The organism is Williamsia sp. Y853, assembly GCF_056786495.1.
The window spans coordinates 344,510-402,180 of sequence record NZ_JBXCJC010000003.1 but is presented as its reverse complement, the minus strand read 5'-3'; the positions used below and the strand labels follow the sequence as shown (position 1 = coordinate 402,180).

50 protein-coding genes and 1 riboswitch (2 of these 51 running past the window's edge) are annotated in these 57,671 nt (G+C 66.0%); of the genes, 4 read left to right on the top strand and 46 right to left on the bottom strand.

Features of this window, described 5'->3' with window-relative positions; translation table 11 throughout:
• From gap to mihF, 19 genes are all read right to left on the bottom strand, one after another.
• Positions 1-306 carry the beginning of a type I glyceraldehyde-3-phosphate dehydrogenase gene (gene gap, locus AC1TPF_RS18045; RefSeq protein ID WP_482139351.1) on the bottom strand. The gene continues 714 nt to the left of window position 1, outside the view, so the window shows 306 of its 1,020 coding nt (coding positions 1-306); the start codon lies at positions 304-306; its stop codon lies beyond the left edge, outside the window.
• Between the two features lie 166 nt (positions 307-472).
• Complete coding sequence (whiA, locus tag AC1TPF_RS18040; RefSeq protein ID WP_482139905.1) at positions 473-1,450, bottom strand: DNA-binding protein WhiA; 978 nt, start codon at positions 1,448-1,450, stop codon at positions 473-475.
• Complete coding sequence (locus AC1TPF_RS18035) at positions 1,447-2,487, bottom strand: gluconeogenesis factor YvcK family protein (protein ID WP_482139350.1); 1,041 nt, start codon at positions 2,485-2,487, stop codon at positions 1,447-1,449. Before AC1TPF_RS18035 ends, whiA begins: the two co-directional genes overlap by 4 nt.
• Positions 2,484-3,398 (bottom strand): RNase adapter RapZ, encoded by a 915-nt coding sequence (rapZ, locus tag AC1TPF_RS18030; protein ID WP_482139349.1) that lies wholly within the window; start codon positions 3,396-3,398, stop codon positions 2,484-2,486. Before rapZ ends, AC1TPF_RS18035 begins: the two co-directional genes overlap by 4 nt.
• The gene (gene uvrC / locus AC1TPF_RS18025; RefSeq protein WP_482144898.1) at positions 3,395-5,416 is read right to left on the bottom strand and encodes an excinuclease ABC subunit UvrC; all 2,022 of its coding nucleotides are present in this window, start codon (positions 5,414-5,416) and stop codon (positions 3,395-3,397) included. Before uvrC ends, rapZ begins: the two co-directional genes overlap by 4 nt.
• Positions 5,417-5,485: 69 nt before the next feature.
• Positions 5,486-5,938 (bottom strand): PH domain-containing protein, encoded by a 453-nt coding sequence (locus tag AC1TPF_RS18020; RefSeq protein ID WP_482139347.1) that lies wholly within the window; start codon positions 5,936-5,938, stop codon positions 5,486-5,488.
• Positions 5,939-5,973: 35 nt separating this feature from the next.
• The gene (gene ribH / locus AC1TPF_RS18015) at positions 5,974-6,468 is read right to left on the bottom strand and encodes a 6,7-dimethyl-8-ribityllumazine synthase (RefSeq protein ID WP_482139346.1); all 495 of its coding nucleotides are present in this window, start codon (positions 6,466-6,468) and stop codon (positions 5,974-5,976) included.
• Complete coding sequence (locus tag AC1TPF_RS18010) at positions 6,465-7,796, bottom strand: bifunctional 3,4-dihydroxy-2-butanone-4-phosphate synthase/GTP cyclohydrolase II (protein WP_482139345.1); 1,332 nt, start codon at positions 7,794-7,796, stop codon at positions 6,465-6,467. The genes ribH and AC1TPF_RS18010 overlap by 4 nt, the downstream gene beginning before the upstream one ends.
• Positions 7,796-8,395: a riboflavin synthase gene (locus AC1TPF_RS18005; protein WP_482144897.1), complete on the bottom strand. Its 600-nt coding sequence runs from the start codon at positions 8,393-8,395 to the stop codon at positions 7,796-7,798. Before AC1TPF_RS18005 ends, AC1TPF_RS18010 begins: the two co-directional genes overlap by 1 nt.
• Positions 8,396-8,464: 69 nt before the next feature.
• A riboswitch (FMN riboswitch) is annotated at positions 8,465-8,625 on the bottom strand.
• Positions 8,626-8,700: 75 nt separating this feature from the next.
• Entirely contained in the window at positions 8,701-9,708 is a 1,008-nt protein-coding gene (gene ribD, locus AC1TPF_RS18000; protein ID WP_482144896.1) for a bifunctional diaminohydroxyphosphoribosylaminopyrimidine deaminase/5-amino-6-(5-phosphoribosylamino)uracil reductase RibD, read from the bottom strand.
• Complete coding sequence (gene rpe / locus AC1TPF_RS17995; RefSeq protein WP_482139903.1) at positions 9,705-10,364, bottom strand: ribulose-phosphate 3-epimerase; 660 nt, start codon at positions 10,362-10,364, stop codon at positions 9,705-9,707. Before rpe ends, ribD begins: the two co-directional genes overlap by 4 nt.
• Positions 10,365-10,480: 116 nt before the next feature.
• Positions 10,481-11,878 (bottom strand): RsmB/NOP family class I SAM-dependent RNA methyltransferase, encoded by a 1,398-nt coding sequence (locus AC1TPF_RS17990; RefSeq protein ID WP_482144895.1) that lies wholly within the window; start codon positions 11,876-11,878, stop codon positions 10,481-10,483.
• A complete protein-coding gene (fmt, locus tag AC1TPF_RS17985) occupies positions 11,875-12,807 on the bottom strand; it encodes a methionyl-tRNA formyltransferase (protein WP_482144894.1) in 933 nt (310 codons plus the stop codon). The genes AC1TPF_RS17990 and fmt overlap by 4 nt, the downstream gene beginning before the upstream one ends.
• 75 nt (positions 12,808-12,882) lie before the next feature.
• A complete protein-coding gene (locus AC1TPF_RS17980) occupies positions 12,883-14,856 on the bottom strand; it encodes a primosomal protein N' (protein WP_482145138.1) in 1,974 nt (657 codons plus the stop codon).
• Between the two features lie 81 nt (positions 14,857-14,937).
• On the bottom strand, positions 14,938-16,146 hold the full coding sequence (gene metK, locus AC1TPF_RS17975) for a methionine adenosyltransferase (RefSeq protein ID WP_482139340.1): 1,209 nt from the start codon (positions 16,144-16,146) through the stop codon (positions 14,938-14,940).
• A gap of 69 nt (positions 16,147-16,215) precedes the next feature.
• Positions 16,216-17,508: a bifunctional phosphopantothenoylcysteine decarboxylase/phosphopantothenate--cysteine ligase CoaBC gene (coaBC, locus tag AC1TPF_RS17970; protein ID WP_482139339.1), complete on the bottom strand. Its 1,293-nt coding sequence runs from the start codon at positions 17,506-17,508 to the stop codon at positions 16,216-16,218.
• Between the two features lie 106 nt (positions 17,509-17,614).
• The gene (gene rpoZ, locus AC1TPF_RS17965; RefSeq protein ID WP_482139338.1) at positions 17,615-17,917 is read right to left on the bottom strand and encodes a DNA-directed RNA polymerase subunit omega; all 303 of its coding nucleotides are present in this window, start codon (positions 17,915-17,917) and stop codon (positions 17,615-17,617) included.
• 7 nt (positions 17,918-17,924) lie between these two features.
• Positions 17,925-18,515, bottom strand: coding sequence for a guanylate kinase (gene gmk, locus AC1TPF_RS17960; RefSeq protein WP_482139337.1), 591 nt, complete (start codon positions 18,513-18,515; stop codon positions 17,925-17,927).
• A gap of 12 nt (positions 18,516-18,527) precedes the next feature.
• Entirely contained in the window at positions 18,528-18,845 is a 318-nt protein-coding gene (mihF, locus tag AC1TPF_RS17955; RefSeq protein ID WP_028463499.1) for an integration host factor, actinobacterial type, read from the bottom strand.
• A gap of 406 nt (positions 18,846-19,251) precedes the next feature.
• Here mihF and AC1TPF_RS17950 point away from each other — a divergent pair, with 406 nt between their 5' ends.
• On the top strand, positions 19,252-20,451 hold the full coding sequence (locus AC1TPF_RS17950) for an alpha/beta hydrolase (RefSeq protein ID WP_482144893.1): 1,200 nt from the start codon (positions 19,252-19,254) through the stop codon (positions 20,449-20,451).
• On the opposite strand, the gene pyrF is transcribed toward AC1TPF_RS17950, so the two are convergent.
• The 10 genes from pyrF to AC1TPF_RS17900 form a co-directional block, all read right to left on the bottom strand.
• Positions 20,376-21,197: an orotidine-5'-phosphate decarboxylase gene (gene pyrF / locus AC1TPF_RS17945; protein ID WP_482144892.1), complete on the bottom strand. Its 822-nt coding sequence runs from the start codon at positions 21,195-21,197 to the stop codon at positions 20,376-20,378. The two genes, AC1TPF_RS17950 and pyrF, sit on opposite strands and share 76 nt — an antisense overlap.
• Complete coding sequence (carB, locus tag AC1TPF_RS17940) at positions 21,198-24,533, bottom strand: carbamoyl-phosphate synthase large subunit (RefSeq protein ID WP_482139334.1); 3,336 nt, start codon at positions 24,531-24,533, stop codon at positions 21,198-21,200. It lies immediately after the preceding gene.
• Positions 24,533-25,702 carry a glutamine-hydrolyzing carbamoyl-phosphate synthase small subunit gene (gene carA, locus AC1TPF_RS17935; RefSeq protein ID WP_482139333.1) on the bottom strand — a complete coding sequence of 390 codons (1,170 nt, stop codon included), beginning with the start codon at positions 25,700-25,702 and terminating at the stop codon, positions 24,533-24,535. The genes carB and carA overlap by 1 nt, the downstream gene beginning before the upstream one ends.
• Entirely contained in the window at positions 25,699-26,199 is a 501-nt protein-coding gene (locus AC1TPF_RS17930) for a PH-like domain-containing protein (protein ID WP_482139332.1), read from the bottom strand. The genes carA and AC1TPF_RS17930 overlap by 4 nt, the downstream gene beginning before the upstream one ends.
• The gene (locus AC1TPF_RS17925) at positions 26,196-27,497 is read right to left on the bottom strand and encodes a dihydroorotase (protein WP_482139331.1); all 1,302 of its coding nucleotides are present in this window, start codon (positions 27,495-27,497) and stop codon (positions 26,196-26,198) included. The genes AC1TPF_RS17930 and AC1TPF_RS17925 overlap by 4 nt, the downstream gene beginning before the upstream one ends.
• Positions 27,494-28,438, bottom strand: coding sequence for an aspartate carbamoyltransferase catalytic subunit (locus AC1TPF_RS17920; protein WP_482139330.1), 945 nt, complete (start codon positions 28,436-28,438; stop codon positions 27,494-27,496). The genes AC1TPF_RS17925 and AC1TPF_RS17920 overlap by 4 nt, the downstream gene beginning before the upstream one ends.
• Complete coding sequence (pyrR, locus tag AC1TPF_RS17915; RefSeq protein WP_482139329.1) at positions 28,435-29,016, bottom strand: bifunctional pyr operon transcriptional regulator/uracil phosphoribosyltransferase PyrR; 582 nt, start codon at positions 29,014-29,016, stop codon at positions 28,435-28,437. Before pyrR ends, AC1TPF_RS17920 begins: the two co-directional genes overlap by 4 nt.
• Before the next feature lie 128 nt (positions 29,017-29,144).
• Positions 29,145-29,615: a transcription antitermination factor NusB gene (gene nusB / locus AC1TPF_RS17910; protein ID WP_482139328.1), complete on the bottom strand. Its 471-nt coding sequence runs from the start codon at positions 29,613-29,615 to the stop codon at positions 29,145-29,147.
• Between the two features lie 5 nt (positions 29,616-29,620).
• Positions 29,621-30,184: an elongation factor P gene (gene efp, locus AC1TPF_RS17905; protein WP_482139327.1), complete on the bottom strand. Its 564-nt coding sequence runs from the start codon at positions 30,182-30,184 to the stop codon at positions 29,621-29,623.
• 72 nt (positions 30,185-30,256) lie between these two features.
• A complete protein-coding gene (locus AC1TPF_RS17900; protein WP_482139326.1) occupies positions 30,257-31,372 on the bottom strand; it encodes a M24 family metallopeptidase in 1,116 nt (371 codons plus the stop codon).
• Between the two features lie 116 nt (positions 31,373-31,488).
• Here AC1TPF_RS17900 and AC1TPF_RS17895 point away from each other — a divergent pair, with 116 nt between their 5' ends.
• A complete protein-coding gene (locus AC1TPF_RS17895) occupies positions 31,489-31,956 on the top strand; it encodes a B-4DMT family transporter (RefSeq protein WP_482139325.1) in 468 nt (155 codons plus the stop codon).
• A gap of 81 nt (positions 31,957-32,037) precedes the next feature.
• Here the strand turns inward: AC1TPF_RS17895 and aroB are convergent, their stop codons facing one another.
• The 14 genes from aroB to aspS all read right to left on the bottom strand — a co-directional run bounded on the left by aroB (position 32,038) and on the right by aspS (position 53,206).
• Positions 32,038-33,153, bottom strand: coding sequence for a 3-dehydroquinate synthase (gene aroB / locus AC1TPF_RS17890; RefSeq protein WP_482144891.1), 1,116 nt, complete (start codon positions 33,151-33,153; stop codon positions 32,038-32,040).
• Positions 33,150-33,674 (bottom strand): shikimate kinase, encoded by a 525-nt coding sequence (locus tag AC1TPF_RS17885; protein ID WP_482144890.1) that lies wholly within the window; start codon positions 33,672-33,674, stop codon positions 33,150-33,152. The genes aroB and AC1TPF_RS17885 overlap by 4 nt, the downstream gene beginning before the upstream one ends.
• On the bottom strand, positions 33,671-34,879 hold the full coding sequence (gene aroC / locus AC1TPF_RS17880; RefSeq protein ID WP_482144889.1) for a chorismate synthase: 1,209 nt from the start codon (positions 34,877-34,879) through the stop codon (positions 33,671-33,673). The genes AC1TPF_RS17885 and aroC overlap by 4 nt, the downstream gene beginning before the upstream one ends.
• Before the next feature lie 36 nt (positions 34,880-34,915).
• Positions 34,916-35,317 (bottom strand): prepilin peptidase, encoded by a 402-nt coding sequence (locus tag AC1TPF_RS17875; RefSeq protein WP_482144888.1) that lies wholly within the window; start codon positions 35,315-35,317, stop codon positions 34,916-34,918.
• Between the two features lie 100 nt (positions 35,318-35,417).
• On the bottom strand, positions 35,418-36,239 hold the full coding sequence (locus AC1TPF_RS17870) for a shikimate dehydrogenase (protein WP_482144887.1): 822 nt from the start codon (positions 36,237-36,239) through the stop codon (positions 35,418-35,420).
• Complete coding sequence (mltG, locus tag AC1TPF_RS17865; RefSeq protein ID WP_482144886.1) at positions 36,239-37,951, bottom strand: endolytic transglycosylase MltG; 1,713 nt, start codon at positions 37,949-37,951, stop codon at positions 36,239-36,241. The genes AC1TPF_RS17870 and mltG overlap by 1 nt, the downstream gene beginning before the upstream one ends.
• Positions 37,948-38,400 (bottom strand): Holliday junction resolvase RuvX, encoded by a 453-nt coding sequence (gene ruvX / locus AC1TPF_RS17860; RefSeq protein ID WP_482139318.1) that lies wholly within the window; start codon positions 38,398-38,400, stop codon positions 37,948-37,950. The genes mltG and ruvX overlap by 4 nt, the downstream gene beginning before the upstream one ends.
• Positions 38,397-41,060: an alanine--tRNA ligase gene (alaS, locus tag AC1TPF_RS17855; protein ID WP_482144885.1), complete on the bottom strand. Its 2,664-nt coding sequence runs from the start codon at positions 41,058-41,060 to the stop codon at positions 38,397-38,399. The genes ruvX and alaS overlap by 4 nt, the downstream gene beginning before the upstream one ends.
• Before the next feature lie 168 nt (positions 41,061-41,228).
• Positions 41,229-42,608 (bottom strand): replication-associated recombination protein A, encoded by a 1,380-nt coding sequence (locus tag AC1TPF_RS17850; RefSeq protein WP_482139316.1) that lies wholly within the window; start codon positions 42,606-42,608, stop codon positions 41,229-41,231.
• 13 nt (positions 42,609-42,621) lie between these two features.
• Positions 42,622-43,770, bottom strand: coding sequence for a phosphotransferase family protein (locus AC1TPF_RS17845; protein WP_482144884.1), 1,149 nt, complete (start codon positions 43,768-43,770; stop codon positions 42,622-42,624).
• A 55-nt stretch (positions 43,771-43,825) separates the two neighbouring features.
• On the bottom strand, positions 43,826-44,749 hold the full coding sequence (locus AC1TPF_RS17840) for a transglutaminase family protein (RefSeq protein ID WP_482145137.1): 924 nt from the start codon (positions 44,747-44,749) through the stop codon (positions 43,826-43,828).
• A 2-nt stretch (positions 44,750-44,751) separates the two neighbouring features.
• The gene (locus tag AC1TPF_RS17835; protein WP_482144883.1) at positions 44,752-47,469 is read right to left on the bottom strand and encodes a circularly permuted type 2 ATP-grasp protein; all 2,718 of its coding nucleotides are present in this window, start codon (positions 47,467-47,469) and stop codon (positions 44,752-44,754) included.
• Positions 47,466-51,110, bottom strand: coding sequence for a transglutaminase family protein (locus AC1TPF_RS17830; RefSeq protein ID WP_482144882.1), 3,645 nt, complete (start codon positions 51,108-51,110; stop codon positions 47,466-47,468). The genes AC1TPF_RS17835 and AC1TPF_RS17830 overlap by 4 nt, the downstream gene beginning before the upstream one ends.
• Before the next feature lie 272 nt (positions 51,111-51,382).
• Positions 51,383-53,206, bottom strand: a complete 1,824-nt coding sequence (gene aspS, locus AC1TPF_RS17825) for an aspartate--tRNA ligase (protein ID WP_482144881.1) — start codon at positions 53,204-53,206, stop codon at positions 51,383-51,385.
• 95 nt (positions 53,207-53,301) lie between these two features.
• Here aspS and ypfJ point away from each other — a divergent pair, with 95 nt between their 5' ends.
• Together ypfJ and AC1TPF_RS17815 are read left to right on the top strand one after the other, a co-directional pair.
• Positions 53,302-54,165 (top strand): KPN_02809 family neutral zinc metallopeptidase, encoded by an 864-nt coding sequence (gene ypfJ / locus AC1TPF_RS17820; protein WP_482144880.1) that lies wholly within the window; start codon positions 53,302-53,304, stop codon positions 54,163-54,165.
• Positions 54,162-55,793, top strand: a complete 1,632-nt coding sequence (locus AC1TPF_RS17815; protein WP_482139310.1) for a DUF885 domain-containing protein — start codon at positions 54,162-54,164, stop codon at positions 55,791-55,793. The genes ypfJ and AC1TPF_RS17815 overlap by 4 nt, the downstream gene beginning before the upstream one ends.
• A 25-nt stretch (positions 55,794-55,818) precedes the next feature.
• On the opposite strand, the gene AC1TPF_RS17810 is transcribed toward AC1TPF_RS17815, so the two are convergent.
• The 3 genes in view from AC1TPF_RS17810 to AC1TPF_RS17800 are tightly spaced (at most 5 nt apart) and all read right to left on the bottom strand, a layout consistent with a single transcriptional unit that may run on beyond the window.
• Positions 55,819-55,995, bottom strand: a complete 177-nt coding sequence (locus AC1TPF_RS17810; RefSeq protein ID WP_482139309.1) for a hypothetical protein — start codon at positions 55,993-55,995, stop codon at positions 55,819-55,821.
• A gap of 5 nt (positions 55,996-56,000) precedes the next feature.
• Positions 56,001-57,272, bottom strand: a complete 1,272-nt coding sequence (gene hisS / locus AC1TPF_RS17805; RefSeq protein ID WP_482144879.1) for a histidine--tRNA ligase — start codon at positions 57,270-57,272, stop codon at positions 56,001-56,003.
• Positions 57,269-57,671: the 3' portion of an MBL fold metallo-hydrolase gene (locus AC1TPF_RS17800; RefSeq protein ID WP_482144878.1), read on the bottom strand. 314 nt of this gene lie beyond the right edge of the window; the window shows 403 of its 717 coding nt (coding positions 315-717); its start codon lies beyond the right edge, outside the window; the stop codon is at positions 57,269-57,271. Before AC1TPF_RS17800 ends, hisS begins: the two co-directional genes overlap by 4 nt.

The following is a 57,671-nucleotide window of genomic DNA, read 5'->3' as shown; positions in this document are numbered from 1 at the left end:
TTCGACGACAACGTCGACACCGAGGTCGCCCCACGGCAATTCGCTGAGCGGTCCGCGGTGTGCGAGTGCCTTGATCTTCTTGTCACCGACGACGATCGTGTCGTCGCCTTCGAGCGAAACATCCTGCGGCAGACGGCCGAGGATGGAGTCGTACTTGAGGAGGTGTGCCAGGCTCGCATTGTCGGTGAGATCGTTGACTGCAACGATCTCGACATCCGTGGTGCCCAGCGCCTTCTGCGCCTCTATCGCGCGGAAAAAGTTGCGGCCGATCCGGCCGAATCCGTTGACGCCTACCCGAACGGTCACTATGAGCTCCTTAGCTTTGCGGTGTGCTGGGCCATCGTGTGGCCCCGCCTCTGCGGCAATGCTCAGCCTAGTCGTCGCCCGCGCGCCAAGCACCCCCGGTCCGCCTGCGTCGATGCGCGCAACATGCACGTGACGTGCATTTCGCAGGAGAACCGGGCGTGGCCAGCTATTCGTCGTCGAGGAGGTCGGCGGTGACGGCCGACTCGGTGTCCGGAATTCCGTCTGTCCTGGCCTTCTTGTCAGCCATCGACAGCAGTCGCCGAATACGTCCTGCCACAGCATCTTTCGTCATCGGCGGATCGGCCAACTGGCCGAGTTCCTCGAGAGAGGCCTGCCGGTGGGTGATGCGCAGCTGACCGGCCGAGATCAGGTGGTCGGGAACCTGATCACCGAGGATCTCCAGCGCGCGCTCGACCCTGGCGGCCGCGGCCACCGCGGCACGGGCCGATCGGCGCAAGTTGGCATCGTCGAAATTCGCCAGGCGGTTGGCCGTCGCCCGGACCTCGCGCCGCATCCGGCGCTCTTCCCAGGTCAGCCTGGTGTCCTGCGCGCCCATGCGGGTCAGGAGTGCGCCGATGGCCTCACCGTCGCGGATGACCACCCGGTCGGCGCCGCGGACCTCACGGGCCTTCGCGGTGACACCGAGGCGTCGGGCGGCGCCGACGAGCGCAAGTGCCGCTTCCGGGCCGGGGCAGCTGACCTCCAGAGCCGACGAACGGCCCGGTTCCGTCAGTGAGCCATGAGCCAGGAAAGCTCCCCGCCAGGCGGCTTCGGCGTCGCCGACGCTGCCGCCGACAACCTGTGCGGGCAGACCACGCACCGGGCGTCCGCGCATGTCGAGCAGGCCGGTCTGACGGGCCAGGGCCTCGCCGTCCTTGGTGACCCGGACGATGTAACGGGCGCTCTTGCGGATGCCCCCGGCGCTGAGGACATGCGCTTCGGAGGTGTACCCGTAGAGCTCGAAGATCTCGCGCTTGAGGCGGCGCGCGACGTTGCCGAGGTCGACCTCGGCTTCGACCACGACCCGGCCTGCCACAATGTGGAGTCCGCCCGCGAATCGCAAAAGCGCTGAAACTTCTGCCTTTCGGCAACTCACCTGCGTCACAGCCAGCCGACTCAGTTCGTCTTTGACCGCGGATGTCATCGCCACCGGACGCGTTCTCCCTCTGTGGATGTCGTTTCAACTTTCGATCGGTAGCCTGCCGATTTACTATCGCACAAGCCACCTATGAGAGCGGCAACCCTGCCTGGGTCATGGGTGTGGGTTCCCGCAACTGCGAGTTCACCATCGTGCAGCGTAGCCCCAAATTTCGCCGCCGCTCGTTCAACGTGTTCACGTTCTGATCCCACCGGAACAGAACCCGAGTCCACGAGCACATGATCGACCCGGAAATCGTCGGCGTGAGCAAGGAGCACGTGCAGATGTCGCTCCACCGAAAAGCCGGTCGTCTCACCGGGTTCGGGAGCCAGGTTGACGATCAGTACCTTCTTCGCGGACGTCCGTTTGAGGGCGGCGAGCTGATCGGGTACCAGTACATGCGGGATCACACTGGAGAACCAGGAACCCGGACCCAGCACCACCAGATCGGCGCCCTCGATCGCCTCGATCGCCTCCGGGCAGGCAGGCGGCGGGTTCGGCGAGAGGCGTACGCGGCGCACGATGCCCGGGGTGGTGGCAACTGCGACCTGACCGCGGATGGCCCGGCTGATCCGAGGATCGTCCTCGAGACCGGAGACATCGGCCTCGATCTCGAGTCCGGTGGTCGACATCGGCAGGACCCGGCCGCGAACCCCGAACAGCTCGGTCATCATCTCGAGTGCTTCGACCGCATCGCCGGTGGCCTCGGTCAGTCCGGCCAACAGCAGGTTGCCGACCGGGTGTCCGGCCAGCGCGCCGCGTCCACCGAAACGGTGCTGTAGCAACGAAGCCCACTCCTGCGGGGGTCGTACACCCGGACCGACATCGGGGCCTTCGCTCGACGGCTCGGTGGCCGCGAGCAGGGCGGCGATGGCCATCCGGAGGTCGCCGGGCGGCAGGACACCGAGTTCGGACCGGAGCCGGCCCGAGGAACCACCATCGTCGGCCACCGTCACGACCGCGGTCACATCGTCGCTCAGCAGTCGCATCGCCGTCAGCGTTGCGTACAGTCCATGCCCTCCCCCGAGAGCCACGATCTTCACTCGCGCCCCAGATCTCGGTGGGCCACACGGACCGAGAAGGAACCGTCGATGTCCGTCGCCTTGGACAGCGCCGCGGCCAGCGCTTCCGTGATCGCCACACTGCGATGTTTGCCACCGGTGCAGCCGATCGCAACGGTCATGTAGCGCTTGCCCTCACGTCGGTATCCGTCGCCGACCAATCTCAGGATCTGCTCGTATTTCTCGAGGAACTCCGGCGCGCCCTCCTGGCCGAGGACGTAGTCGCGGACCGGTTGTTCCAATCCGTTGTGGTCTTTGAGTTCGGGTACCCAGTAAGGATTGGGAAGGAATCGGACGTCGGCGACCATATCGGCGTCGATCGGCAGACCGTATTTGAAACCGAACGATTCGACCACCACACTCACATCGGCGACCGAGGCCTCGGCGTATGCGCCCTCGATGATCACGCGGAGCCGCTGTACCGACAGACCCGACGTGTCGACCACGAGATCGGCCCGTTCCTTGACCCCCGCCAGCATCCCGCGTTCGGTCACGATCGCAGAGATCAGGGTGCCGTTGCCCTGCAGCGGATGTCGTCGTCGGACCTGCTCGAACCGTTGGACCAGCACCTGGTCGGAGGCCTCGATGAAGATGACGCGCGGTTCGATACCGACACGATCGAGGTCCGCGCGCAGGGTCTCCAGCGCCGAGGCGTACGAGTCGTCCTGGATCCGCATCACGATCGCCAGCCGGGAGATCGCCGAATCGGCACCCCTGGCCAGTTCGACCATCGAACCGATCAACGTGTGGGGCACGTTGTCGGCGACGTACCAGCCGGCATCCTCGAGGAGGTTGCCAACGGTGCTGCTGCCGGCGCCGGACAAACCGGTGACCAGTAGTACGTCGGGGGTCTGTGCGGGCGGCGGCGTGACCGCGTTCTCGACTTCACTCACGGTGTGGGTCCTGTCTTCTCACTCTGATTATGTTCGACAAGCGCCGCTTGCACCGCGCGTGCGGTCATCTGCCCGATACCCGGCACCTCCGCGATCTCTTCGGCCGTGGCCTGCCGCAGGTTCGCGACCGATCCGAAATGGGAGACCAGAGCCGCGCGCCGGGTGCTGCCGAGCCCGGGCACGCCGTCGAGCGCCGAGGCCGTCATGCGCTTGCTGCGCTTGCTTCGGTGGAAGCTGATGGCAAAGCGATGCGCCTCGTCGCGAACGCGCTGCAGCAGGAACAGCGCCTCACTGGTGCGCGGGAAGATCACCGGATCGTCATCGCCGGGCACCCACACCTCCTCGAGGCGCTTGGCCAGACCCACCACGGCCACATCGGTGATGTTCAACTCATCGAGTACGGCCGCGGCCGCATGGACCTGCGGCGCACCGCCATCGACGACGAACAGGTTCGGCGGGTAGGCAAATCGTCGGGGACGCCCGGTCTTCGGATCGATCGCCGCCTCCGGGGCAGCATCTCCCCCATCTGCGCCCTCTGCGACATCGATCGGGGCCGGCTGACCGTTTGCAACATCGACCCGATGCCGCAGGAACCGGCGTCGGGTCACCTCGGCAATTGACGCCACGTCGTCGGAATGCCCGTCTCCGGCAGCCTCTTTGATCGAATAGTGGCGATAGTCGGACTTACGCGGCAGGCCGTCCTCGAACACCACCAGCGATGCCACGACGTCGGTGCCCTGCACATGTGAGATGTCGATGCATTCGATGCGCAACGGCGCAGAGTCGAGTCCGAGGGTCTCCTGGATCTCGGTGAGGGCCGCCGACCGGGTGGTCAGATCGCCTGCCCGCTTGAGTTTGTGATGTGCCAGCGCGTCCGCGGCATTGCGGTGCACGGTTTCCATCAGCGCCTTCTTGTCGCCGCGCTGCGGGATCCGCAGGTCGACGTTGCTGCCACGCAGTCTCGTCAGCCAGTCACGGACCTCATCGACATCGGGCGGAAGGGCCGGGACGAGAACCTCCCTTGGCACCGGATCGGCCTTCGTACGGCCGTCGTCCACCGACACCGACTCCGCCTGGTCGGCCTGTTCGCCGTAGAACTGGGTGAGGAACTGGCCCACCTGATCCGCCAGGTCGTCATCACCGGACTTCTCGACGATCCAGCCTCGCTGGCCTCGGACCCGTCCACCACGAACGTGGAAGACCTGGACGGAGACCTCGAGCTGATCACCTTCCATCGCAACGAGATCGGCGTCGGTCCCGTCTCCGAGGACCACCGACTGGCGTTCGAGTGCACGGCGCAGCGCGGCGATGTCGTCGCGCAGACGCGCGGCACGCTCGAAATTCAGGTCGGCCGAAGCCTTTTCCATCTGAGTTTTCAGGGTGTTGATCATCCGGTCGGTGCGGCCGGCCAGGAAGTCGCAGAAGTCCTCCACGATGGCGCGGTGCTCGGCGGCACTGACCCGGCCGACACACGGCGCAGCGCATTTGTCGATGTAACCGAGAAGGCATGGCCGGTCGATCTGATGGTGCCGCTTGAACACCCCGGAGGAACAGGTGCGGGCCGGAAAGACCCGGGTCAGCAGATCGAGCGTTTCCCGGATGGCCCAGGCATGCGAATACGGGCCGAAATAGCGCACGCCCTTGCGCCGCGGTCCGCGGTAGACGAACAGCCGGGGGTATTCCTCGTTCATCGTCACGGCCAACATCGGATAACTCTTGTCATCGCGATAGCGGACGTTGAACCGTGGATCGAACTCTTTGATCCAGTTGTATTCGAGTTGGAGCGCCTCGACCTCGGTGGCGACCACCGTCCATTCCACGGAGGCGGCGGTTGTCACCATCTGGCGGGTGCGCGGATGCAGCGTCGTCAGGTCGGCGAAGTAAGACGTCAGGCGGGAGCGAAGATTCTTCGCCTTGCCCACGTAGATCACTCGCTGATGCGCGTCCCGGAACTTGTAGACACCGGGGTCGGTGGGGATACTCCCCGGGACCGGTCGGTACGTCGTCGGGTCAGCCACAAATCCAGGCTAGTACCCCGCAGTGACAGATCGTGAATCCCCCGCGCCGGGCCCGCCGAGAATCGACTGTCAGACCTGCCTGCCGAACCGTTCGTGCAAAGCCCGGACCTCGGCCATGGCGTTGACGGCCCGTTCGCCGTCGTTGGCCTGAATGGCCAAGATCGGCACGTGCTCGTCCTCTGGCAGTTCCAGCCGCGCCCAGCTCCCACTGCGCGGGTACCGGATGCCCTCGATGATCGACCAGTCAAAGATCCGCTCGTTGAACAGATTTCGGACCGCGATACCTTCGGCGCCGACCCGGATCCGCGCCCGGGCGATGAGCATGAACGTTCCACCGATGATCATGCCGAGCCCGACCATCGCGATCTGGTCGGCGAGCTTGAACACGACACCGGAGTCACCGACCTGGAGCAACAGCGCCACGATCACATGCACGATGACCACCGCCACAGCGGCGATCATCGAGTATCGCGGCGACTTCCGGGCGCGGTAGACCATCAGCCACCGGGGTTCGTCGGTCATCGCAGAGACTGTATCGGTCTTGGCTTGTGTACTCATCAGACTTCGGGGTGGTATTCGCCTCGGGACAGCGCGCGCAGGGTCAACGCCGAGGCGATCGCCGCCGTCGCGGCCTGTGCGCCCTTGTCTTCCTTCGAATCAGGCAGACCTGCGCGGTCCAGGGCCTGCTGCTCGTTGTTGGTGGTGAGCACACCGTTGCCGACCGGGGTCGACTCGTCGAGCGAGACCCGGGTCAGGCCGCTGGTGACCGCATCACAGACGTAGTCGAAGTGGGGCGTATCGCCGCGGATCACGACACCGAGGGCGACCACCGCGTCGTGATTGCGGGCCAGCGCCTGCACGATGACCGGGAGCTCGATGGCACCGGCCACCCGCACGATCGTCGGATCAGTGATCCCGACCTCGGCCGCCGCGGTGGTGGCGCCGGCGAGCAACGACTCACAGATCGTCGAATGCCATTGCGAGGCAACAATTGCCAACTGCAGACGGCTCGCATCACCCAGGTTCAGTGTTGGTTCTCCGGCACCGCTCATGCTGGATTGCCTCCGCTCAGTTCGGTGTCTTGGTGATCCAGCTCATTGCCCTGATGAAGATCGTCCAGGCCGACGAGGTCGTGTCCCATCCGATCCCGTTTGGTACGCAGGTACCGCAAATTCTCCGCATTGGGCCGAACCGGCATCGCAACCCGCTCGGTGATGTGCAGGCCATAACCGTCCAGGCCGACACGTTTGGCCGGATTGTTGGTCAGCAGGCGCATCGACGAGACACCGAGATCGACGAGGATCTGGGCGCCGAGACCGTAATCGCGGGAATCGGCGGGCAGGCCGAGCTCCAGGTTCGCGTCGACGGTGTCGGAACCGGCGTCCTGCAGCTGGTATGCCTGCAGCTTGTGCAGCAACCCGATGCCGCGACCTTCATGTCCACGCATGTAGAGCACGATGCCGCGGCCTTCGGCGGCGACCATCTCCATCGCCGCGTCGAGCTGCGGACCGCAGTCGCAGCGCAGCGAACCGAAGACGTCTCCGGTCAGGCACTCCGAGTGCACGCGGACCAGGACGTCGTTGCCCTCACCGTCGGGTCCGGCCACGTCACCCAGGACCAGGGCCACGTGCTCGACCTCGTCGTAGATGCTGGTGTAACCGACGGCCCGGAAAGCGCCGTGGCGCGTGGGGATCCGGGCATCGGCAACCCGGACGACATGCTTCTCGTGACGACGGCGCCAGGCGATGAGATCGGCGATCGAGATCAGCGCCAGGCCGTGCTCGTCGGCGAATACCCGGAGTTCCGGGGTCTGCGCCATCGCGCCCTCGTCCTTCTGGCTGACGATCTCGCAGATCACGCCTGCGGGCGCCAGATCGGCCATCCGGGCCAGATCCACGGCGGCCTCGGTATGACCGGGACGGCGCAGGACGCCACCCTCTTTGGCGCGCAGCGGCACCACATGTCCGGGGCGGGTGAAGTCGCCCGCCGTACTGGTCGGATCGGCGAGCAACCGCATGGTCGCGGCACGGTCCGAGGCACTGATACCGGTGCCGATCCCCTCGCGGGCATCAACGGTGACGGTGTAGGCGGTGCCGTGCTTGTCCTGGTTCACCGAGTACATCGGCGGCAGACCGAGGCGGTCGCAATCGTCGCCGTCGAGAGGGACACACAGGTAGCCGGAGGTGTACCGGACCATGAACGCCACCAGTTCGGGCGTGGCCTTCTCGGCCGCGAAGATCAGGTCGCCTTCGTTCTCGCGGTCCTCGTCATCGACGACAACAACCGCCTTGCCTGCCGCGATGTCGGCGAGCGCACGTTCGATCGTGTCGAACTTGGTGCCCTGATGTAGGCCTGTAGTGGTGCCCACCTGGTTGCTCATTACTCCACTCCGATCGCGGATAGCCGTTCGACGTATTTGGCTATCACGTCGACCTCTAGGTTAACGACCACTCCCGCGACTGCTTCCCCCAAGGTGGTCAACGCGAGAGTGGTTGGGATGAGCGATATCTCAAACCAGTCCGGGCCGATCGACGAAACGGTCAACGAAACACCATCGACGGTGATAGAACCCTTTTCGACGATGTAGCGGGCGATGGAACCGGTGGTCCCGATCCGCACCACGGTCCAGTTCTCGCCGGGTGTGACTGATTCGACTGTGCCGATGCCATCGACGTGACCCTGGACGATGTGGCCACCGAAGCGGCCGCCTGCGAGCATCGCGCGTTCCAGATTGACCGGGCTACCGGGTCCGAGGTCGGCCAGCGAACTGCGTCGCAGCGTTTCACCCATCACATCTACGGTGAAGGCGCCGTCGTCCGTGAGGTCGACCACGGTCAGACAGACGCCGTTGACGGCAATCGAATCCCCGTGTCCGGCATCACTGGTGACCAGCGGACCCCGGACGGTGAATCGTGCCGCGTCGGTCAAGTCTTCACGCGCAACAATGCTGCCGCGTTCCTCGACGATTCCCGTGAACATCGCCTACTCCTTCAATCGCTTTGCGATCTCAGGGCGGCACATGGCCGGGTCGGATGAAGACCCACCAGGTGGAGTTCTCTCACATCCGGACTATGACCGTCGGCTCCGGGATCTCACCGGAATCTGCTCGACCCCTCACCGGGTGAGGGCGCTCGCGGGCTCAGTGTCTCAACTGTTGTCGATTCACTTTTACCGCCGGTGGGGAATTGCACCCCGCCCCGAGAACTTCCACCATAGAAACTACCACATCGGGCATATATCGTGACCAGGACTAACGACATGAATGGCCCGGTCAGGGCGCTGAATCAGTTTGCATTCAGTGTGAGCAAAACATCGTCGCCCAGCGTTTCGACGCGCTCGGTGGTGAACCGGCGCGCCTGCGACAACGTCAGGACCGAATTGTCGACCACTGCGGCCGCTCCCCCGCCGATCACCAACGGCGCCAGGTACGCCTGGACGCGATCGACCAGTCCGGCCGCGAAGAACGCACCCAACAACCGCGCCCCGCCCTCGATCTGGACGTTGGTCAGCTCGCCCAACTCCTCGATCACCCTCGCCGGGTCGTGCTCGGCGATCTGCACCGTCCTCGCGCTCGAATCGAAGATGTTCGCCCCGGCCGGGATCTCCCGTCGACCGACGATCACCCGCAGCGGCTGATGTTCGCGCAATGAGCCGTCGGGATATCGGGCTGTCAGCGACGGATTGTCGGCGAGCACGGTTCCGGTGCCGACCACGATGGCGTCGATCTGTGCACGTTCGTGGTGCACCCGCTCGCGTGCCGGACTGCCGGTGATCCATTGACTGGTTCCGTCCGGAGCGGCGATCCGGCCGTCGATGGACGCCGCGAACTTGGCGGTGACCATCGGCCGTCCGCGCTCTTGCCGGAACAGCCATTCACGCAGCGGACCGTCACGCGCCTCATCGATGCCGACGCCTGCCTGAACCGAGATTCCGGCTTGTTCCAGACGGGCGTGACCTCCGCTCGCCAACGGGTTCGGGTCCGACACCGCGTAGACCACGGCGTGCACACCCGCCGCGATCAAGGCCTCGGTGCAGGGACCGGTGCGACCGGTGTGGTTACAGGGTTCGAGTGTGACCACCGCGGTACCGCCTGCGGCCCGTAGCCCGGCCTGCTCGAGGGCGACGACCTCGGCATGTGCGCCACCGGGTGGCTGGGTGTGTCCGACCCCGACCACGGAACCGTCGATGCCGAGAATCACCGCACCCACCGGCGGGTTGGGGGTGCTCTGGCCGCGGGCGCCGTACGACTCGGTGATCGCCCGGCGCATCGCCTCGCCGATCAGCCCCGTCATGACAGCCTGCGGCCCGCAGCTGCTTGCGCGCGTAGCGATTTCACGGCCTCGGCAGGATCGCTTGCGCCATAGACCGCGGAACCGGCGACAAAGCAGTCCACCCCGGCCTCGGCGGCCTGTTCGATGGTGTCGGCGTTGATCCCGCCGTCGATCTCCACCAGGATCCGCAGTTCCCCGGCGTCGACCAGCGAGCGCACCCGTCGCACCTTGTCGAGTACCCCGGCGATGAACGATTGGCCGCCGAAGCCCGGCTCGACACTCATCACCAGCAGGGTGTCGAAGCTCTTGAGGATCTCGAGGTACGGATCGAGTTCGGTGCCGGGCTTGATGCTCAGGCCCGCCTTGGCGCCTGCCGCGCGGATGTCCTTGGCGACCGCGATCGGGTCGTCGGTTGCCTCGGCATGGAAGGTGACGTTGTGCGATCCGGCCTCTGCGTATCCGGGGGCCCAGCGGGCCGGATCCTCGATCATCAGGTGGCAGTCGATCGGGATGTCGGTGGCCTTGAGCAAACTCTCGACGACCGGCAGTCCCAACGTCAGGTTGGGCACGAAGTGCCCGTCCATGACGTCGACATGTAACCAGTCGGCACCCTTGACCGCATCGGCCTCGGCGCCGAGCTTTGCGAAATCGGCGGACAAGATGGACGGCGCGATCATGGGTGACGTCTGCATGGCAACAATCCTATGTGCCCCTCCACCTCACAAACGCTCCGGTTATACGAAGACGCTCCGCATGTACGCGGAGCGTCTTCGTATAACCGGAGCGTTTGTGGTCAGTCCTTGCGGAGAGCCGCGAAGAACATCGCGTCGGTGCCGTAGAGATGTGGCCACAGCTGGACGTACGGGCCGGGACCGACACCCTCGATCGGCACCAGTTCGCGGGAGTCGATGGCGGTGATGGGGAGTTCTGCGACCGCGCGGTCGACAACCTGCGTCGTCTCCGCCGGGTGCGGCGAACAGGTGGCGTAGACGACCACGCCGCCCGGGCGCAGTAGGTTCACTGCGGATTCGAGTAATTCTTGTTGCAGCACAACGAGTTCTGCGACATCAGCCGGGGTCCGCCGCCAACGGGCCTCGGGACGGCGCCGTAGCGCACCCAGACCCGAACACGGCGCGTCGACGAGGATCCGGTCGTATCCGGGTTCCAGACCCGGGTCGCGGCCATCGGCGACCTTCACATCGACCGGCAGATCGCGCGTGGCCTTGCGGATCAATTCGGCTCGGTGTGGGGCCTTTTCGATGGCGTCCACGCGGGCACCCTCGATCTCGGCGAGTGCACCGAGCAGTGCGGCCTTGCCTCCCGGCCCGGCGCAGAGGTCGAGCCAACGGCCGTTGTCGTCGCCGACAAGGGGCGCCTGCGCCAGTGACCGGGCGACGAGCTGGCTGCCTTCGTCCTGAACGCCTGCCATGCCCTCACGGATCGGGTCGAGGTCACCGGGATCGCCACCATCGAGATAGACGCAGTACGGCGAGTAGCGCCCGACCTCGCCGCCGGTGATCAACGCGAGTTCTTCCGCGGTCAGCAACCCGGGGCGGGCCACCAGATGTGTCAGTGGCCGTTCGTCGTCGGCGGCCAAGGCCGCCTGCAGCGCTCCGGCCGAACCGCCCAGTGCGTCATTGAAGACCTCGGCGATCCACTTGGGGTGGGCGTACTGGAATGCCAAGTGCCCGATCAGATCCTCGGTGATGGGCGGCGCGAGTTCCTGCACCCAGAGGTCTTCGTCACGCTGAGAAACCTTGCGCAGGATCGCGTTGACGAAGCCGACCGGTCCGTGTCCGACCCGCGATCGCACCAGATCCACCGACGTCGACACCGCTGCGTGCGCACCGATCCGGGTCCGCAGGAGCTGGTAGGTACCCAGGCGCAGGACGTCGAGTACGGGACCGTCGATGTCAGCGACCGGGCGCTTGGCGACGTACGCGATGATCGCGTCCAGCATGCCCGCCGCGCGGCACGTGCCGTAGGTGAGCTCGGTTGCCAGCGCCGCATCGCGGCCGGTGATCTTCCGCTCGCGCAACATCTTCGGCAAGATCAGGTTGGCGTACGCGTCCCGTTCGCGGACGGCTTTCAGCACGTCGGCGGCGGCGATGCGGGCCGGATCGATCGGTGTGGATTCGCGTTGGGTGCCGGCCTGGTTGTCGGTGCCGGGCTTCCCAGTGGGCTGGTTCATGACAATGCCTGTCCGTCGGTCAGCCTGGCTCCGCGTGCCCAATCAGCACCGGCCATGGCCTTTTTGCCTTGTGGTTGAACCACATCGAGGCGGATGGGATCGGTTTGGGTGCCGACCATGAGTGCTTTTTTGGTGACATGCAATTCACCGGGTGCCGGTCGCTCGTCGACGTCCGACACGATCGACGCCTTCGCTATCTTGACGCGCAGGTCTCCGAGGTTCGTCCACGGACCCGGCGCCGGTGTCATCGCGCGGATGTGACGGTCGACGAGATGGGCCGGGAGATCCCAACGGATCCGGGCGTCGTCGATGGTGATCTTGGGCGCGGTGCTGATGCCGTCGGTCGGCTGCGGCACGGCGATCAGGGCGCCGTCCTCGAGCCCGTCGATGGTTGAAACCAGCAATCCGGCGCCGGTCTCCGACAATCGCCCGAGCAGATCACCGGCGGTGTCGGTGGGCCGGATCCGCTCGGTGACCACACCGAATACCGGGCCGGTGTCCAGGCCCGCCTCGATCCGGAACGTCGTGGCACCGGTCACCTCGTCCCCAGCGGCGATCGCGGCCTGGACCGGTGCGGCGCCACGCCACGACGGAAGGAGCGAGAAGTGCAGGTTGACCCAGCCATGCTCGGGCAGGTCGAGCAGTTCGGCCGGAACCAGTCCCCCATAGGCGACCACCGGGATGCATTCCGGTGCCCAGGCGCGCAATTGCTCAACCGCCTCGGGGTCGGCGAGCCGTCGGGGTGTGATGACCGGAACGTTGTTCTCGTCGGCGAGTTGCGCGACGGGTGAACGCGAGACCTTACGTCCGCGCCCGGCCGCGGCGTCGGGACGACTGATGACACCGACCACCTCATGGCGATCGGAATCGAGCAGTGCCTGCAACGATCCGACGGCGGGCTCAGGTGTGCCCGCAAACACCACCCGCATGTACAACCTCCATTGTCGAGACGGCCGCCGAAGATCGAGACGGCCATCCGAACAAGCTTAGAGGGCGGCTTGTACTCAGCCGATGGTCGGTGGATCCATCTGGACCCGGATCGGGGATGTTTCGTGCTGGGCGATCCGTCCGATCAACGCCACCCGCAATGCTGCGGCCAGGGCACGTCCGTCCGAACGTTTGCAGCGCAACAGTATTCGTTGCGGGTCGGGTACCTCTGCGCGATCCAGACCGGACGGCAGCCGAACCCCGGCAGGCAGTTCGACGGGTCCGAGCACTTCCCCACCCTCGGGCAGTGTCACCTTTTCGGCAAAGGCGATGACGGCAGGCCCGGCTCCGTCGATCGACGCCATCGTCACCGCAGGCGGGAAGGCGAGTTCGGTGCGCTGGTCGAGTTCGGTTTGCGCATATCCGACGGGATCCCACCGGATCACCGCCTGTACCGGGGCGAGCCCGGCATCGGCGACCACCACAACCGTGCCGCCCTGACCATGTGGCCGCACCAGCATGGCCGCCGACAGCCACCGCCGGACCGCTTCTTCGCCTGCCCGTAGTTCGGTGCGGTCGAGTTGGGCCCAGGTGTCGAGCAGGATGACCGCGCCGTAGCCGCCTGCCGCTACCGGTTCGGCACCCGGCGTCGAGACCACCACGTGGGCACCGTGCTCGACGTGTTCGACGAGTTTGTCACCGCCGGAAGTGAGGATCGGCACTCCGGGGAACGCCCGTCCCAGCTCCTCAGCGGTCCGACTCGCCCCCGTGGTCAGCGCCCGGACCTTGGTGAAACCACATTCGGCGCAACGGAAGTCGGCCTCGGGATGCCCACACCACCGACAACTGAGCATGCCAAGGCGCGAACTGTTCGCATCGGTGGGACCGTCGGCCTGCATCGGTCCGTGACAGCGTCGGCAACGCACGTGTGAACGGCAGCGTTCGCACGCCAGCGACGGCAGGTAGCCGCGGCGGGGCACGCTGAACAGCACCGCGGTGTCGGCCGCGACAGCGGCTCGGGCGGCGTCGAAGGCAAGCGCCGGAATGCGGGCCGAGCGGGCCAGCGGGTCGCGGGCCACACGGTTGTCCTCGTCGGAGAGCGCTTTGATCCGCGGCGTCCGTTCGCGGATGACCGCCCGCGGAGCGGTGAGGTCGTGGGCCCAGCCGGCCGCAACCAGCGCCTGGGTTTCCGTTGTTCGGGCCGAGCCCGCCAAGATCAGCGCACAGGTCTCCGAATGCGAGCGCAGGACCGCGACCTCACGGGTGTGCGGATAGGGCGCACGGGGTTCGCACAGGCTGTCGTCGCCGTCGTCCCAGACCACGATCAAACCCAGATTCGGAATCGGCGCAAACGCCGCGCTCCGGGTACCGATCACCACCGATGCCTGGCCGCGCAGCGCGCGCAACCAGCGTCGATACCGCGCTGATGGACCCAGACCCGCCGACAGGGAGACCACACGATCACCGATCAGGTCGGCGCAGGCCGTCTCGAGTCGATTCAGGTCACGCTGGTCGGGCACCACGATGATGGTGCTGCGCCCGCTGATCATGGTGTGGCAGGCGACCTCGGCCAGCCGGGCCGGCCAGTCCTCGCCGGGCAGCGCCTGCCAGGCCGCCCGCGCGGCCTTGCCGTCGGCGACCGCGCCCAGGAACGAGTCCGCGTGCCGATACGGGTCCCAGCCCGCCAGATCCACCGTCGGCGGCACCGGCGTACCGGCCGGGGCCGCGGTTGCCTGTTCGGTGCGGGCATGCCGGGGTGGGATGGCCAGGCGCAAGACGTCGGTCATCGTCCCGGCGTAGCGGTCGGCGACCGCCCGCGCCAGCGCTGCCAGCTCAGGTGTGAGGACCTGCTCGGGCGAGGTCACTCGTTCGAGCCAGCCGAGCCGGCCTGGATGGTCACTCGACTCGATGCGTTCGAGCAGATACCCGTCGACCAGGCGCCCGGAAAAGCGGACCCGGACCCGGACACCGGGCTGGGCCTGCTCGTCCTGGGCAGCGGTGACCTGATAGTCGAACGGTCGGTCCAGGTGTGCCAGACCCAGCAACGGCAGAACACGCGCGATCGGGAGCGTCGGGGCTAGCTCACGATCGTTCTTGGGGGCGATGGGCCTGGCTCGGACTAGATGCGCGCGTCAGATACCCGCCGCCGCGCGAAGCTTGTCGGCGCGGTCGGTGTGTTCCCACGGCAGATCGATGTCGGTGCGTCCGAAGTGGCCGTAGGCGGCGGTCGGCGCGTAGATCGGTCGCAACAGGTCGAGGTCGCGGATGATCGCACCCGGACGCAGGTCGAAGACCTCGCTGATCGCCGACTGGATCTTGGCCGGATCGACGTTCTCGGTGCCGAAGGTCTCGACGAACAGACCGACCGGGGCAGCCTTGCCGATCGCGTAGGCGACCTGCACCTCGATGCGTTCGGCCAGGCCGGCCGCGATGGCGTTCTTGGCCACCCAGCGCATCGCGTACGCGGCGCTGCGGTCGACCTTCGACGGATCCTTGCCCGAGAAGGCGCCGCCTCCGTGACGGGCCATGCCGCCGTAGGTGTCGACGATGATCTTGCGGCCGGTCAGGCCGGCGTCACCCATCGGTCCACCGAGGACGAACTTGCCGGTCGGGTTGACCAGCAGACGCACGTCACTGGTGTCGAGGAACCCGAGGTTCAGCTCTTCGAAGACCGAACCGAGGACCTGGTTGCGGATGTCCGGGGTCAGCAGGTTCTCGAGGTCGATATCCGCCGCGTGCTGGGTCGAGATGACCACGGTGTCGAGGCGGACCGGCTTGTCGCCGACGTATTCGATGGTGACCTGGGTCTTGCCGTCGGGACGCAGGTACGGCAGCACGCCGGTCTTGCGCACCTCGGTCAACCGACGCGCGAGGCGATGCGCCAGCGCGATCGGGACCGGCATGTACTCGGGGGTCTCGTTGGTGGCGTACCCGAACATCAGACCCTGATCGCCTGCACCCTGGCGGGCGATCTCGTCTTCGGTGATGCCCTCGACGCGGGATTCATAAGCGTTGTCGACACCCTGGGCGATCTCGGGTGACTGCGCACCGATCGCGACGTTGACGCCACACGAGTTGCCGTCGAAGCCCTTGGCCGAGGAGTCGTAGCCGATCTCCAGGACCTTCTCGCGGACGATCTTCGGGATGTCGGCGTAGGCGGTGGTGTTGACCTCACCCGCGACATGGACCTGTCCGGTGGTCACCAGGGTCTCGACCGCGACCCGCGCACGCGGGTCCTCGGTGAGCAGGGCATCCAGGATCGAGTCGCTGATCGCGTCACAGATCTTGTCGGGGTGGCCTTCGGTGACGGACTCGCTTGTGAACAAACGGGAATCGGTCATGGATTTCCTCTCGGCAGCGGTCGTCCTGGAGCGGACGGGTCGTGGGTGCGAAAACCCGCGGACCTCAAATTACACAGGCTTGGTCTTGTTGGTTGCATCGACCATCGATGCCCCATCATCAGGGCGCATGGCGACAACCGCGTCAAGTATTCGGCTCGCCATGAGTGTTTTGGTTCCCAGCGGCAGCGCGGTCTCGTGGCCGTCGGCGGCAAGCACCCAACCGGTGTTGTGGTCCATGCCGAAAGCCTTACCGTCACCGACCGCGTTCACGACGAGCAGATCGCAACCCTTGCGGGCCAGCTTGGCGCGCCCATGGTCCAGGACTCCATGATGCTCGTCGCCGGTCTCGGCGGCAAAGCCGACGATCGACACCTCCGCCGGGATCTCCCCGGCGCGACGCGCCTCGACCAGTCCGGCCAGGATGTCGGGGTTGGTGGTCAGCTCGATCGGCGCCGGGCCGTCACCGGTCTTCTTGATCTTCGACTGCGCCACCGACACCGGCCGGAAATCGGCGACCGCGGCGGCCATGATCACCACATCGGTTTCGGGCGCACGTTTGGCCATCTCTTCGGATAGGTGCTCGGCGGACTTGATCCTCACGAGCTCGACTCCGGCCGGGGTCGCGAGATCGTCGGTGGCGCCTGCCACCAACGTGACCTGCGCACCGCGTTGCGCGGCAGCGCGGGCCAGGGCGTAACCCTGCTTGCCCGAACTGCGGTTGCCGAGGTAGCGGACCGGGTCGAGAGGTTCGCGGGTACCGCCTGCACTGATCAGGAAGCGCACGCCGCTCAGGTCGTACGGCAGGGCGTCAGAACGTTCGAGGAGGAGCTCGCCGAGCAGGGCGATCTCCTGCGGGTCGGGCAGACGTCCGGCACCGGAGTCGACGCCGGTCAGTCGCCCCGACGCGGGGGTGATCACGGTGGCGCCCTGCGCTCGCAGGGTGCGGACGTTGGTCTGGGTTGCCGGGTGCTCCCACATCTCTGTGTGCATCGCCGGGACGAACATCACCGGGCAACGCGCGGTGAGAAGGGTCGAGGTCAACAGGTCGTCGGCTCTGCCGGACGCGGCCCGCGCCATCAGATCGGCGGTGGCCGGGGCGATGATGACCAGATCGGCTTCTTGCCCGAGGCGCACGTGTGCGACCCGGGGTACGTCGTCGAACACCTCGGTGCTCACCGGGTTACCGCTGAGCGCCTCGAAGGTGGCCGCACCGACGAACTTGAGTGCCGATTCGGTGGGGATGACCCGCACACCGTGACCGGCCTCGGTGAAATGGCGGATGACGGAGCCGACCTTGTAGGCCGCGATACCGCCGCCGACGCCCACAACGATGTTCTTGCGTGCACTAACCGCTTCGGTCACGAAACCTCATCCTCGCTGTTGGCGCCGCGAGTGATCTCCCGCCACCACATCCCCGACATACACGTGGTCCCACGATCCCGGAGATCCGGAATCGTGGGATTCGCGCTCACTCGCCTTCGGTGTGCTCGAGCAGGTCTGCGTGGATCTCGCGCATCGCGATCGACAGCGGCTTCTCCTGAAGACCCGGCTCGACCAGGGGGCCGACGTATTCGAGGATTCCGTCGCCGAGCTGGTTGTAGTAATCGTTGATCTGACGCGCACGCTTGGCCGCGAAGATCACCAGCGCGTACTTCGAGGACGCCCGTTCCAGCAACTCATCGATCGGCGGGTTGGTGATGCCAAGTGGGGTGTCGTACGCCGTCGCGTCGACCTCACCGATGAACTCGTCCTGGGTGGTCAAGCTGCTCACAGTTCTCCTACGATTTATTCAAACGGGTATCAACCAGCAAGGATAGCAACCTTTTGGCTGCGGAGTCGACTTCGTCGTTGACAATGACGTGATCGAACTCCTCGGCACTGTCCAATTCGGCTCGCGCCGTCTGCAGACGACGCTCGATCACCTCATCGGATTCGGTGCCCCGGCCACGCAATCGCGAGACCAGAACATCCCAACTGGGTGGGGCCAGAAATACGGTGACGGCCTCGGGCACGGCGGCGCGAATATTGCGCGCTCCGGCCAGATCGACCTCCACCAGAGTGGGTCGCCCCTGCTCCATGGCCTCGTATACGGGTTTGGCGGGCGTTCCTGAGCGTTGCAGCCCGCCATGGATCTCAGCCCATTCGAGGAGTTGATCCTCCTCGATCAGCCGATCGAACTCGTCGCGACTGACGAAGTAATAGTCGCGACCGTCCACTTCACCGGCCCGCGGTTCGCGGGTGGTGGCCGAGACGCTGAACACAAGTTCCGGGAGCAACTCCCGGAGCCGACGCACAACGCTCGACTTGCCGACAGCAGAGGGGCCGGCCAAAACCAGCAGCCGGCCCCTCTGTTGCAGATCTGGGCTCACTTGAAGAAGCGATCAGGCAAAGTCGAACTTCGCCAGTAGCGCCTTCTTCTGGCGATCTCCCAGCCCGCGCAGACGGCGGGTCGGGGCGATCTCGAGCTCGGTCATGATCTCCTGCGCCTTGACCTTGCCAACCTTCGGCAGGGCCTCGAGCAGAGCAGATACCTTCATCTTGCCGAGGATCTCGTCGTTCTCGGCATCCTTGAGTACCTGCTGCAGATCGGTGCCGCCACGCTTGAGGCGCTCTTTGAGCTCCGCCCGGGCCTTGCGAGCGGCAGCTGCCTTCTCCAAGGCAGCTGCACGCTGCTCATCCGTCAACTGGGGAAGGGCCACGGTTCCTCCGATATCGTCTGTGTGTTCTCTGCCCCGGCACCGGTGATGTCGGGGCGGCTGCCTTGTGAGGGCAGCGAAAGCGACCGTACCCACGTGAGCTGGGATTTGCGACCCCGACCCCCGCATTCCCCCACGAAAACGGGTGTTGTAAGCCTTTCAAAGTAGACCGGCAGACGAACCCGCCACTGATCGCCAAACTGGCGGTTCCGATTCTTCGACCACACGAATCATGTTGTGCTACAAGATATTTCAACGCCAGATCATCAAATTTTCGGGAACATGACGTACGTCACACTTGCGGTACTGCTGTGACAGGAGTTCCTCCGCGGAAAATTTCTCAGATTCTTGCGCCTTGCGCGTGTCGGAGATGGGTTTGACCTGCGATGAGTAGCGCTCGGGCACGCTCGTGTTAGATGACGTCGTGATCGATCGACTACCCACCCCAGCGCGCAACCTCCTGCGATTGACGATCGGCGGAGGCATCCGCGCGCAGGTCCAGACCCCACACACGACCCTGCATTCCGAGCACCACCGGGTACTGCGTCGCTACGGCGACCTCGATGACCTCGACCGGGCCCGCGCCGGAGGCGGCATCCCCGTGCTCCTGCTCCCGCCCCTGGCCGCACCAGCTTCCTGCTACGACCTCGAACCCGACCACTCGTACGTCGGCCACCTGCTGAGTCAGGGACGTATCCCCTACGTCGTCGAGTACGGCGAGATGAACCGGTCCGACCGGGGCCTGGGCTTCGAGGGGTTCACCGACGACATCATCCCGCAGGCCATCGCCCGGGTACTGGCAGATTTCGATGGCCACAGCGGACAGGTCGACCTCGTCGCATGGAGCCTGGGCGGCACCGTCGCACTACTGACGCTCGCCGCCGACGCCGCGCTGCCCGTCCGGTCGATCACCGCGATCGGAACGCCGCTGAACTACGGGCTCGTGCCTCCCTATCCGCTGGTCCGGAAGCTGACCGGCAGGACCGGTCCGCGGCCTGTCACAGCGACGCTGAGCGCCTTGCGGGGGATTCCTGCACCTCTGGTGCAGATCGCCTATCGCGGCACAGCGTGGCAGCGTGAGCTCAAGAAGCCCTGGTTCATCATGAACAACCTCTCGGACACCGAGACGCTCGCCCGGATGGAGGTGGTGAACCGATTCCAGCGCCGATTCCCGGGATACCCGGGCCGCTTGTCCGAGCAGATGTGGGAGCAGTTCATCTACCACGACGAGCTCGCCGGAGGCGTGGTCAACTTCGGTGACCGCCAGATCGACCTGACCACCATCACGGTGCCGGTTCAGCTGTTCGGCAGCCACCGGGACGTCATCGTTCCGTGGGCGGCGGCCCGGCACGGCGTCGAACTGCTCGCCGAGTCACCGCAGGTGCACTTCACCACGGTCGAGTCGAGCCACCTCGGTCTGATCGCGGGCCCGGACGCCAAGGCGCAGACCTGGCCGCGCATCGATGCGTTCCATACCGCGCTGGGTGATCACGCCGCGCTGGATGATCTGGCGACCGTGCGCGATCAGGCCGATCAGGACAGTGCGGACTCGATCTCCGACGCGGTACGCAGCGCCGCGTCCCGCAGTGCAGGCACGTCCGGGCCGTAACGCAGAACCGCGCGAGAACTCGACGGCAGAATCCAGCCCAGGTCGCTGCCCGCGAAGACGGCACGCAGATCCTCGGCGGTGGCGCCCTGGGCGCCGAGTCCGGGAGCAAGCACGGGTGCACACAGATCCGCGAGGTCCAGACCGTGTTCGCGGGTGGCACCGACCACCACGCCAACCGTCCCCGAGCCGTCGCTGTTGGCCGCGGCGGCCGCATCGACGATCTGCTGGGCCACGGTCAGACCCTCACGCTCGGCCAATTGCAGCGCAGCGCCTTCCGGGTTCGATGTCCGGGCCAGCACGAACACGCCGCGTCCCTGCGCGCGGGCGAGGTCGATCGCGGGCGACAGCGAACCGAAGCCGAGGTAGGGCGACACGGTCACCGCGTCGGCACACAACGGCGACGACGGGTCCAGCCAGGCCCGCGCGTAGGCGTCCATGGTCGATCCGATGTCGCCGCGTTTGGCGTCGGCGATCACCAGCGCTCCGGAGGCCCGGCAGCCGGCGATCACCGTTTCGAGTGCGGCGAACCCCTCCGAACCAAAAGCTTCGAAGAAGGCGACCTGCGGTTTGATCACGGCCACCGTGCCGGCCAGGGCCTCGACGCAGATGTCGCCGAAAGCCCTGACCCCGGCGCCGCTGACCGGCAGCCCCCACTGTTGCAGGAGCTCGGGATGCGGGTCGATGCCCGCACACAGGCGGCCGCGCTGCGCGACCACCTCCCGATACCGTGCACCGAAGGTGCTCACTCAGCCACCCAGCATCGAGCGGTGCCGCGCCTGCAGCGACAGCACACCCATCGCGCCGCCGAGTGCAGCCTCGATGCCCTGGATCGCAGCGCTGGCGCCCTGGACCGTGGTGATGCAAGGGATGTTCACAGACACCGCGGCACTGCGGATCTCGTAGCCGTCGACACGCGGTCCCGAATTGCCGTACGGGGTGTTGATGACCATGCCGATCTCACCCGCGCGGATGAGGTCGACCACGGTCACCTCACCCTCGGGGCGGTCGGCGTCGGAGTGCTTGTACACCTGCGTGCAGGTGATCCCGTTGCGCCGCAAGACATGTGCGGTCCCCTCGGTGGCCAGGATCTCGAACCCGAGATCGGCAAGCCGCTTCACCGGGAAGACCAGCGCACGCTTGTCCTTGTTGGCAACCGAGACGAAGATCTTCCCTTCGAGCGGCAGCGAACCGTACGCGGCGGTCTGCGACTTGGCGAAGGCCCGGCCGAAATCGGCGTCGATGCCCATCACCTCACCGGTCGACTTCATCTCCGGGCTCAGCAGCGAATCGACGCCGCTGCCGTCGCTGCGGCGGAACCGGTTGAACGGCAGCACCGCTTCTTTGACCGCGATCGGTGCCGTGTCGGGCAACTCGGATCCGTCACCGGTCGCAGGCAACATCCCGTCGGCGCGCATCTCGGCGATGGTGGCGCCCAGCATGAGCCTGGCGCAGGCCTTGGCCAGTGGTACCGCAGTGGCCTTGGACACGAACGGCACCGTCCGGCTCGCCCGCGGGTTCGCCTCGAGGACGTACAGGATGTCGTCTTTCAAGGCGTACTGGACGTTGAGCAGTCCGCGCACCCCGATGCCCTTGGCCAGTGCCTCGGTGGACCGGCGGACGTTCTCGAGATCAGACTTGCCGAGCGTGATCGGCGGTAGCGCACACGCCGAGTCACCGGAGTGGATACCGGCCTCCTCGATGTGCTCCATGACGCCGCCGATGTAGCAGTCGGTGCCGTCGTAAAGGGCATCGACATCGATCTCGATGGCGTCCTCGAGGAAACGGTCGACAAGCACCGGATGGTCGGGGTTGATCTCCGTGGCGCGGGAGATGTATCCGTCGAGGGATTCCTCGTCGTAGACGATCTCCATGCCGCGGCCGCCGAGCACGTACGACGGGCGCACGAGCACCGGGTAACCGATGTCGCCTGCAATCTCCTTGGCCTCCTCGAAGGTGGTGGCCATGCCGTACTTCGCAGCGGGCAGGCCGGCTGCCTCGAGCACCTTGCCGAACTCGCCGCGATCCTCCGCGAGGTCGATGGCCTCGGGGCTGGTGCCAACGATCGGCACGCCCGCGGCCTGCAGGCGATGCGCCAACCCGAGCGGTGTCTGACCACCGAGCTGGACGATCACACCTGCGACGGTGCCCGACTCCGATTCGGCGCCGAACACCTCGAGCACGTCCTCAAACGTCAGCGGCTCGAAGTAGAGGCGGTCGGCGGTGTCGTAGTCGGTCGACACGGTTTCCGGGTTGCAGTTGACCATCACGGTCTCGTAGCCGACCTCGCTCAGCGTCAACGCGGCGTGGACGCACGAGTAGTCGAACTCGATGCCCTGTCCGATGCGGTTGGGACCCGATCCCAGGATCAGGACCTTGGGCCGCTCGGTTTGCGGCGCGACCTCCGACTTCGCTGCGGGATCGAGTTCGTACGTCGAGTAGTGGTACGGCGTGGCGGCCTCGAACTCGGCGGCGCAGGTGTCGACGGTCTTGTACACCGGGCGCACGTTCAGCGAGTGCCGCAGTTCGCGGACCGCACCCTCGTCGGCGAGGTCGTCGCGCAGTGCCGCCAGCTGACGGTCGGACAGACCATTGCTCTTCGCCAGGCGCAGCAGCGGCTCGTCGAGAACCTCCGCCGACCGGATGTCTTGTCCCAGTTGGTAGATGGCCTCGATCTCGGCCAGGAACCAGGGATCGATCTTCGTGGAATCGAAGAGCTGCTCGACGGTGGCGCCCAGCATGAATGCCTGCATGATCCCGTAGAGACGGCCGTCCTTGGGCACGCTCAGTCGCTCAAGCAATTCCGGCAGGGTCTCGGCAGGCCCGTCGGTCGCCGGTTCGGTCCAGAACCCGGCGGCCTTGGTCTCCAGCGAGCGCATGACCTTGCCCAGCGCCTCGGCGAACGAACGGCCAAGCGACATCGCCTCACCCACCGACTTCATGGTGGTGGTCAGCGTGTCATCGGCACCGGGGAACTTCTCGAACGCGAACCGCGGGGCCTTGACCACGACGTAGTCGAGGGTCGGCTCGAAGCAGGCCGGGGTCTTCTTGGTGATGTCGTTGACGATCTCGTCGAGCCGGTAACCAACCGCCAGCTTCGCCGCGATCTTCGCGATCGGGAAACCGGTGGCCTTCGACGCCAGCGCCGACGACCGGGACACCCGCGGGTTCATCTCGATGACGACCAGACGGCCGTCCGCAGGATCCATCGCGAACTGGATGTTGCAGCCACCGGTGTCGACGCCGACCTCACGGATGATGGCGATCGACAGGTCACGCATGTCCTGGTACTCACGGTCCGTCAGCGTCATCGCCGGAGCGACGGTCACCGAGTCGCCGGTGTGCACACCCACCGGGTCGACGTTCTCGATCGAGCAGACGACCACGACGTTGTCGGCACCGTCGCGCATCAATTCGAGCTCGTACTCTTTCCAGCCGAGGATCGACTCCTCGATGAGCACGTTGGCGGTCGGCGATGCCGAGAGTCCGCCACCGGCGATCCGGTTGAGGTCGGTCTCGTTGTAGGCCATCCCCGAACCGAGACCACCCATCGTGAAGGACGGGCGGACGACCACCGGATAGCCGAGATCGGCGACGGTCTCGTGGACCTGCTCCATCGTGTAGCAAACCGCGGAACGGGCGCTCTCGCCACCGACCTTGGCGACGATGTCCTTGAACTTCTGACGATCCTCACCACGCTGGATGGCGTCGAAATCGGCACCGATCAGTTCGATGTCGTATTTCTCCAGGATGCCCTCGTCGTGCAGTGCGACAGCAGCATTGAGAGCGGTCTGGCCACCCAACGTGGCCAGTACCGCATCGATCGGATATCCGGCGTCACGCTCGGCGACGATCACCTTCTCGATGTAGTCGGCGGTGATCGGCTCCACGTAGGTGGCGTCGGCGAACTCCGGGTCGGTCATGATCGTCGCCGGATTCGAGTTGACGAGACTCACGCGCAGACCTTCGGCGCGCAACACGCGACAGGCCTGGGTGCCGGAATAATCGAACTCACAGGCCTGACCGATGACGATCGGACCGGAACCGATGACCAGGACGTGCGATAGGTCGGAACGGCGGGGCATCAGGCACTAGCTCCTTGCAGAAGGGAAACGAACTTGTCGAACAGGTATGCGGCATCGTGCGGGCCTGCCGCCGCTTCTGGGTGGTACTGCACCGAGAACGCCTTGCCGCTGACCAGCTCCACGCCCTCGACGGCTCCGTCGTTGGCGCACGTATGGCTGATCCGGGCCCGGCCGAAGTCGGAGTCGAACTCCTCGCCTGCCTCACCCTCGAGTGCGAACCCATGGTTCTGCGCGGTGATCGACACCGCACCGGTCGCATGGTCGATGACCGGGATGTTGATGCCGCGGTGACCGAACTTCATCTTGTAGGTGTCGCGGCCCAGCGCTCGACCGAGGATCTGATTGCCGAAGCAGATTCCGAACAGCGGGATCCCTTCTCCCAGGACGTGGCGGGTCAGATCGACAGCGTGATTCGCGGTGGCCGGGTCACCCGGGCCGTTCGACAGGAACACACCGTCGGGGTTGATCGCGGCGATGGCGTCGGGGCTCGAACCGGCAGGGAGCACATGGACCCGGACGCCGCGCTTGGCGAACATCCGTGGGGTGTTGGTCTTGATACCGAGATCGATCGCCGCGACGGTGAAGCGGTGCTCGCCCTCGGGCTCGACGACGTAGCCGTCGGGTGTCGAGACCTCCCCTGCGAGGTTCGCGCCCTTCATCTCCGGGGCGTCGACAACACGCTTGAGCAGTTCGTCGGCACCGGCGAGTGCGTCACCGGAGAAGATCCCGGCTCGCATCGATCCGTGATCGCGCAGGGTGCGGACGACGGTGCGGGTGTCGATACCGGCGATGCCGACGATCCCCTGCTCGACCAGTTCGTCTTCGAGCGAGGACGTGGCCCGCCAGCTCGAGACCCGGCGGGTGGGGTTACGGACCGCGTAACCGCTCACCCAGATCTTCCCGGAATCGTCGCCGCGTTCTCCGGCTCTGCCGGCCCGGCTTTCACCGTCTTCTTTGTTCCAGCCGGTGTTGCCGATCTGCGGCGCGGTCGCCACGACGATCTGCCGGTGGTAACTGGGATCGGTGAGCGTCTCCTGGTACCCGGTCATCGCGGTACAGAAGACGGCTTCACCAAGGGTCTGTCCCAGTGCGCCGTATCCGGTTCCGGTGTAACGCTCGCCGTTCTCAAGAACCAGCACCGCTGGCGTTGCCCGGTTTGGCTGTGTCACTGCTTTTTTCCGTCCTGCTCGAGAGGTTTGACCCATTGCGGGTAGATGGATTTGTCGTCCGCGCGGATGCCGGAGTCGATCTCGGTTCCCGACGGCAGCAGCCATCGGATCACCAGTACGCCGTCCGCCGTCATTACTTTTCCGGCCAGTCCGCGTTCGGTCCTGATCGCGGTGATCTGGTCGGCGGGGATCCAGATCGGGTTGGCGCCGCGTCGTTCGATCAGGATTCCGCCGTCGTAACGGCTGATGTCGGCGGTCGCGCGGTCGCCGTAGTCGCCGACGGCGACGCGGTCCTGCCAACTCGGCGCGATGGTCGATCCGACATAGAGCCCTGAGTGCGGTCCGAGCCGGCGGGGACCGAGGTCGGCAGGCACTTCGGGGAACGCCCCGAGCATCTGCTCCTGGCGGCGCCCACGCCCACGCCAGCCCAGGATCATCAGACCGACGATCCCGCACCAGGCCAGGACCACGATCAGGACAACCACGACGCCGGTCATCTCGGCGACCTGACCTTGCCGCCGTTGTTGGTTATCTCGCCCCGCAGCACCGTGGCGATCACGGTGCCGGGCAGGGTGAGTCCGTCGAACGGTGAGTTCGCCGACAGGCTGGCCAGTGCGTCGGACTGCACGGTCCACTCGGTGTCCGGGTCGACCAGTGCCAGGTTGGCGGGTTCGCCTGCGGCGATCGGACGGCCGTGGTCCGGCAGACCGGTGATCTGCGCCGGACGTTCACTCATCACCGCGGCCACTCCGCGCCAGTCCAGCAGACCCGGGTTGACCATCGTCTCGATCACGATCGAGAGCGCGGTCTGCAGTCCGAGCATGCCGGGGCGGGCGTTGGCGAACTCACAGCATTTCTCTTGCGCCGCATGGGGTGCATGGTCGGTGGCGACGCAGTCGATGATCCCGTCGGCCAGAGCCGCTCGGAGCGCGACCTTGTCCCGGCCTTCGCGCAGTGGCGGATTCACCTTGTTGACGGCGTCGTATGTCTCCAGCCGGCTGTCGTCGAGGAGCAGGTGATGCGGTGTGACCTCGGCGGTGATCGAGATGCCCTGTCCACGCGCCCATTTCAACAATTCGACGGTGCCCTCGGTGGACGCATGGCAGATGTGGACCCGGGTCCCGGCGTCTCGGGCCAGCAGCGCATCGCGGGCGACGATCGATTCTTCGGCCGCGCGTGGCCAGCCGCTCAGTCCCAGACGGGCGGCCGTGGCGCCCTCGTGCGCGATCGCGCCCTTGGTCAGGCGTGGTTCTTCGGCGTGCTGGGCGATCAGGACATCGAGGCCCTTGGCGTACTCGAGGGCCCGGCGCATCAGCAGCGGGTCGTCGACGCATTTGCCGTCGTCGCTGAACATCCGCACGCCGGCCGCACCGGCGGCCATCGCGCCCATCTCGGCGAGCTGCTTGCCCTCCAGGCCCACCGTGATCGCGCCGACCGGGTGCACGTCGACGAGTCCGACCTCCTGGCCACGCCGCCAGACGTAGTCGGTGATGACCGGGCTGTCCGCGACCGGGTCGGTGTTCGCCATCGCGAAGACCGCGGTGTAACCACCGAGTGCGGCTGCCGCCGAACCGGTTTCGATCGTCTCGGTGTCTTCACGGCCGGGTTCGCGCAGATGCGTGTGCATGTCGACGAATCCGGGCAGTATGACCGCGCCGGCACCATCGAGCACATCAACGCCGGCGTCGGCCGTCAGGTCGGCCCCGATCTCGGCGATGTCACCGGCCCGGACGAGAATGTCGACGATCTCACCCCCGTACGGCCGTACGTTGCGGATCAGCAGGTCGCCGCTCACGCCACACCCTCACTCTCGGTTCCGACCAGCAGCGTGAAAAGCACTGCCATTCGCATATGAACTCCATTGGAAACCTGTTGCAGCACAGTCGACTTCGATGAGTCGGCGACGGAAAAGCCGATCTCCATGCCGCGCAACATCGGACCGGGATGCAGCACCACGGCGTGATCGGCCAACAGCGCCGCCCGCCGATCGGACAGCCCGTATCGGATCGAATACTCGCGCGCCGACGGGAAGAATCCGCCGTTCATCCGCTCGGCCTGCACGCGCAGCAGCATCACCGCGTCCACCGCCGCGAGTTCGGCGTCAAGGCTGTGCGAGATCTCCACGGGCCAGGATTCGACACCGACCGGGAGCAGGGTCGGCGGCGCCACCAGCACCACCTGGGCACCGAGGGTGGCCAGGAGATGGGCATTGGACCGCGCCACCCGCGAGTGCAGGATGTCGCCCACGATCGCAATCCGCCTGCCTTTCAGCGAACCGAGTCGCTGCCGCAGGGTCAGGGCGTCGAGCAGTGCCTGTGTCGGGTGTTCGTGGGTGCCGTCACCGGCATTGATCACCGACGGACCCGGGCCATCCTCGGAGGTCCACTGGGCGATCTGGTGCGCCGCACCGGACGCCGGATGGCGGACGATGAGCGCGTCGGCACCGGCGGCGCGCAGGGTCTTGGCCGTGTCGCGCAACGACTCGCCCTTGTTCACCGACGAGCTCGACGCACTGACGTTGATCACGTCGGCGCTCATCCACTTGCCGGCGACCTCGAACGAAACCCTTGTGCGCGTGGAGTTCTCATAGAAGACGGTCATGATGGTGCGACCCCGCAGCGTCGGGAGCTTACGGATCTCCCGACCGACAAGCGCCTGCTCGAAGCGTTCGGCCTCGTCGAGCATCTCGGTGGCCACGTCTGCGCTCAGGTCATCGACGGACAGCAGGTGCTTCATGCACTCTCCCCTGCCCGCAGGACGACCCGGTCGACACCGTCGTGTTCACGCATGTGGACCTGGACGTCTTCGCTCCGCGAGGTCGGGATGTTCTTGCCGACATAATCCGCACGCAGCGGCAATTCGCGGTGACCGCGATCCACCAGTACCGCGAGCTGAACGGCCGCCGGGCGACCCAGATCACGGAGGGCGTCGAGGGCGGCCCGCACGGTCCGTCCGGAATACAGGACGTCGTCGACGAGCACCACGAGAGCGCCATCGACACCGCCTGCCGGAACCGCGGTGGATTCGAGAGCACGATGCGGCTTGGCGCGTAGGTCGTCGCGATACAGGGTGATGTCGAGGTAACCGACGGGAACCTGAACACCCGCGAACTCGGCGATGTTCGCCGCCAGGCGCCGCGCGAGGAAGATGCCCCGAGTCGGGATTCCGATGATGACAACCCGTGGTGAATCGGGGCTGTCGAGAGCTGTCTTTTCGATGATCTGATGCGCTATCCGCGCAATGGTCCTACCGACATCGGCGTCGTCGAGTAATTCACGACCCGCGTCGGTACCGTCGCTTTGTTGAGCTGGCACGGTTATCGGGACCTCCTTCTCCGCCTCTCGGGACGGATCGTTAAAGGATGTCGGCCACTGCAATGGTGGCCGACATCATTAGCACCGGCCACCATCGCAATTTCACCGCAAACACTATCAGGTGAGGCTCAGGCCTCCGGCGAGCGCGGTTCCGGTGTCTCGAGTGACGCCCGCACCTGCGGTGCCAGCAGCACGATCCGGCCAAGCACGCCGTTCACAAACGCCGGCGAATCATCCGTGGACAACTCTTTGGCCAGTTCGACGGCCTCGTCGACGACGACCATCGTGGGGACGTCGTTGGTGTTGAACAGCTCCCAGGTGGCCAGTCGCAGGATGGCGCGGTCGACCGCGGGCAGCCGCGGAAGTGTCCACTCATTCAGGTGCGACGCGATCACCGCGTCGATCTGCGCGGTGTCACCGGCGATACCTTCGATGATCTGGGCGGTGTAGTCATTGATCTTGCCGACGCTGTCGTCGGTGGCCGCCAGCTCACGACGCTGGGCGATCAGCTCGACGGGTGAGCAGTTCTTGACCTCTGCCTCGAACAGCAGATCGACGGCACGCTTGCGTGCCTTGTGTCGGGTACCGGGCTTTTTCACCAGCGTCAGGAGTTGACGCGGCCGAGGTAGCTGCCGTCGCGCGAGTCGACCTTCAGCTTGTCCCCGGTGTTGATGAACAGCGGGACCTGGATCTCGGCGCCGGTTTCGAGCGTCGCCGGCTTGGTGCCACCGGTCGATCGGTCGCCCTGGACGCCGGGGTCGGTCTGTGCGACGACGATCTCCACCGTGACCGGGAGCTCGACGTACAGCGGGACACCCTCATGGGTGGCGACCTGGACCCGCATGTTCTCCAACATGAACTTCGCGCCGTCACCGACGGTCTCCGGGCTGACGTTGAGCTGCTCGAAGGTGTCGCCGTCCATGAAGACGAAGTCCTGGCCGTCGTTGTAGAGGTAGGTCATGTCGCGGCGGTCGACCGTTGCGGTCTCGACCTTCACACCGGCGTTGAACGTCTTGTCGACGGTCTTACCCGACAGCACGTTCTTGATCTTGGTTCGGACAAACGCCGGGCCCTTGCCCGGCTTGACGTGCTGGAACTCGAGGATCTGCCACAGCTGACCCTCCATGTTCAGCACGAGGCCGTTTTTGAAATCCGAGGTGTTTGCCACGTTCTTGTTCTTCCTCTCGAGCTGCGGGCGGATGGTTCCACTCGCAACTGCTGTGCTGGGCGCCGGAGCGCGTCAGATGACGGTGAATGTCTTGTCGGTGGTGGTGAGCAGTTCGGGATCGCCGTCGCGGACCACAAGGGTGTCTTCGATCCTGACGCCACCTCGGCCCGGCAGGTAAATCCCGGGCTCCACGGTCACCGCTGCACCGCATGGCAGTGTACCCGTGCTCAACGCGCCGATAGACGGCGCTTCATGTATCTGCAGTCCGACGCCATGGCCGAGGCCGTGCACGTAATAGTCACCGAAGCCGGCCTCGTCGATGATCGACCGGGCCGCAGCGTCGACGCCCACCGCCTCGACACCGGGCTCGAGCGCGTCGCGACCGGCTTTCTGCGCCGTCGCGACGATGTCGTAGATGTCACGCTGCCAGGACTCGGACGATTCGAGCACATAGGTCCGCGTCATATCCGAGTGGTAGCCGGCGACTACGGCCCCGAAGTCGATCTTCAGCAGGTCACCCGAGCTCAACTCGGCGTCGGTCGGCCGGTGATGCGGTACCGCCGAGTTGGCGCCGGTGGCCACGATCGTCTCGAACGACACCGCGTCGGCGCCCCGCTCGAACATCGCCCATTCCAGTGCGCGCGCAACCTTGCGCTCGGTGTTGCCCGGCACCAGCACCCCTGCTGTGATGATGTCCGCGAGAGCCAGGTCGGCCGCCTGGCAGGCGGTGCGGATCTGCTCGATCTCGAACTCGTCTTTGACGATGCGCAGCTCTTCGACGAGCGGCGTCACCGGGACCAGCGTCTCGGAACCACCGAGCAGCGGCAGCAGTCGCTGATGGGTCGCCACCGTCACCACATGCTTCTCGAATCCGATCCGGGCGCCCGAGCCGACCAGGTACTCGATCAAGGCGCGCGGGCAGTCCCGGTTGATGATCGCGGTCAGATCGGGGGCCTGTTCGGCCACCTGCGTGATGTAGCGGCCGTCGGTGGCGATCCGATCATCGCCTGCGGCGGTGATCACCACACCACCGTTCGAACCGGTGAATCCGGTGAGATACCGCACATTGACCAGGTCGGTGATCAGGAGGGCGTCAACGCCTGCCCCACTGAGCAGCGCGCGCAGCCGGTCACGACGCGCCGATTCCGCAGTTGGGCCGAGGTCGGTGACCACTCGTTCAACAGTCATGAAAGCCAGGCTAGTTCAGTGGTCGGTTCGCGCGCGGTTCCACGATCAACTCGGACACCGCGTTCGTTTTGTGGCCCCTGCCACATGAACACGTTCCACATCGGTACTCTGCTCACATGGTTGCGTGGCTGTTACGTGGTTTGGTGATGTCGGCGGTGCACATCGGTGCCCGGGTCCTGCTGGGGCTGGCCATTGTGGCCTGGCCCCTGGACTCAAATTATTGGAAGACGATCGCCATCGCCGGCGTGGTGTTGGTGGCGCTGATCTGGGGTGGCATAGACGGTCTGATCGACGGTCACGCACATGCCGATCCCGACGACTACAACGACCTCACGATGCGCTGGCTCAAGGCCGGACTCCTCACCGGACTCATCAGTGCCGTTGTCTGCTGGATCCTCGGCAACTGGGTGATGTCCGGGATCGGCGAGAACTCGCTGGCCATCGAGATCTTTGCCGGCGGCTCGTTCACGACTCTGCTGGTGTTCGTCCCCGCCCTCGTCGGCGCTGCGGTCGGCCGGTTCCTCACCCGCCGCCAGCACCGCAAGAACGAGGCCAAGGCGCACGACCAGAACGCCTACGCCTGACCCCAAACGCTCCGGATACACGAGGACGCTCCACAAATATGTGGAGCGTCCTCGTATATCCGGAGCGTTTGCGGGTGGGGGCTAGAGCAGGACCGCACCGTTGGTGGGTTCGTCCTTGGCGACGGTGGAGTACGCCGCCGCGAGCAGAGCCGGATCGGGAGCTTCCAGACGTCCCGGCTTGGCCAGGCCGTCGAGGACGACGAATCGCAGCATGCCCGAACGGTTCTTCTTGTCACCCGCCATGCCCTTGAGGAGATCGGGGAAGGCGTCGGCGTCGTATCCGACCGGCAGTCCGACACTCTCGAGCACGCTGCGGTGCCGGTCGGCGGTGGCATCGTCGAGGCGTCCGGCGAGTCTGCCGAGTTCGGCGGCGTAGACCAGCCCAACCGATACCGCAGCACCGTGGCGCCACTTGTACTTTTCGCGCCGCTCGATGGCGTGGCCGAGGGTGTGTCCGTAGTTGAGGATCTCGCGCAGCGACGATTCCCGCAGATCGGCCGCAACCACTTCGGCCTTGACCCGCACGGACCGCTCGATCAGTTCCGGCAGGATCGGGCCGGTCGGGTCGAGCGCGGCCTGCGGATCGGCTTCGATCAGGTCCAGAATCACCGGATCGGCGATGAAACCGGTCTTGATGACCTCGGCCATGCCGGCGATGATCTCGTTGCGCGGAACGGTTTCCAGTGTCGCGATGTCGATGAGTACGGCCCGCGGTTCGTGGAACGACCCGACGAGGTTCTTGCCTGCCTCGGTGTTGATGCCCGTCTTGCCGCCCACCGCGGCGTCGACCATCGCCAGCAGAGTGGTCGGGACGTGGACGACCGGGATTCCGCGCATCCAGGTGGCAGCGACGAATCCGGACAGATCGGTGGCCGCTCCACCACCGAGTGAGATCACCACGTCGTTGCGCTTCATGCCGATCCGGCCGAAGACCTCCCAGCAGAACGAGGCAACCGACAATTCTTTGCCTGCCTCGGCATCGGGGATCTCGATCCGGTGCGCATTGAAGTTGTTCTTGTCCAGCGTCTTCCGGATGACCTCGGCGGTCTCGGCAAGAGACGGCTGGTACAGGATGGCCACCGAATCGGCGCCGGCGACGGCCTCGACCAGTTCGGTCAGCAGCCCGCGGCCGATGATGACCTCGTAGGGACTCTCACTGTTCACCGGTACGCGGATGGGTGCGGCTTGCTCGGTCACTTGGTGGCCTCCTGCTCGGTCAGTTGGGTGATGATCTCGTCGGCGACCACACGCTGATGCGGGTGCGCATCCACCACGATCGTGGCGACGCCCTGGTAGATCGAATCTCGTTGTGCCAGCAGGTCTCGATACGCCTGCTTGGGGTTGTCCACTTTCAGGAGCGGCCGATTGGAGTTCGCAACCCGCGAAAAACCTTGTTCGGCATCGACTCTGAGGTAGACAACCGGGTGTCCGGTGAGTAGCTCGCGGGTGGCCGCCGTCAGGATGGCGCCGCCGCCCAGCGACAGCACGCCGGTGTGGGTGCGCAGCAGATCGGCGACGATCTCGCGTTCGTATTCACGGAATGCCTCTTCACCGTCGGTGAAGATCTCCGGGATGGTCCGGCCGCTTCGGCGCTCGATCTCGGCGTCGCTGTCTTTCCACTCGCAACCCAGGACGCGCGCGAGCTGTTGTCCGACCGTGGTCTTGCCCGAGCCCATGAAGCCGATGAGCACCACCCGCGGGCCGGTCGACCCCGTCACGACGAAGGCAGGTGTGCGGCCACACGCTTGAGGTAGCCGGCGAGGTTGTCCCCGGTCTCGACGGCCGAATCGCCACCGAACTTCTCCAGGGCCGCCTGCGCCAGGACCAGTGCCACCATCGACTCGGCGACCACACCCGCCGCCGGAACTGCACAGACGTCCGAGCGCTGGTGGATGGCCGTGGCCTGTTCACCGGTGGTCATGTCCATGGTCGAAAGCGCCTTCGGCACTGTGGAAATCGGCTTCATCGCGGCCCGGACCCGGAGGGACTCACCGTTGGTCATGCCGCCTTCGAGCCCACCGGCACGGTTGGTCGACCGCACCGCGCCACCTGGACCGGGGATCATCTCGTCGTGTGCGGCGCTGCCGCGACGGCGAGCGGTCTCGAATCCGTCGCCGACCTCGACACCCTTGATGGCCTGGATACCCATCAGCGCACCGGCCAACCGCGAATCGAGACGACGATCGCCACTGACGTGCGAACCCAGACCCACGGGCACACCCGTCGCGACCACCTCGACAACACCGCCGAGGGTGTCGCCATCGCGTTTTGCCGCTTCGATCTCGGCGATCATCGAAGCCTGCGCCGCGGTCGAGTAGGCCCGAACCGGGCTGGCGTCGATCTGCTCGAGGTCGGCGTAGACCGGGGCGGCACCGACGTAGGGGTCGGAGGCTCCGATGGAGATCACGTGCGACAGCACCTCGATACCGAGGACCTGACGCAGGAAGTTACGGGCGACCGTGCCGATCGCAACGCGGGCAGCGGTCTCGCGGGCGCTGGCCCGTTCCAGGACCGGACGGGCATCGTCGAAGCCGTATTTCAACATGCCGGAGTAGTCGGCGTGGCCGGGTCGCGGCCGGGTGAGCGGCGCGTTCCGGGCGATGCCTTCGAGTTCTTCGGCCGGGACCGGATCGGCAGACATCACGGTCTCCCACTTGGGCCACTCGGTGTTGCCGATCTCGATGGCGATCGGTCCGCCCATCGTCAAACCGTGGCGGACACCACCGACCAGGGTGACCTGGTCGGCCTCGAACTTCATTCGCGCACCCCGTCCATAACCAAGACGGCGGCGGGCCAATTGGTCAGCAACCTGCGACGAGGTCACCTCGACACCGGCCACCATCCCTTCCAGGACGGCTACCAGTGCGGGACCATGGGATTCTCCGGCAGTACTCCAGCGCAACACAGTTCCCAATTGTTCCACGCCCATCAACATGTGCTGTCACCAGATCCCCTGCCGTCACCAGAGGCCACAGCAGAGCGCCGCGGACGCACACAGCGCCGGTCCATGTGCCGTATCGCGCGAACGGCCTTCACCCGCACGGCAGATCAGAACCTGTCCGAGCGTCAACACCTGCGCGAGCAACACCAAGATCACTGCAGTGGCGAGCGAACCGGCCATCGCGCCGACCACCACGGCCAACTTCACATCACCACCGCCGCAGCCCCCGAACCAGAACGCGATCAGGTAGATGACACCGGCCACCAGCAGGCCGGCGCCCGCGCCGGGGGCGATGATCGTGCCTGCGATGGCTCCGAGCACACCGGGTAGGACCACACCGTTCGGCAGGCGGCGGGTCCGCGCGTCGGCTCCGGCCAGCGCCACAAACCAGAACCCCACGATCCCGACAACAAGCTGCATTCACCCACCCTCGCGCAGCCGCATCCGCTGTGGGGGCCACCGGCAACCCGATTGTGGATGGGCACCGACTCTGTGGACGAATCGGTCGTTGTTGGCCGAGTCAGTCGAGCGCGGCGGCCATCACGTCCAGCGGCGCCTTCATGCCGGTGAACTGCTCGACCTGTCCCAGCGCCTGATTCAGGAGCATCACCAGCCCACCGACCACGGCGCCACCGGATTCGCTGACAGCGGCGGCCAGCGGGGTCGGCCAGGGGCTGTAGATGACGTCGAACAGTCGTGCTGTCGGTGCCAGAGCCCGGGCCAGCGGCTCGGCGGCCGCAGCCGGAACCGTGTTGACGACCACTGCGGCGGTGGCCGCGCGGTCCGCCAGTTCGGGAGTCGGTTCGAACGGCAGGATGTCGGTGGCCAGGCCCAGCGTGTCGGCAACGGCCAGCACCTCCGCGGCCCGGGCGCGACTACGAGCGACGATGCTCACCTCGCCGATACCGGCATCGGCCAGCGCCGCCAGGACCGGTGCGGCAGTTCCGCCCGCTCCGATGACAACAGCGTGTCTCGTCGGCGCCTGATCGATCTGGAGTTCGGCCAGGGCTGCCGCCGCACCGTCGATGTCGGTGCAATCCGCGCGCCAGCCACCGGCGACCCGGACCAGCGTGTTGGCCGAGCCCACGGCAATCGCACGGTCGGTGCGGTGATCGGCGAACTCCAGCGCGGCCCGTTTGCCCGGCATCGTCACCGAGAACCCGATGTACTTCTCATCGATACCCGAGACCAGCGATGGGAGTTGCTCCGCGGTGCACTCGATGCGCTCGTAGGTCCAGTCGACAAGACCCAATGCCCGGTACGCCGCCAGATGCAACGCGGGCGATTTCGAGTGTGCCACCGGCGATCCCAGGATCGCGGCAGCTCTGCCACGGCACGTCATCAGCAGTTGGTCTGGAGAATCGAATTGTCGCAAGCCTGTTGGCGGTTGCGCTTGTGCTGCTCGTAGTCCTCGGTGAACAGCGTGGTCCCCTGCTGATCGACTGTGACAAAGTACAACCAGTTACCGACCGGCGGTTCGATCGCTGCCAGCAATGCGGGCTGGCCGACCGCGCCGATCGGGGTGACCGGTAAACCCTTCTGCTGGTAGGTGTTCCACTTGGTGGGTGCCACGAAATCGTCACCGGCCACATCGATGTTCTGGATGGCGGAGGTGTAGTTGACCGTCGAGTCCATCTGTAGGGCCTGGTCGACGCCGAGCCGATTGGCGATGACCCGGGCGACCTTCGGATAATCCTCGGCGGTGTTGACCTCACGTTCGACGATCGAGGCCGACACCAGCGTCTGGTACGGGTTCAGGCCCGTCGACGAGGTGCCCGATGCGGGTAGACCCCACTGCGCGAACAGGTCTGCGCTGCGCGAGATCAGGTAGTTCAGCATCTGCACCGGGGTGAGGCCGGGATCGATCATCTCCCACGACGTCGGCGCGATCAGACCCTCGATGCGGCGATGATCGCCATCAAGCGCCGACACCGCATCTACGGCCCACTCGGGCACACCGAGTTCTTGTGGAGTGGCGGTCGCCGCGGCCTGGGCCAGATCCTCGACCGTGGAGCCCTGCGTCACGCCGTTGAGGTCGACGGTGGTGGCCTCGGCAACCCGGGCGAAGATGCCCGCGGTGGTCTTGCCGTCGATGCCGTCCTTGGAGTCGAGCTGCAGACCCTCCGGGATGACCACCCGGCCGACCCGGCTGTCCATGTTCGTCAGCATCGACACCGCAGTGCTGGCCGGGATCTCGGTGCGGAGTTTGTAGTAACCGGCCGATATCGGCTGGTCATCGGCCGCAAGCGTGAAGGCGTTGACGCTGCCGACCACGTCGTTTTCTTCGAGGATCTCGCCGAACTGGGTCAGCGTCGCATCCTGCGGGATCGACACGAGAACATCCGAGGTGCCTGCGACGTTCGTGAAGTCTTTGTCGTCGGTTCCGAAGAATCCGGCAACGCGTAGTCCGGCGTATCCGATGCCACCGACCAGGGCCAGCATGAAGACGACCGCGGCCGAGATCACGATCAGTCTCCGCTTCTTGCGGCGCGCTGTCGCCGCGGCGGTGCGCTTGGGTGACCGGACGCGGGCCGTCTCTTCGCGGCGGTCGGCGTACTCCTCACGACCCGGATCGACGTAGGGCGCCCGCGCGTCACGCCTGGGATCGGGGTCGTACGCGCGCGGATGCGCAGGCTCGACAGCCCGCGGAGCCGGTCGCTGTCGCGGGATCGGTTGCGATGGGGGTTGCTGTCGCGGGATCGGTTGCGATGGGGGTTGCTGTCGCGGGATCGGTTGCGACGGGGGTTGCTGTCGCGGGATCGGTTGCGACGGAGGTTGCTGGGGTCCGGGGTGGGGCTCCCACAGGGCTTCCGGTGGTGGCGCGCTCGCCCGCCGAGGTGGCGCCTCCCGCGGAGGTGGCGGTGGCGGTGTGCGACGACCTGCTGCCGGATCACGCGGTGGGATCACCTCGGGTCCACGTCTGCGGTTCGGTGCCGTTCCGTTTCCCTGAGTGAAGTACTTCAGACGATCGGGGTCATAGGGAGTGTCCGCGCGCCGACGACGGCGACCCGGCTCTGCCTGCGCCCGACGATCGTCGGATCCGTCGTCGCTCACCCGCGGCCTTCCTGACTTGCCTGCAGATCCAGCCAGTTCTGGAGGATCGCGGTGGCAGCTGCCTGATCGATCACAGATTTCTGGAACTTCGCCCGAACACCGGACGAACGTAGTGCTTGTTGTGCGGTCACCGTTGTCAAACGTTCATCGGAGTACATCACCGGCACCGGCGAGATGCGCCGGGCCAGCGCGTCACCGAACTCGGTGGCGAGGGCGGCCGCATGACCGTGCTCGTCGCGCAACGTTTTCGGCAGTCCGACGATAACGCCCACAGCGTCATATTCGGCGACAATTTCGGCGAGTCGCCTCAGATCGGCATCACCTTTGGGGGTTCGGGCGACAGTCTCGACCGGAGTGGCCAGGATCCCGTCGGGATCACACGAGGCCACTCCGATCCGAACGCTGCCGACGTCGATGGCGATACGGCGCCCTCGGGGCGTCAGCGTCATCGAGCCGAGCCGACCAGTTCACGCAGCCGAACCAGCGCTGAATCAATACCTGCGGCGTCGCTACCGGAACCCTGTGCCAGGTCCGGCTTTCCGCCTCCCCGACCCGAGACCAGCGGCGCGAGTTCGCGAACCAGATCGCCGGCCTTGATCCCGGCGTCGCGGGCTGCCGCGGTGGTCGCGACGGCAAACGGCACCTTATCGCCCGATGCCGAGAAGAGGACCACAACGGCGTTGTCCGAGCCCACGCGTCCGCGCAGGTCCGCGGCCAGTGTCCGCAGGTCACCGGCGTCCATACCGTCGAGCTTTCCGGCGACCACCAACACGTCACCGACACGCGTCGCGTCATCGATCAGCGAACCCACTGATGCCTTCGCCGCGTCGGCCCGCATCTTCTCGATCTGCTTTTCGGCTTCCTTGAGTTTCGTCACGAGCGACTCGACCCGTCCGGGAACCTGGTCGCTCGGCACCTTGAGGGACGAGGCCAGTCCGGCCAGCAGTGCGCGTTCCTTGGCCAGGTAGCGGTAGGAGTCGAGCCCGACGTACGCCTCGACCCGTCGCACACCGGAACCGACCGACGACTCACCGAGCAAGGTGACCGGGCCGACCTGCGCCGACGAACCGACGTGGGTTCCACCGCACAGTTCCATCGAGAACGGTCCACCCATCTCGACCACTCGGACGACGTCACCGTAGTTCTCACCGAAGAGCGCCAGCGCGCCCATCGCCTTGGCATCGTCGATTCCGGTTTCGAACGTGTTGACCGGGTAGTTCGCCTCGACCGCAGCGTTGGTGATCTCTTCGATCTCACCGCGCTGCGCCTCGGTCAGCGCGCCCTGCGATGCGAAGTCGAACCGCAGGTAGCCGGGCCGGTTGAGTGAACCCGCCTGTGTTGCGGTCGGTCCGAGGACCTGGCGCAACGCGGCTCCCACGAGGTGGGTACCGGAGTGGCCCTGGGTGGCACCGTGACGCCAGGCGGCGTCGACCTGGGTGAGGACTTCGTCACCCTCGGCGATCTCGCCCTCTTCGATGACGGCGCGGTGCAGCCAGACCGACTTGCCGACCTTCTGTACGTCTTTGACCGCCAGGCGCAGGCCCGACGACGTGGTGATGGTTCCGATGTCGGCGATCTGGCCACCGGCCTCGGCGTAGAGCGGGCTGCGGTCCAGGATCACCTCGATCTCCTGACCGGCGAACGCGCTTCGCACGCGCTGCCCGTCGGCGACCAGACCCAAAACCTTTGACTCCGAATTGAGTTCGTCGAACCCGGTGAACACGGTGGGTCCACGATCGAGGAACTCGCGGTACACACTGAGATCCGCGTGACCAGCCTTACGAGCGGTCGCATCGGCTTTCGCGCGCTGCCGCTGCTCGGTCATCAGTTCTTTGAACCCGGCCTCGTCGACCGAGAGTCCGGCCTCGGCGGCCATCTCCAGTGTGAGGTCGATCGGGAATCCGTAGGTGTCGTGCAACGCGAACGCGTCTTTGCCGCTGATCCGGGTGGCACCGGACGACTTGGTGGTCTTGGCGGCGTCGTCGAACAGCCGCGAACCCGCGGTCAGAGTCTTGAGGAAGGCGTCTTCCTCACCGACCGACGTGCTGACGATCCGGGCGCGCTTGTCGGCGAGTTCGGGGTACGACGCGGTCATCGTGTCGATGACGGCGTCGGTGAACGCCTTCATCGTGGCGCCGGTGGCACCGAGGAGCCGGGCCGAGCGCACGATTCGGCGCAGCAGGCGACGCAGTACGTAACCGCGACCGTCGTTGCCGGGCGTGATCCCGTCGGCGATCAACATCACCGCGGTGCGGGCGTGATCGGCGATGACGCGGAAACGGACCGAATCGGCGGGATCCGCTCCGTAGGTGCGGCCGGTCAGGCGCTCGGCGACCCCGATGACCGGTGCCAGCAGATCGGTTTCGTAGACGTTCTCGACACCCTGCAGGATGCAGGCGACACGCTCGATGCCCATGCCGGTGTCGATGTTCTTCTTCGGCAGCGGTCCGAGGATCTCGTAGCCGTCCTTGCCACCACCGGGACCCCGCTGGTTCTGCATGAAGACCAGGTTCCAGATCTCGATGTAACGGTCCTCGTCGGCCTCGGGTCCGCCCGGGGCGCCGTAGTCGGGGCCGCGGTCGTAGAAGATCTCCGAGCTCGGTCCACAGGGTCCGGGGACACCCATCGACCAGTAGTTGTCCTTCATGCCGCGGCGCTGGATCCGCTCGGCGGGCACACCGATCTCGTCATGCCAGATCGCGGCGGCCTCGTCGTCGTCGAGATACACGGTTGGCCACAGGCGCGTCGGGTCGATGCCGTAGCCACCGTCGTCGACGGAGTTGGTCAGCAGCGTCCAGGCGAAGTGAATCGCTTCGCGCTTGAAGTAGTCGCCGAACGAGAAGTTGCCTGCCATCTGGAAGAACGTGTTGTGGCGTGTGGTGATGCCCACTTCCTCGATGTCGAGGGTGCGGACACACTTCTGAATGCTGGTGGCCCGCACATACGGCGGGGTCTGCTCACCGAGGAAGTACGGCTTGAACGGCACCATGCCGGCATTGACGAACAGCAGATTGGGATCCTCGAGGATCAGGGACGCACTCGGCACCTCGACGTGTCCGGCCTTGATGAAGTGATCCAGGAACCGCTTCCTGATCTCATGCGTCTGCACTGACTGTCCTCACTCTGTGACTCCACCTGGTTGTCCAGGCCCATACTCCGTGACTGCACCTGGTTCCAGGCGAATCGGCATCCGTTTATTAGAACGTGACTAACCCACACTACTGGCAAGGCCGCGCCGGAGTCGCACCCCCGAGACCAGACAAACCCGGCTCCGGCGTCACCGACGCCCGCGGATGATGTTGCGCAGGCGCCCCAGGCGCACCCCGATGTCACGTTCCCGACCACGGTCGGTCGGCTCGTAGTAGTCGACGCCGACCAGTTCGTCTGGCGGATACTGCTGCCGCAACACACCGTCCGGGGCGTCGTGTGGATACCGGTAGCCGACCGCGTTGCCGAGCTTCGCGGCCCCCGCATAGTGGCCGTCGCGCAAATGCGGTGGAACCGAGCCGGCCTTCCCACCTTCGACGTCGGCGACGGCGGCCCCGATGGCGGTGATCACCGCCGCTGACTTGGGTGCGGTCGCGAGGTGAATCGTTGCCTGCGCCAATGCAAGCCGGGCCTCGGGCATGCCGATCAGCTGTACGGCCTGCGCGGCGGCCGTTGCCGTCTGCAACGCCGTCGGATCAGCCATGCCGATGTCTTCGCTGGCGTGCACGATCAGACGGCGGGCGATGAATCGGGGGTCCTCCCCCGCGCTGATCATCCGGGCCAGATAGTGCAGCGCCGCATCCACATCGGAACCCCGGATCGACTTGATGAAGGCGCTGATGACGTCGTAATGCTGATCACCTCCGCGGTCGTACCGCACGGCGGCCCGATCAACCGCGGATTCGACGTAGGCCAGTGTGACCGCGGCCGGCCTGTCGGCGTTGGCGTCGGTGTCCGACAGGACTGCGTCGGCGGCCGCCTCGAGAGCGGTCAGTCCGCGCCGCGCGTCACCGCTGGAGATCTTCTCCAGGTGGTCGAGCGCATCGTCGTCGATCGTGACCGCACCACCGAGTCCACGGGGATCGGCGGCGGCCCGCACCAACAACTTTCGGATGTCGGCATTGCTCAGCGACCGCAGTTGCAGGACCAGCGATCGGGACAGCAGCGGCGCCACCACCGAGAACGACGGATTCTCGGTCGTCGCTGCGACGAGCAGCACGATCCGGTTCTCCACGGCGTCGAGCAGCGCGTCCTGCTGGGTCTTGGAGAAGCGGTGGACCTCGTCGATGAACAGCACGGTCTGGGTACCGGCGATGAGCCGTCGACGCGCGGCATCGATCACCGCACGGACTTCTTTCACCCCGGACGACAACGCCGAGAGCGCTTCGAAGCGGCCTCCGGCGGCGGTCGAGATCAGGGCCGCCATGGTCGTCTTGCCGGTGCCCGGCGGACCGAACAGCAGCACCGATGCCGCACCGGAACCGTCGATCAGTCTCCGCAGCGGAGAGCCCGCTTCGAGTAGATGCTCTTGTCCGACAATCTCTTCGAGCGTTTGTGGTCGCATCCGGACAGCCAACGGCGCACTGGTGGCAGGCCGCGCCAGTCCGCTGGTGATCAGCTCCGGCGGAGCGGCGGGGGCATCAAAAAGGCCGCCCTGTTCATTGGTCATGGCTGCTGGGACGTCAGTGCAGCCAGGAGGAATCCAGCGCCTGACCGACAGAGTCCGCGAACTCGGCCAGCGCTGGCTCGGCGGCCCGACGGGCGGCAGCGGCCAGCCCGGACCACCGGTCCACGATCACGCGGGGATCCGAAGTACTCAGTGCCAGTCCGTGGGCCTCGTCGGCACGACCCACATCGGCGTCGTCGACCGGCAGCATCCACATCGTGGACAGCCACACCCACGCCAACCGGGCGAGGACGATCTTGCGTGCCAGCTCCCGGTCGGAACCCAGGCTCGGCCAGATCGCCTGCACCTCGGAGCGCCAGGCATCGACCATCAGGGTTTCGAGTTCGTCCCGGCCCGCCGCCGAACTCGGCGACAGCCACGGTGTAAATGTCACCAATGCGTACGCGATGTCGAGCGTGGCGTCGCGGAACCCGCCCCACTCGTAGTCGAGGAACCGCACCCCGTCGCCGTTGATCAGGATGTTTTCGGGACCGACATCCGAGGGGCTGAAGGCCCGGTGTTCACCTTCGCCGAACAGGGAGTGCGCGGCTTCGAGCGATTCGAGGACGATCGGGTCGAGATCCAACCCGAGCATCTCGGTGACGACCCGGGGCGCCGAGACCACCGCGGCCGCGAACTGACTGTGCAGCGCATCTGCGGCGACACCGTCGCCACCCTGCCGCAGCAGTGCCGCGAAGTCGTTCTCGCCGCCGACCGTGGCCGCGTGCATCCGGCCAAGGGCCTGGCCCCAGGCACTCAGGGAGCCACCGACGGCTGCGGTGTCGTTGCTGGTCAGCAATTCGGTCATCGAACGGCCGTCGCCGAGGTCGGAGAGCACCAGGACACGGGAAGCGAGATCAAAGGCGATCAACGCCGGCCCCGGCCGCGATGCCATCGGCAGCGTGTTGGCGTACTTGTACGAGGCGACCTCGCGGTAGAACGAGGCTCCCGATTCGGTCTCCCCGTCGCCGAGAACCTTGATCACCAGCGTGCGATCCGCCGAAAACGGATTCTGGGCGACTCGAACACGCAAGACTTGGGTGCGACCGCTGCCACCGAGGTCATAGGGTTCGGCTAAGGACACCGGGGCGCCGGCGCGAGCGGCAAGAAGCCGCTCGGCTGCCTGCACCGCGCCGGTTTTCTGGCTATCGGCAAGAACAGTCATCCCCTACAACCTACCCAAAAGGTAGGACGTGAATCACTGCCACGGGAAATGAGCATCAATTTTCCGGGGACACATCCACCGAAACGTCGATCTCACTCTTCCGGGATTCGGTATAGATGACGCCCCTCAACGGTGGTACATCGTCGTAGTCGCGGCCCCAGGCGACCGTGACATGGCGTTCGTCGACGAGCTTGTCATTGGTGGGGTCGAACGCGATCCAGCGGTCGCCGGGAAGCCACACCGCCGCCCACGCATGCGAGGCATCGGCCCCGAAGATCCGTTCCCGCCCCGGCGGCGGGTCGGTGGCCAGGTAACCCGAGACATACCGGGCGGCGAGCCCCTGCGACCGCAAACATGCGATGGCCACCCGCGCGAAGTCCTGGCAGACACCCTCGCGACGCTCCATGACCGTATCGACCTTGGTGCTGATCGCCGTGGACCCCGAGCGGTAGGTGAAATCACGGAAGATGCGGGTGGTGAGTTCCACCACGACATCGAGCAACGGCGCGCCGGGCGTGAATATCGTCGACGCGTAGTCGATGACCGCAGCGCTGATCTCAGGCGGGTACAGGTCGAGGCGGAACTCCACCGCGCGAGCGCCTGCGGGTCCGGATGGCCGAGCTGATTCCCAGGGAGCCCGGGCCGCGGCCGAGTTGAGCAGTTCCTGATCCAGCGGATCCACGTCCACCGTCGACACACCGGTCACCTCGAGCCGCCGATGCGGCGTCCGGACGTGGAAGTAGCTGTCGTAGTTGCCGTAGATGTCGACGCCGGTCGAGCGGTCCGAGGGCTCGGGGTCGATGGTGATCGCACTGTCGATCACCCGCTGCCCGGGCAGCTCGCGGGGTTGCAGATGGCAGCGGCCGTAACTGCTGCTGACCACGTCGTCGTAGTCGTAGCGGGTCCGGTGCGTGATCTTGTAGCGCCGCGGCGCTCCCTCGATCAGATCTGTGGTGGGCAGCGGTCGGTTGTCGGCAATGTTCACAGCGTTCCCTCCGATCCGGCACCCCAGAGTGGCTGCATGTCGACAGGGTAAGCAAATCTGGTGCGCCCGAGTACATCCGAGAGCTCTCGGAGTCCTTTGTCCAGCGTGCGCATCAATTCGGCCAACTCCACCCGCTTGCCTCCGGCACCGATCGCGGCCAGGTCCGCCGGGTCGACGCGGCGCAGTTCTGCCACCAGATCCTCGACGATGCGCTCGGCGGCAGCAGAACGGACGATCGACGGCAGCGAGCTCAGGTCGTCGCGCAGTGTCTGGAGCTGGTAGATCATCGCCCGAGGGTTGCCCTCGTCGAACAGCATCAGGTCGGCCACCGCACTGAGCCGGACAATGCCCCGGTTACGACGGCGGTAGATGATGACCGACTCGCTGGCCGACAGATACGCCTCCAGCAAGCCCTGTTCGGTGTCCGAGTCATATTGCGGCACCAGGATGGCCGAGGTCAGGCCGGCCAGCATCTGCGCGCGTTCCACCCGGCGCCCGATGTCCATGAACAACCAGCCCGGGTCGTGCACCATCGATTCGGCCTGCAATCCGGCCAGGGCCAGGAGCCCGTGCAGGATGTCGTCGTGTGCCCGGCCGAGTTCGGAACCGTCGCGCTCGGAGTCCTCGCTCGCACCGGCCGCCGGTCCGGTACCCAATTCACTCAGTGCACGGTCGATGGAACCGAGCACCATCCACGTGCTCGTCGACAGTTGGTCGCGGATCGCGCGGGCCAGTTGTTGTAGACGATCGACTGCAAAGGCAACCGAACCCGGGGTCCGGCGGGCGGTGGTCATCATGTGCAAGCGCGTCGTCGCGGCCAGGACCTCGTCCGGGTCCGGGGGTTTACTGCTGTCGAAGTCGAGTAGGCCCGCGGTGTCCTGCAGAACCGCCCGATTGCCGGACGCAGACGCAATTGCGCTCAGGAACAACGGGATCGACGCCGTGCCCGTCATCCACGGTCGGTAGCGGTAGTCCTCGTAACGTTCGCGGGCGACCTTGACCATCCTCGTGGTCAGCTCGGCCCGCTCGCCGTAGCGGCCGAACCAGAACAGGTCGGACAGCACGCGAGGCGAGCTGACCACCGGATCGGAACTCGCGCGGACCGCGCTGGGACTGGCACCGGTGACGATGATCGGTCGAGTGCGTTCTGGTGCACCACCCGATTCTTCCACCCGGATCTGGCCGGCAGCCGGTTCTACGGTGGTCACCCAGACATCTTTTCCGGCAACGGCATTCATCGCCGACCCGGCGGCTCCCTCGGCGAGCACCTGGCCGAGGCCGCCGGGCAGAACCGCGTAACCCGAACCCTGCGCGACGCTGAACGACCGAATGCCGACGGGTGCCGCACGCAGCGGCGAACCCGTACCGCGCGTTCGATTGGGGCCGGGTGTGGACGACGGCGCAACCGAGAACCGTTCGAGGACCCGGCCGACCCACTGCCACGGCTCGGTGGCGATCCGGGCGCGCAGCGTGTCGATCGCGGCCGAACTGAGCATCGGACCGGAGAATTCTTCGCCGGTCCGGAAGTTCGTGATGGCCAGCAACGGCAGGTCGGCCGACAACTTTCCGTGTTCGAGATCGTTGCCGGCCCAATAGGTCTGCACCGAGTTCAGCAGCAGATCCTCACCGAGGAAATGTTTGCTGATCGCGGGAAGAACGGTGTGCAACGCCGGGTTCTCGAGCACCCCGCTGCCAAGGGTGTTGAGGACGGTGACCGAACCGCGCGACGCCGCCTCCACCAGCCCGGTGACGCCGAGGCGGGAGTCCGCACGCAGGTCGAGCGGATCGGAATAGTCGGAGTCGACCCGCCTGATGATCACATCGAGTCGTTTGAAGGTTCCCAGCGACCGCATGTAGACCGCACCGTCACGGACCACCAGGTCGGCGGCTTCCACCAACGGAAAACCGAGGATCGAGGCCAGGTAGGCCTGATCGAACGCGGTCTCCGACAGGGAGCCCGGTGTCAGCACGGCAACCGTGGGTTCCTCGATGCCTTGCGGGGCGTATTCGAACGTCGCTATCCGAACCGTGGCCGCAAACGCCGACATCGGTCGCGGCACACACCGCTGCAGGAGCCGCGGGAATGCCCGCGACATGAGCTGCCGGTCGGCCAATGCGTAGCCGACACCGGACGGCGCCTGGGTCCGATCCGAATACACCAGGTACTCACCGCTCGGCGCCCGGCCGATGTCGCAGGCGTGCATGAACAGCAGGTGCGGCCACACCTGCGGAAAACGCGCGGCCTTGCGAACGAAACCGGGATGCCCGTAGATCATCTCCGGTGGCACCAGACCCGAGGTGATCGCGCTCTGCTCGGCGTATACATCCGACAGGAGCGCATCGAGCACTCGCGCCCGCTGCTCGATGCCTTTCTCGAGACTCTGCCACTGCGCGCCGTCGAACAACAGCGGCACAGAATCGAGTTCCCAGCGTCGCTGCTGCGTGGAGGTACCGGTCGGGGCGTTGTACGTGATGCCGTCGTCGTCGATGAGTGTGCGCACCCGCCGATCGGCCTGGCGGAGACCGGCATCGGCCATCCGCTCCAGATTGTCGATCAGACCGGACCACTGGGCGCGGATCGCACCGGTGCTGTCGAACAGCTCGTCGAAGGGTCCGGACGGGGATCCCGGCAGGGCCGACAGATCAAACAATCCGTACCGGTCAGACCGGTATCGGTCCAAAACTCCGGCGGGTTCGATCCTTGGCGGTGTCACCGAAGGACTGTACGTGCTCGCCGTAGATCCAACATCATGGGCACACCGGAATCGGTCGCCAGCCTGGCCTGATACTCACGGAGCTTGGCGGTGTCGACGGTGCCGACGTGATGGCCGGAGGCCTCGAAACGACCATTGCGACGCGACTCGGCCTCCACCGCGTTCACCGGTGGACGTTCGTACGCCAGACCACCGGGATGGATCACGTGATAGGTCGCACCGCCCACGGACCGCCCGTTGTGGGTATCGATGAGATCGAAGACCAGTGGGCTGTCGATGGTGATCGTCGGATGGAGGGCACTCGGTGGCTGCCACGCCCGGAACCGGATACCGGAGACGGTCTCCCCCGCCCGGCCGGTCGGCGTCAACGGAACCGGGACACCGTTACAGGTCAGGATGAAGCGATTCATGTCTCCACCGAGGACTCGGAGCTGAACCCGCTCGATCGACGAATCGACGTACCGTGCGGTGCCACCGAACGCGGACTCCTCACCGAGGACGTTCCAGGGTTCGATCGCGCCGCGCAGCTCGATCTCGACATCGCGGATGTGGACCGTACCCAGACGCGGGAAGCGGAACTCGGTGAACGGGGCCAGCCAGGCGGTGTCGAAGTCGTAGCCGGCCTCGCGTAGATCTTCGGCGACGTTGGAGATGTCGTCGATCACATAGTGCGGCAACAGATGTCGGCCATGCAGGTCGGCGCCGTGGCGTTGCAGCCGCGCCCGGTAGGGCTTGTCCCAGAACCACGAGACCAGGCTGCGGACGAGCAGCGATTGCACCATCGCCATCTGGTGGTGCGGCGGCATCTCGAAGCCACGGAGCTCGAGCAGACCGAGCCGGCCGCGCGTCGAGTCGGGGCTGTAGAGCTTGTCGATGCAGAACTCGGCCCGGTGGGTGTTGCCGGTGATGTCGGTCAGCAGATGGCGCAGCGCCCGGTCGGCGACCCATGGCAGGTGATGGGAGGTGTTGCCTGCCGCGGTCTCGTCGCTGATGCGATCGATTTCGGCAAAGGCGACTTCGAGTTCGTAAAGCGAACTCTCCCGCCCCTCGTCGACGCGGGGTGCCTGCGAGGTGGTGCCGATGAACCGTCCCGAGAACAGATACGACAGCGAGGGATGCAGCTGCCAGTAAGTCAGCATCGAGACCAGCAGATCCGGGCGGCGCAACATCGGTGAATCGGCCGGGCGGATGCCACCGAGTGTGATGTGGTTGCCGCCGCCGGTGCCGCCGTGGCTCCCGTCGAGGTCGAACGACTCGGTGCCCAGCCGGACCCGGCGAGCCTGGTCGTAGAGTGTTTCGAGGAGTTCGGACTGTTCGACGAACGACGCCGTCGGCTGGATGTTGACCTCGATGACACCGGGGTCGGGCGTGATCGTCAAGGACGTCAGGCGAGGATCCGACGGTGGGCCGTATCCCTCGATGACCACCGGTTTACCCACCTCGGCGGCGCTGTGTTCGATCAGGCTGACCAGCTCGGCGAAGTCGTCGCCGGTCTGGGTAGGAGGAAGGAAGACGTACAGGACACCGTTGCGCTCCTCGGCCACCAGTGCGGTGACCGATCGACCGGAGGGTTCGACGAGATCAGATTGTTCCGGGGGTGTTTGTGCCGCCGCGTTTGCTTCTGCTTCTGCGGCCTTCTTCACTTCGGCAGCAGCACGGGCCTTCTGCATCTCCGGGGTGATCCACAGCGGTTCACCGTCTCCGGGAACACCTGCCTCGGCCACCGACGTGCCCGGGCGGGCGCCGGGCAGCGACTCCCCCGCCATTCCGGTCCGTGGCATCTGCGGTGCGGACGCGGCAGGTGGTTCGGACGATGCGGGCGGTAGCGGCAGCACATCCGCCGCGGCAAGATCGGCGAGCGGGTCGATGTCGAACGCGGTGGGATCTGCCGGGAAGAACTGCATGTTCGGCTCCCAGAAGAGAGCATCGAGCGGCAGTCGAAGACCCGCGGGCGAATTGCCAGGACTCAGGACCAATCGGCCCCGCCGGGTCCGCCACAGTGCGCTCTGCCATCCGACACCGTCCGCGGCGCGGTTGATCGGCATCACATAGGCGGTGGGACTGCCGACCGACGAATCCAGCTCGGCCAGAAGGCGCTTACGAATATCTGTCGAATCCTTGTCGGGCGTCAGGTCGTCCTCGGTTGCCTCCGCGGCCTGCGCTTCGGAGTCCGGCGGTGCGCCCGCAGGCAGCCGCACCAACTCGGCGAGCCGCAGCAGCGGATCCTCGTAGGCGGGCATCACCTGCGAGTCCGGAAGACGCAGACGTCGTGCCAGTGCTGAGATGAATGCCTTGGGCGCCTTGGCCGTTGCGGGATCGGTCGGTCCGAGTCCACCCGGCGCCTGCCAATCCATGGTGGCCTGTGCGGCGTACTTGGTTGGCCACGGGTCATCCAGTAGGTCGGGGTTGTTCCAGAGTGCTTTTCCGTCGGCGCGCCAGATCAGGTCGATCTGCCACCGCGGCAACGGTTCACCGGGATACCACTTGCCCTGACCACGCTGTACCAAACCGCTCGGCGCGTAGATCTTCTTGACGCGGTCGGCCAGATCGGATGCGAGTGAACGCTTGTGGGGTCCGTCGGCGTCGGTCAGCCACTCGGGATCGACCTGGTTGTCCAGGGAGACGAACGTCGGTTCACCGCCCATCGTCAGCCGGACGTCGGCTTCACGCATCCGCTCGTCGAGGTCGGTGCCGAGATTGACGATCCGCTTCCACTGATCACCCGAATACGGCAGCGTGACCCGCGGATCTTCGTGGAAGCGGGAGACCTCGTTCGAGAAGTCCATCACCGCATGGCATTTGCCGGTGGCTCCGGTGATCGGCGCGGCCGCGCCCGGATGTGGGGTCGCGGCAAGCGGGATGTGGCCTTCCCCTGCGAAGAGGCCCGAGGTGGGGTCCATGCCCACCCAGCCCGCGCCGGGCAGGTAGACCTCGGTCCAGGCATGCAGGTCGGTGAAGTCGGCGTCGGGGCCGGACGGGCCGTCGATCGACTTGATGTCGGACGTCAACTGGACCAGATAGCCGGAGACGAAACGTGCCGCCAGACCGAGACGGCGCAGAATCGCAACCAGCAACCATGCGGAGTCGCGGCACGAGCCGACCCCGCTGTCGAGTGTGAACTCCGGCGCCTGCACGCCTGCCTCGAGTCGCACCGTGTATCGGACGTCGTCGCGCACTGCCGAATTCAGTTGGACGAGGTAGTCGATGACGCGCATCTTCCCGGACGCACGGTGGTCGTCAACCCACTTGGCCACCAACGGGTCCGCGCCCGTCTCGTCCACCGGCCGCAGATAGACCTCGAGATCGCGGCGGAGTTCTTCCGGGTATTCGAAGCCGACGTTCTCGGCCCATTCCTCGATGAAGAAGTCGAACGGGTTGATCGCGGTGAGGTCGGCAACCAGACCCACCGTGAAGCTCAGGACCGTTGTCGGTTCCGGAAACACCAAGCGCGCCAGGTAGTTGCTGAAGGCATCCTGTTGCCAGTTGATGAAGTGGTCGCCGGGCTCGACCTTCAGCGAATACGCCTCGATCGGGGTCCGCGAGTGTGGCGCCGGCCGCAGGCGCAGTACATGTGGGTAGACCTTCGTCAACCTGTCGAAGTTGTACGTGGTCCGGTGCTCGAGTGCCACCTTGATCGTCAACTGGCGTTACCTCCATGCGTCCCAAAACGTGAGGCTGCAAGTTCATCACAATCTTCGCCCCACCGCCGGGCACAGGATCTAGGCCAACCACGGGTTGGCACTGTTCACTAACACCCTGAAAACCGTCAAATAGCAGGGCTCCGAGGGCAAATCGCCCTCGGAGGTCCTTTATTTGCCAGACTTCAGGGCCGTCACCGTGTGAGGCCACCAAAGGCAGATCGCCGGCGGCACGAGGCCGCCGGCGATCTGTCGATCCAGGTTTCTTGCGGGAGCTACTGCTTCTCGGTGGCCGCTTGCTTCTCGCCGGCCGCTGCCGGAGCCTGCTGCTGCTTCGGAGCTGCCGGCTTGGCGTCGATGCCTGATTCCTTGCGCTGCTCCGGGGTGATCGGCGCAGGCGCATCGGTCAGCGGGTCGATGCCGCCGCCCGACTTCGGGAAGGCGATCACGTCGCGGATCGACGGCTGACCGGCAAGTAGCGCCGTGATGCGGTCCCAGCCGAAGGCGATTCCGCCGTGCGGCGGTGCGCCGTACGCAAATGCGTCGAGCAGGAAGCCGAACTTCTCCTGCGCTTCGTCGTGCGAGATACCCATGATCTTGAAGACGAGTTCCTGGATCTCACGCTTGTGGATACGAATCGAACCGCCGCCGATTTCGTTGCCATTGCAGACGATGTCGTAGGCGTAGGCCAACGCCGCACCGGGATCGGACTCGAGGATCTCAAGCGATTCCGGCTTGGGCGAGGTGAAGGCGTGGTGCACAGCGGTCCACGCACCCGAACCCACGGCCACGTCACCGCTTGCGGTGGCTTCGTCGGCAGGCTCGAACAGCGGTGCGTCGACAACCCAGGTGAAGGCCCAGTCGCCGTCCTTGATCAGTCCGAGCTTTTGGGCGATCTCGCCGCGGGCCGCACCGAGCAGCGCACGCTGTGCCTTGACCGGACCCGCCGCGAAGAAGACGCAGTCGCCGGGGTTGGCACCGACATGGGCGACGAGGCCGTCGCGCTCGGCCTCCGACAGGTTCTTGGCAACCGGACCACCGAGCGTGCCGTCTTCCTGCACCAGCACGTACGCCAGTCCCTTGGCGCCGCGCTGCTTCGCCCATTCTTGCCACGCATCGAGCTGACGGCGGGGCTGGCTTGCACCACCGGGCATGACGACCGCGCCCACATACGGCGCCTGGAACACCCGGAACGGAGTGTCCTTGAAGTAGTCGGTGCACTCGACGAGTTCGATGTCGAAGCGCAGATCGGGCTTGTCACTGCCGAACCGGCGCATCGCATCGGCGTAGGTGATCCGCGGGATCGGGGTCTGCACGTTGTAGCCGATCAGCTTCCACAGCGCGACCAGGATCTGCTCGCCGAGGGCGATGATGTCGTCCTGATCGACGAAACTCATCTCGATGTCGAGCTGGGTGAACTCGGGCTGGCGGTCGGCGCGGAAGTCCTCGTCGCGGTAGCAGCGGGCGATCTGGAAGTAACGCTCCATGCCTGCCACCATCAGCAACTGCTTGAACAGCTGCGGGCTCTGCGGCAGTGCGTAGAAGGTACCCGGCTGCAAGCGTGCGGGGACCAGGAAGTCGCGTGCACCCTCGGGGGTCGAACGGGTCAGCGTCGGGGTCTCGATCTCGACGAAGTCCTGCTCCAGCAGCACATTACGGGCGGCCTGGTTGACCTTGGACCGCAACCGCAATGCCGAACCGGGACCTTCGCGACGGAGGTCGAGGTAGCGGTACTTCAGCCGAGCTTCTTCACCTGGGTTCTCGTCCAGCTGGAACGGCAAAGGAGCCGACTCGTTGAGAACGACCAGCTCGGTCGCGTTGACCTCGACGTCGCCGGATTTCAGGTTGGGGTTCTCGCTGCCTGCCGGACGCTGCTCGACAACGCCGGTCACCTGGACGCAGTACTCGGCGCGCAACCGGTGCGCGGGCGTGGCGACGGCCTCGTCCCGGAACACGACCTGCGCGAGACCGGAGCTGTCCCGCAGATCGATGAAAATCACGCCGCCGTGGTCGCGTCGGCGCGCCACCCAGCCGGTCAACGTCACGGTCTGCCCGGCGTTCGCGGCTCGCAGTGATCCGGCAAATTGGGTGCGCAGCACAATAGTCCTCTCGAAGCTGACGATTTTGTATCGTGCAACATCCTACGGCTGCCTCGATCGGCCGAGGACGGCACTGCTCATGCAATGCTGACCGCATGACTTTTCGAGGCAATGGCCCCTTGGATACCGGCAACGTTTCGGGCGGTGGCGGAGGCCGCGGCAAGTTCGCCATCGGCGGCGGCGCCGGCCTGATCATCGTGATCGCAGCAGCCCTGTTCGGATTCGATCCGGGCATTCTGGGCCTGGGCAGTGACGGATCGACCTCGACGTACTCATCCCAGGACCAAACCGCCATCAACGAGGAGATCAAGAGCTGCACCATCGAAAAGGCGAACACCGACACGGTATGCCGGATCGTGGCCACCACCAACAGCCTCGATGCGGTGTGGTCGGAACTCATGCCCGGCTACGCACCACCGAAGACGGTCATCTTCGAGGGCAGCGTCGACACCGCCTGCGGACCGGCGACCTCGGATGTCGGCCCGTTCTATTGCCCCGGCGACCAGACCGCGTACTTCGACCCGTCGTTCTTCGATGTCCTGAGCGACCAGCTCGGCGGCGGAGACGGGCCGCTGGCCCAGGAATACGTCGTCGCCCACGAGTACGGCCACCACGTCGAATACCTGACCGGTGCCCTGCAGGAAGGTCAACGGATGGGTGCGGCAGGACCGAACTCGGGTTCGGTACGAATCGAATTGCAGGCCGACTGCCTGGCCGGGGTATGGGCATATCACGCCGACAAAGGCGCCGACGCGATGCTCGAACCGCTGACCCAGCAACAGATCAACGACGTCATCAAGACCGCCAAGGCGATCGGCGACGACGCGATCCAAGGCGATGCCTCCAACCCGGAAGGCTGGACCCACGGCTCATCAGACCAGCGGGTCCGCTGGTTCAACGTGGGCTACAGCGCGGGTGACCCGAACTCCTGCAACACTTTCGACGCGGCAAGCCTGTGAGCCGGTCCAGCGCGATCGACCAGATCGCCGACAACCACCTCGAACGTTCCTGTGCACTCAACCCCATCGAGGCGACCCACCTCGGGGTGGCCGGCTTCGACGATCAACTGCCGGACTTCTCTCCGGAAGGTGAGGCAGATCGGGTCTCCGAACGCCGCGCCGCGCTGAGTTCGCTGGCGTCCGCGAACATCACCGACGACGTCGACCGCGTCACCGTTGCCACGATGTCCGACCAGTTGCGCCGTGCACTCGCAGTCGACGATGCAGGCCTGCGGATCGGCGAGGTCAACGTCATCGAATCCCCGCTACAGGGTGTTCGCGATGTCTTCGATCTGATGTCGACGACGACCGCAGCCGAGCAGGACCTGTTCCTCGCGAGGTTGTCGCAGGTGCCCGCCTGCGTCGAATCGATCATCACCGGGATGCGCCATCGCGTGCAGACCGGTCCCCCGTTGGTGAGCCGGCAGGTGAGTCTGTGCGCCACGCAGGCCGACGCCGCAACCGGGTCGATCTTCAGCAACGCCACCGCCATCGAAACCACCGACCAGGTCGATCTGCTCGACGATCTGCGCGGCCAGGTGGGTGCTGCGATGACCGAGCTCGCAGCGGTCCTGCGCGACGAGGTCCTGCCCCGGACCATCGACACCGATGCCGTCGGCCGCGACCGCTACCGGCTCCACTCGGCCGAGTTCGTCGGCGCGGACATCGACGTCGACGATGCCTACGCCTGGGGGCTGGATCTCCTCGAATCGATTGTGGCCGAACAGGAGACGTTGGCCCAAGAGATCGCACCCGGCGCCGGAGTGGCCGGTGCGCTGGAAGCACTGAACAACGATCCCCGCTACCAGATGACCGACCGCGACGCGTTTGTCGCCTGGATGCAGGATCTGTCCGACCGCGCGACCGAAGAGGTCGGCAGGCTGCACTTCGACATCCCGCCGCAGCTGACCGCACTCGAATGCCGGCTGGCTCCGTCGGCGACCGGGATCATCTATTACACGATGCCCAGCGAGGACCTGAGCCGTCCGGGACGCATGTGGTGGTCGGTGCCGCCGGAGCAGCAGCTCTTCCATACGTGGCAGGAAACCACCACGGTCTTCCACGAAGGTGTCCCGGGCCATCACCTGCAACTGGGGTCGGCGATGGTGAGCCCGGAGCTGAACCGCTGGCGCAAGCTGGCGTCGTTCACCTCCGGCCACGGCGAGGGGTGGGCGCTGTACGCCGAGCGGCTGATGGGCGAACTGGGCTGGCTCGACGATCCGGGCGACCGGATGGGCATGCTCGACTCGCAGCGACTGCGCGCGGCCCGCGTGGTCGTCGACATCGGCGTGCACTGCGGCCTGACTGCACCCGCCTCAGTGGGCGGCGGCACCTGGGATGCCGACAAGGCCTGGCAATTCCTGAGCTCCGCGGTCGCGATGGACAAGACAGTGCTGCGGTTCGAGCTCAACCGCTACCTCGGCTGGCCTGGACAGGCCCCGTCATACGCACTGGGACAACGGGTCTGGCAACAGGCCCGCGACAACTACATCCGAACCAACCCGACGGCATCCCTCAAGGACTTCCACCGCAAGGCCCTGGCGCTGGGCGGTGTCAGTCTCGATGTGCTGCGGGCAGAACTGAGCTGACCACCACCTACAAACGAGTCGCCGATTAGCCGGGCGGGTTCTCGGCTGTGGGGAACTCCGGCGTATGGGCCGAACTCCCCCACGTCCGGCCCGTATGCGGGGCGGGCGACGGATCACCGTCGACGGTGAAGGTGCAGGCGGCGACGCTGGTCGCCATCAGAACCCCCACCACCATCGCCGCCCACCGACGCCGCACCCCCATGGCCCCTACCCTGCAGCCAACGCCGAATTGATGTGCGCCACCACGTCATCGAGCGCGACGCGCTGTTGCTCACCGTTGGACAGATCCTTGAGTTCGACCTGACCGTCGGCGAGTTCGTTCTCGCCGAGCACCAACGCGAAACGTGCGCCCGAGCGGTCGGCGGCCTTCATCGAACCCTTGAGACCGCGACCCCCGTAGGCGATGTCGGCGCGGATGCCCGCGGCCCGAAGTCGACCGGTGATCGCGACCAGCTCGTCTTTGGCGGCTTCACCCATCGGGACGCCGAACACCTCGCAGCGCGCATCGCTGACGGCGGCAATACCTTCGGCCTCCAGCGCGAGCACGGTGCGGTCGAGACCCAAGCCGTAGCCGATGCCCGAGAGCTCCTGCTTGCCACCGAGCTGCTTCATCAGACCGTCATAGCGGCCACCGCCACCGATACCGGACTGCGCACCGAGTCCGTCGTGCACGAACTCGAAGGTGGTCTTGGTGTAGTAGTCGAGGCCACGCACCAGTCGCGGGTTCTTCTCGTACGGAACCCCGAGTCGGTCGAGGTGACCGATCACCGCGTCGTAGTGCTCGCGCGCCGAGTCCGACAGATAGTCGATCATCAGCGGCGCCGACGCCGTGGCCTCACGAATGTGCGGACGCTTGTCGTCGAGGACGCGCAGCGGGTTGATCTCGGCGCGACGGCGGGTCTCTTCGTCCAGGTCGAGCCCGAAGAGGAACTGCTGCAGGGCTTCCCGGTACTGCGGCCGACAGGTGTCGTCGCCGAGCGAGGTGATCTCGAGGCGGAAACCGGTCAGACCCAGACGGCGGAAACCCTCATCGGCGATGGCGATGACCTCGGCGTCCAGTGCCGGATCATCGATGCCGATCGCCTCGACACCCACCTGCTGCAACTGGCGGTAACGACCGGTCTGCGGTTTCTCGTAGCGGAAGAACGGTCCGGCATACGACAGTTTGACCGGCAGTTGGCCGCGATCGAGGCCGTGCTGGATCACCGCACGCATCACACCGGCCGTGCCCTCGGGGCGCAACGTCACCGAGCGGTCGCCGCGGTCGGCGAACGTGTACATCTCCTTGGAGACGACGTCGGTCGACTCTCCGACACCGCGGGCGAACAGCGCGGTGTCCTCGAAGATCGGGAGCTCGATGTGTGAGTACCCGGCCAGTCGCGCTGCACGCGTCAGGGTGTCGCGTACCGCCACGAACTGCGCCGATTGCGGTGGCACATAGTCCGGTACACCTCGTGGAGCCTGAAATCCGGCATTCACAGCCCGTGACGTCCCTTCTTGGGTTGATCGGCCGATCCCGAGGCGGTCAGGTCGGCGAGAAATGGATTGGTGGCGCGTTCGCGGCCGATGTTGGTCTGCTCGCCGTGGCCCGGCAGGACCACGGTGTTGTCGTCAAGCGGCAGCAGACGGTCGGCGATCGAATCGAGGAGCTGCTGATGACTACCGCCGGGCAGATCGGTCCGCCCGATCGAACCGGCGAACAACACATCACCGGAAAAGCACACCGGCACAGTGCCCTCCGGGGTGACGACGTCGATACCGAACAGCACCGAACCCTGGGTGTGACCGGGCGCGAGGTCGACGCTGAAGGAAATTCCGCCGACGTCGACCGATTCGCGGTCGGTCAGTTCGATGACTTTCTCCGGCTCACGGAACACC

Coding starts and splice junctions, on each gene's coding strand:
- AC1TPF_RS17895 (WP_482139325.1), top strand. CDS start 31,489: ATGGTTGCGTGGCTGTTACGTGGTTTGGTGATGTCGGCGGTGCACATC.
- AC1TPF_RS17920 (WP_482139330.1), bottom strand. CDS start 28,438: ATGAAGCACCTGCTGTCCGTCGATGACCTGAGCGCAGACGTGGCCACC.
- metK (WP_482139340.1), bottom strand. CDS start 16,146: ATGACCGATTCCCGTTTGTTCACAAGCGAGTCCGTCACCGAAGGCCAC.
- AC1TPF_RS17845 (WP_482144884.1), bottom strand. CDS start 43,770: ATGACTGTTCTTGCCGATAGCCAGAAAACCGGCGCGGTGCAGGCAGCC.
- rpe (WP_482139903.1), bottom strand. CDS start 10,364: ATGATCGCGCCGTCCATCTTGTCCGCCGATTTCGCAAAGCTCGGCGCC.
- AC1TPF_RS18010 (WP_482139345.1), bottom strand. CDS start 7,796: ATGAGCAACCAGGTGGGCACCACTACAGGCCTACATCAGGGCACCAAG.
- AC1TPF_RS17810 (WP_482139309.1), bottom strand. CDS start 55,995: ATGGGGGTGCGGCGTCGGTGGGCGGCGATGGTGGTGGGGGTTCTGATG.
- ribD (WP_482144896.1), bottom strand. CDS start 9,708: ATGACGGGGCTGATCGGCGAGGCGATGCGCCGGGCGATCACCGAGTCG.
- AC1TPF_RS18020 (WP_482139347.1), bottom strand. CDS start 5,938: ATGACCGACGAACCCCGGTGGCTGATGGTCTACCGCGCCCGGAAGTCG.
- ribH (WP_482139346.1), bottom strand. CDS start 6,468: ATGAGCGGTGCCGGAGAACCAACACTGAACCTGGGTGATGCGAGCCGT.
- AC1TPF_RS17990 (WP_482144895.1), bottom strand. CDS start 11,878: ATGAACCAGCCCACTGGGAAGCCCGGCACCGACAACCAGGCCGGCACC.
- fmt (WP_482144894.1), bottom strand. CDS start 12,807: ATGCGGGTGGTGTTTGCGGGCACACCTGAGCCCGCCGTCGGATCGTTG.
- whiA (WP_482139905.1), bottom strand. CDS start 1,450: ATGACATCCGCGGTCAAAGACGAACTGAGTCGGCTGGCTGTGACGCAG.
- AC1TPF_RS17875 (WP_482144888.1), bottom strand. CDS start 35,317: ATGCAGCTTGTTGTCGGGATCGTGGGGTTCTGGTTTGTGGCGCTGGCC.
- AC1TPF_RS18005 (WP_482144897.1), bottom strand. CDS start 8,395: ATGTTCACGGGAATCGTCGAGGAACGCGGCAGCATTGTTGCGCGTGAA.
- AC1TPF_RS17850 (WP_482139316.1), bottom strand. CDS start 42,608: ATGACCAATGAACAGGGCGGCCTTTTTGATGCCCCCGCCGCTCCGCCG.
- ruvX (WP_482139318.1), bottom strand. CDS start 38,400: ATGACGCTGACGCCCCGAGGGCGCCGTATCGCCATCGACGTCGGCAGC.
- AC1TPF_RS17930 (WP_482139332.1), bottom strand. CDS start 26,199: ATGACCGGCGTCGTGGTTGTCCTGATCGTGGTCCTGGCCTGGTGCGGG.
- carB (WP_482139334.1), bottom strand. CDS start 24,533: ATGCCCCGCCGTTCCGACCTATCGCACGTCCTGGTCATCGGTTCCGGT.
- AC1TPF_RS17870 (WP_482144887.1), bottom strand. CDS start 36,239: ATGACGTGCCGTGGCAGAGCTGCCGCGATCCTGGGATCGCCGGTGGCA.
- ypfJ (WP_482144880.1), top strand. CDS start 53,302: ATGACTTTTCGAGGCAATGGCCCCTTGGATACCGGCAACGTTTCGGGC.
- AC1TPF_RS17900 (WP_482139326.1), bottom strand. CDS start 31,372: ATGACTGTTGAACGAGTGGTCACCGACCTCGGCCCAACTGCGGAATCG.